Annotated in this window: 47 protein-coding genes and 1 tRNA gene (2 of these 48 only partly in view); 39 read left to right on the plus strand and 9 right to left on the minus strand. The window is 65.2% G+C overall.

Going from position 1 to position 57,671, the window contains the following annotated elements:
- Positions 1-2,537: the 3' portion of a glycoside hydrolase family 3 protein gene (locus E0L17_RS03525; RefSeq protein WP_167929873.1), read on the plus strand. 403 nt of this gene lie to the left of the window's left edge; only the last 2,537 of its 2,940 coding nucleotides appear in the window; the start codon falls outside the window, past its left edge; the stop codon is at positions 2,535-2,537.
- Positions 2,538-3,092: 555 nt separating this feature from the next.
- Here E0L17_RS03525 and E0L17_RS03530 read toward each other — a convergent pair.
- The gene (locus tag E0L17_RS03530) at positions 3,093-4,760 is read right to left on the minus strand and encodes an OPT/YSL family transporter (protein WP_167929874.1); all 1,668 of its coding nucleotides are present in this window, start codon (positions 4,758-4,760) and stop codon (positions 3,093-3,095) included.
- Positions 4,761-4,900: 140 nt separating this feature from the next.
- Between E0L17_RS03530 and E0L17_RS03535 the strand changes: the two genes are divergently transcribed.
- The 3 genes from E0L17_RS03535 to E0L17_RS03545 all read left to right on the plus strand — a co-directional run bounded on the left by E0L17_RS03535 (position 4,901) and on the right by E0L17_RS03545 (position 9,562).
- On the plus strand, positions 4,901-5,698 hold the full coding sequence (locus E0L17_RS03535) for a type III pantothenate kinase (RefSeq protein ID WP_167929875.1): 798 nt from the start codon (positions 4,901-4,903) through the stop codon (positions 5,696-5,698).
- A gap of 219 nt (positions 5,699-5,917) precedes the next feature.
- Positions 5,918-6,940, plus strand: a complete 1,023-nt coding sequence (locus tag E0L17_RS03540; RefSeq protein ID WP_167929876.1) for a LacI family DNA-binding transcriptional regulator — start codon at positions 5,918-5,920, stop codon at positions 6,938-6,940.
- Between the two features lie 144 nt (positions 6,941-7,084).
- The gene (locus E0L17_RS03545; protein ID WP_167929877.1) at positions 7,085-9,562 is read left to right on the plus strand and encodes a phosphoketolase; all 2,478 of its coding nucleotides are present in this window, start codon (positions 7,085-7,087) and stop codon (positions 9,560-9,562) included.
- Positions 9,563-9,696: 134 nt separating this feature from the next.
- On the opposite strand, the gene E0L17_RS03550 is transcribed toward E0L17_RS03545, so the two are convergent.
- The 3 genes from E0L17_RS03550 to E0L17_RS03560 form a co-directional block, all read right to left on the minus strand.
- Positions 9,697-10,722, minus strand: coding sequence for a serine hydrolase (locus tag E0L17_RS03550; protein WP_167929878.1), 1,026 nt, complete (start codon positions 10,720-10,722; stop codon positions 9,697-9,699).
- A 202-nt stretch (positions 10,723-10,924) separates the two neighbouring features.
- The gene (locus E0L17_RS03555) at positions 10,925-11,371 is read right to left on the minus strand and encodes a PIN domain-containing protein (protein WP_167929879.1); all 447 of its coding nucleotides are present in this window, start codon (positions 11,369-11,371) and stop codon (positions 10,925-10,927) included.
- Positions 11,355-11,681: a hypothetical protein gene (locus E0L17_RS03560; protein WP_167929880.1), complete on the minus strand. Its 327-nt coding sequence runs from the start codon at positions 11,679-11,681 to the stop codon at positions 11,355-11,357. Before E0L17_RS03560 ends, E0L17_RS03555 begins: the two co-directional genes overlap by 17 nt.
- Positions 11,682-11,940: 259 nt before the next feature.
- On the opposite strand from E0L17_RS03560, the gene E0L17_RS03565 reads away from it, so the two are divergent.
- The 3 genes from E0L17_RS03565 (at position 11,941) to E0L17_RS03575 (ending at position 18,211) form a co-directional block, all read left to right on the plus strand.
- The gene (locus tag E0L17_RS03565; RefSeq protein ID WP_167929881.1) at positions 11,941-12,618 is read left to right on the plus strand and encodes a TetR/AcrR family transcriptional regulator; all 678 of its coding nucleotides are present in this window, start codon (positions 11,941-11,943) and stop codon (positions 12,616-12,618) included.
- Positions 12,618-17,252: a 2-hydroxyacyl-CoA dehydratase gene (locus E0L17_RS03570; protein WP_167929882.1), complete on the plus strand. Its 4,635-nt coding sequence runs from the start codon at positions 12,618-12,620 to the stop codon at positions 17,250-17,252. Before E0L17_RS03565 ends, E0L17_RS03570 begins: the two co-directional genes overlap by 1 nt.
- Positions 17,253-17,386: 134 nt before the next feature.
- On the plus strand, positions 17,387-18,211 hold the full coding sequence (locus tag E0L17_RS03575; RefSeq protein ID WP_167929883.1) for an HAD family hydrolase: 825 nt from the start codon (positions 17,387-17,389) through the stop codon (positions 18,209-18,211).
- 237 nt (positions 18,212-18,448) lie between these two features.
- On the opposite strand, the gene E0L17_RS03580 is transcribed toward E0L17_RS03575, so the two are convergent.
- Positions 18,449-19,054: a helix-turn-helix domain-containing protein gene (locus E0L17_RS03580; RefSeq protein WP_167929884.1), complete on the minus strand. Its 606-nt coding sequence runs from the start codon at positions 19,052-19,054 to the stop codon at positions 18,449-18,451.
- A gap of 401 nt (positions 19,055-19,455) precedes the next feature.
- Here E0L17_RS03580 and E0L17_RS03585 point away from each other — a divergent pair, with 401 nt between their 5' ends.
- From E0L17_RS03585 to E0L17_RS03615, 7 genes are all read left to right on the plus strand, one after another.
- Positions 19,456-20,076, plus strand: a complete 621-nt coding sequence (locus E0L17_RS03585; RefSeq protein WP_167929885.1) for a bifunctional 4-hydroxy-2-oxoglutarate aldolase/2-dehydro-3-deoxy-phosphogluconate aldolase — start codon at positions 19,456-19,458, stop codon at positions 20,074-20,076.
- A gap of 40 nt (positions 20,077-20,116) precedes the next feature.
- Positions 20,117-20,581, plus strand: coding sequence for a PTS sugar transporter subunit IIA (locus E0L17_RS03590; RefSeq protein ID WP_087314354.1), 465 nt, complete (start codon positions 20,117-20,119; stop codon positions 20,579-20,581).
- 77 nt (positions 20,582-20,658) lie between these two features.
- Complete coding sequence (locus tag E0L17_RS03595; protein ID WP_072374520.1) at positions 20,659-20,943, plus strand: PTS sugar transporter subunit IIB; 285 nt, start codon at positions 20,659-20,661, stop codon at positions 20,941-20,943.
- Positions 20,944-21,030: 87 nt separating this feature from the next.
- On the plus strand, positions 21,031-22,413 hold the full coding sequence (locus tag E0L17_RS03600; RefSeq protein ID WP_167929886.1) for a PTS galactitol transporter subunit IIC: 1,383 nt from the start codon (positions 21,031-21,033) through the stop codon (positions 22,411-22,413).
- 72 nt (positions 22,414-22,485) lie between these two features.
- Positions 22,486-24,129 (plus strand): dihydroxy-acid dehydratase, encoded by a 1,644-nt coding sequence (gene ilvD / locus E0L17_RS03605; protein ID WP_167929887.1) that lies wholly within the window; start codon positions 22,486-22,488, stop codon positions 24,127-24,129.
- A gap of 157 nt (positions 24,130-24,286) precedes the next feature.
- Complete coding sequence (locus E0L17_RS03610) at positions 24,287-25,267, plus strand: phosphoglycerate dehydrogenase (protein ID WP_353652942.1); 981 nt, start codon at positions 24,287-24,289, stop codon at positions 25,265-25,267.
- 29 nt (positions 25,268-25,296) lie between these two features.
- Positions 25,297-26,133, plus strand: a complete 837-nt coding sequence (locus tag E0L17_RS03615; RefSeq protein ID WP_167929889.1) for a Cof-type HAD-IIB family hydrolase — start codon at positions 25,297-25,299, stop codon at positions 26,131-26,133.
- Positions 26,134-26,147: 14 nt separating this feature from the next.
- On the opposite strand, the gene E0L17_RS03620 is transcribed toward E0L17_RS03615, so the two are convergent.
- Both E0L17_RS03620 and E0L17_RS03625 read right to left on the minus strand, forming a co-directional pair.
- On the minus strand, positions 26,148-26,585 hold the full coding sequence (locus E0L17_RS03620) for an arginine repressor (protein ID WP_167929890.1): 438 nt from the start codon (positions 26,583-26,585) through the stop codon (positions 26,148-26,150).
- Between the two features lie 79 nt (positions 26,586-26,664).
- Positions 26,665-27,768: a CapA family protein gene (locus E0L17_RS03625; protein ID WP_167929891.1), complete on the minus strand. Its 1,104-nt coding sequence runs from the start codon at positions 27,766-27,768 to the stop codon at positions 26,665-26,667.
- 661 nt (positions 27,769-28,429) lie between these two features.
- Between E0L17_RS03625 and pepT the strand changes: the two genes are divergently transcribed.
- The 24 genes from pepT to E0L17_RS03745 all read left to right on the plus strand — a co-directional run bounded on the left by pepT (position 28,430) and on the right by E0L17_RS03745 (position 53,671).
- Positions 28,430-29,683, plus strand: coding sequence for a peptidase T (gene pepT / locus E0L17_RS03630; protein ID WP_167929892.1), 1,254 nt, complete (start codon positions 28,430-28,432; stop codon positions 29,681-29,683).
- A gap of 4 nt (positions 29,684-29,687) precedes the next feature.
- On the plus strand, positions 29,688-30,221 hold the full coding sequence (locus E0L17_RS03635; protein WP_167929893.1) for a hypothetical protein: 534 nt from the start codon (positions 29,688-29,690) through the stop codon (positions 30,219-30,221).
- Positions 30,222-30,231: 10 nt separating this feature from the next.
- Positions 30,232-31,074: an HAD family hydrolase gene (locus E0L17_RS03640; protein WP_167929894.1), complete on the plus strand. Its 843-nt coding sequence runs from the start codon at positions 30,232-30,234 to the stop codon at positions 31,072-31,074.
- Positions 31,075-31,118: 44 nt separating this feature from the next.
- Positions 31,119-31,913 (plus strand): HAD family hydrolase, encoded by a 795-nt coding sequence (locus E0L17_RS03645; protein ID WP_167929895.1) that lies wholly within the window; start codon positions 31,119-31,121, stop codon positions 31,911-31,913.
- A 3-nt stretch (positions 31,914-31,916) separates the two neighbouring features.
- Positions 31,917-33,026, plus strand: coding sequence for an ABC transporter substrate-binding protein (locus E0L17_RS03650; RefSeq protein WP_167929896.1), 1,110 nt, complete (start codon positions 31,917-31,919; stop codon positions 33,024-33,026).
- Positions 33,027-33,396: 370 nt separating this feature from the next.
- Positions 33,397-35,202, plus strand: a complete 1,806-nt coding sequence (locus E0L17_RS03655) for a glycoside hydrolase family 35 protein (RefSeq protein WP_167929897.1) — start codon at positions 33,397-33,399, stop codon at positions 35,200-35,202.
- A 1-nt stretch (position 35,203) separates the two neighbouring features.
- Positions 35,204-35,668: a PTS sugar transporter subunit IIB gene (locus E0L17_RS03660; RefSeq protein WP_167929898.1), complete on the plus strand. Its 465-nt coding sequence runs from the start codon at positions 35,204-35,206 to the stop codon at positions 35,666-35,668.
- 93 nt (positions 35,669-35,761) lie between these two features.
- Complete coding sequence (locus E0L17_RS03665; RefSeq protein WP_167929899.1) at positions 35,762-36,670, plus strand: PTS mannose/fructose/sorbose/N-acetylgalactosamine transporter subunit IIC; 909 nt, start codon at positions 35,762-35,764, stop codon at positions 36,668-36,670.
- Entirely contained in the window at positions 36,651-37,490 is an 840-nt protein-coding gene (locus tag E0L17_RS03670; protein ID WP_167929900.1) for a PTS system mannose/fructose/sorbose family transporter subunit IID, read from the plus strand. Before E0L17_RS03665 ends, E0L17_RS03670 begins: the two co-directional genes overlap by 20 nt.
- Positions 37,491-37,645: 155 nt before the next feature.
- Entirely contained in the window at positions 37,646-38,263 is a 618-nt protein-coding gene (locus E0L17_RS03675; protein WP_167929901.1) for a hypothetical protein, read from the plus strand.
- Positions 38,264-38,362: 99 nt separating this feature from the next.
- Positions 38,363-38,782: a PTS sugar transporter subunit IIA gene (locus tag E0L17_RS03680; protein WP_167929902.1), complete on the plus strand. Its 420-nt coding sequence runs from the start codon at positions 38,363-38,365 to the stop codon at positions 38,780-38,782.
- A gap of 64 nt (positions 38,783-38,846) precedes the next feature.
- Complete coding sequence (locus E0L17_RS03685) at positions 38,847-39,578, plus strand: GntR family transcriptional regulator (RefSeq protein WP_167929903.1); 732 nt, start codon at positions 38,847-38,849, stop codon at positions 39,576-39,578.
- Positions 39,579-39,675: 97 nt separating this feature from the next.
- On the plus strand, positions 39,676-40,842 hold the full coding sequence (locus E0L17_RS03690) for an AgaS family sugar isomerase (RefSeq protein WP_167929904.1): 1,167 nt from the start codon (positions 39,676-39,678) through the stop codon (positions 40,840-40,842).
- 133 nt (positions 40,843-40,975) lie between these two features.
- On the plus strand, positions 40,976-42,142 hold the full coding sequence (gene nagA, locus E0L17_RS03695; RefSeq protein ID WP_167929905.1) for an N-acetylglucosamine-6-phosphate deacetylase: 1,167 nt from the start codon (positions 40,976-40,978) through the stop codon (positions 42,140-42,142).
- 229 nt (positions 42,143-42,371) lie between these two features.
- Entirely contained in the window at positions 42,372-44,177 is a 1,806-nt protein-coding gene (locus E0L17_RS03700) for a BspA family leucine-rich repeat surface protein (protein WP_167929906.1), read from the plus strand.
- A gap of 70 nt (positions 44,178-44,247) precedes the next feature.
- Complete coding sequence (locus E0L17_RS03705) at positions 44,248-45,159, plus strand: PP2C family protein-serine/threonine phosphatase (RefSeq protein WP_167929907.1); 912 nt, start codon at positions 44,248-44,250, stop codon at positions 45,157-45,159.
- Positions 45,160-45,214: 55 nt separating this feature from the next.
- Positions 45,215-46,270 carry an FhaA domain-containing protein gene (locus tag E0L17_RS03710; protein ID WP_167929908.1) on the plus strand — a complete coding sequence of 352 codons (1,056 nt, stop codon included), beginning with the start codon at positions 45,215-45,217 and terminating at the stop codon, positions 46,268-46,270.
- A 58-nt stretch (positions 46,271-46,328) separates the two neighbouring features.
- A complete protein-coding gene (locus E0L17_RS03715; RefSeq protein WP_167929909.1) occupies positions 46,329-47,858 on the plus strand; it encodes an Hsp70 family protein in 1,530 nt (509 codons plus the stop codon).
- 287 nt (positions 47,859-48,145) lie between these two features.
- Positions 48,146-48,949, plus strand: coding sequence for a hypothetical protein (locus tag E0L17_RS03720; protein ID WP_167929910.1), 804 nt, complete (start codon positions 48,146-48,148; stop codon positions 48,947-48,949).
- A 20-nt stretch (positions 48,950-48,969) separates the two neighbouring features.
- Positions 48,970-50,043 carry an FHA domain-containing protein gene (locus E0L17_RS03725; protein ID WP_167929911.1) on the plus strand — a complete coding sequence of 358 codons (1,074 nt, stop codon included), beginning with the start codon at positions 48,970-48,972 and terminating at the stop codon, positions 50,041-50,043.
- 118 nt (positions 50,044-50,161) lie between these two features.
- Complete coding sequence (locus tag E0L17_RS03730) at positions 50,162-50,842, plus strand: zinc ribbon domain-containing protein (protein ID WP_167929912.1); 681 nt, start codon at positions 50,162-50,164, stop codon at positions 50,840-50,842.
- Positions 50,843-51,353: 511 nt separating this feature from the next.
- Positions 51,354-52,052: a TIGR00266 family protein gene (locus E0L17_RS03735; RefSeq protein WP_167929913.1), complete on the plus strand. Its 699-nt coding sequence runs from the start codon at positions 51,354-51,356 to the stop codon at positions 52,050-52,052.
- A gap of 264 nt (positions 52,053-52,316) precedes the next feature.
- Positions 52,317-52,859, plus strand: coding sequence for a type IV toxin-antitoxin system AbiEi family antitoxin domain-containing protein (locus E0L17_RS03740; RefSeq protein ID WP_167929914.1), 543 nt, complete (start codon positions 52,317-52,319; stop codon positions 52,857-52,859).
- A complete protein-coding gene (locus E0L17_RS03745) occupies positions 52,859-53,671 on the plus strand; it encodes a nucleotidyl transferase AbiEii/AbiGii toxin family protein (RefSeq protein WP_167929915.1) in 813 nt (270 codons plus the stop codon). The genes E0L17_RS03740 and E0L17_RS03745 overlap by 1 nt, the downstream gene beginning before the upstream one ends.
- Before the next feature lie 1,411 nt (positions 53,672-55,082).
- On the opposite strand, the gene E0L17_RS03750 is transcribed toward E0L17_RS03745, so the two are convergent.
- Positions 55,083-55,159 (minus strand) — tRNA-Met (locus tag E0L17_RS03750).
- 284 nt (positions 55,160-55,443) lie between these two features.
- Between E0L17_RS03750 and E0L17_RS03755 the strand changes: the two genes are divergently transcribed.
- Positions 55,444-56,202 (plus strand): SDR family NAD(P)-dependent oxidoreductase, encoded by a 759-nt coding sequence (locus E0L17_RS03755; RefSeq protein ID WP_167929916.1) that lies wholly within the window; start codon positions 55,444-55,446, stop codon positions 56,200-56,202.
- 104 nt (positions 56,203-56,306) lie between these two features.
- Here E0L17_RS03755 and E0L17_RS03760 read toward each other — a convergent pair whose 3' ends face one another.
- Positions 56,307-57,671, minus strand: the 3' portion of a protein-coding gene (locus E0L17_RS03760) for an LPXTG cell wall anchor domain-containing protein (protein ID WP_167929917.1). Its footprint extends 294 nt past the window's final position; the window shows 1,365 of its 1,659 coding nt (coding positions 295-1,659); its start codon lies off the right edge, out of view — the gene reads right to left on this strand; the stop codon is at positions 56,307-56,309.

Genomic DNA, 57,671 nt, shown 5'->3' on the forward strand with positions numbered 1-57,671 from the left:
CCAACGACTGCGTCACGCTCTATGACGGCATCGTCAACGCGGGCCTCGCGGTCAACGACACCGCCTACAACTGGATCGCCGAGAACTACGCCAACTACCCCAAGGCCAACATCACGATGGACAACCCGTCCACCGCGAGCTACTACATCGGCGAGATCCCCTGGTCCGCCTATAGCGACGAGGCCAAGAGCTCCATCGCCGGCACCACTGCCGTCGTGGTCATCGGCCGTGGCGGCGGCGAAGGCGGCGACCTCTCGCGCGACCTCGTCGGCGACGTGAACTCCGGCGTCTCCGAGAACTTCACCCCCAACGACGAGACCGCCAACTATGTGGAGGGCCAGCACGAGCTCGAGCTCTCCAAGGAGGAGATCGACCTCCTGACCGCCGTCAAGGAGTCCTGCGACAAGGTCATCGTGCTCTACAACGGCTCCACCCCGATGGAGCTCGGCCCGCTCATGGAGGGCGACCTCGCGGTCGACGCGATCGTCTCCATCGGCTCGCTCGGCGCCTCCGGCGCGGCGGCCGTGGGCCAGGTCCTCACCGGCGCGGTGAACCCGTCCGGCAAGACCACCGACATCTGGGCCGCGGACTTCACCGCCGACCCGACGTTCGGCAACTTCGGCGGCAAGCAGTACACCGACGTCTCCAACTACTACACCACCAACTACACCGGCACCGTCTCCAACGGCACCGCGTACTTCGTGGAGTACAGGGAGGGCATCTACTACGGCTACCGCTTCTACGAGACGGCTGCCGCAGAGGCCGAGGCGGGCAACTACGACTTCGACTACGATTCCGCCGTCGTGTTCCCGTTTGGCTATGGCCTCTCCTACACCACCTTCGAGCAGACGCTTGACTCCTGCGCCGTGAACGGCGACAACGTCGAGGTCTCCGTCACCGTGACCAACACGGGCTCCGTGGCGGGCAAGAGCGTCGTCGAGATCTACTACAGCGCCCCGTACACCGCGGGCGGCATCGAGAAGAGCGCCGTCGTGCTGGGGGCCTTCGGCAAGACCGCGCTGCTGGACCCGGGCGCGTCCGAGACCGTCGACCTCAGCTTCCCGGTGCGCCAGATGGCGTCTTGGAGCTCCGAGGAGGGCGGCTATGTCCTCGACGCGGGCGACTACGTGATCTCGCTGCGCTCCGACTCCCACACCGTCATCGCCGAGCAGGGCGTCACCCTCGAGGCCGAGACCTACAAGACCGACGACGCCACCGGCAACGAGCTCGCCAACCGCTTCGACGACATGACGACGTACATGGAGGACAACTGCGGCGGCACCATGTCCCGCGCGGACTTTGCCGGCACCTGGCCCGAGGCCGCGGCCGACAAGACCGCTGCCGAGTGCGGCATCACGCTGGAGGAGTACGACTACACGCAGCACCTGGGTGACGAGGCCATGCCCACGACTGGCGCCAGCAACGGCGTCTCCCTCATTGACCTGCGCGGGAAGGCCTACGACGACGAGATGTGGGACCAGCTGCTCGACCAGCTCACCGTGGACGACATGACCACGATGCTCAACGACTGCGCCTACAACACGCCCGCCATCGCGCACATCGGCAAGCCCGCCACCTCCGAGCCCGACGGCCCGGCCGGTTTCACCTCGCTCACCGGCTCCACCGGCAACTGCGCGTACTGCTCTGAGTTCATCATGGCCCAGACCTGGAACACCGAGCTCATGTACCGCACCGGCCAGATGGTGGGTCAGGAGGCTCTGGCGTCCGGCTACAACGGCTGGTACGCGCCGGCCATGAACACGCACCGCTCGCCGTTCGCCGGCCGCAACTTCGAGTACTACTCCGAGGACCCGCTGCTCGCCGGTAAGATGGGCGCCGCGGTGGTCTCGGGCGCCGCGAGCAACGGCGTTTACGCCATGATCAAGCACTACGCCCTCAACGACCAGGAGTCCTACCGCGTCCAGCACCTCTGCACGTGGGCCACGGAGCAGACCGCGCGCGAGATCTACCTGCGCCCGTTCGAGCTCACCATCAAGGAGTCCTCGGCCGAGATGAAGTACATTGCCGACGACCAGGGCACCGTCGAGACCGTCGAGATGCCGGGCTGCACGGCCATGATGAGCTCCTTCAACTACGTGGGCACCACGTGGGCCGGCGGCTCTCATGCCCTGTGCACCGAGGTCCCGCGCGGCGAGTGGGGCTTCACCGGCTGCATCATCACGGACTTCAACCTCTATGGCTACATGGACAAGAACTGGGGCCTCGACGGCGGCACCGACCTGCACCTCACCTACGCCGCGATGACGCCCGCGTTCCAGGGCACCGGCGAGGCCTCCGTCGTGGCGCGCCTGCGCGAGGCGTCCCACCGCGTGCTCTACACCGTGGTGAACTCCAACGCCATGCAGGGCATGGCCCCCGGCTCCACCATCACCACCTCGCCCTCGCCGTGGCAGTACGGCGTCTGGGGCGGCTCCGCGGTGCTGCTCGCCGGTGCGGCTGCGCTCGGCGTGCGCTGCTACCTCGGCGCCAAGCGCAACAAGGAGATCGAGGCCGAAGAGGCTGCCGAGAAGAAGTAGTTCCCGGCTGACCGGCTGAGCCCTTCCCTCCCCGACGGGGCCGACCTTTCTCCTTGGTCGGCCCCGTCATCTTGTGTTGGGCGGGGGGCAGTGGGCGGATAGGCAGGCTGTCGTCACGCCCCCGCAGAGAGGCCGTGCGGGCGGTTCGCGACACGTTGCCGCGCGAAAACGTCGCCACGCCTCCGCGCAGGTCTTCTGCGGGCGGTTTCCGTCACTTCGCCCTCGTGGAACGTCGCCACGCCCCCGCACAGGACCTCTGCGGAGGCGTGGCGACGTTTCTCCGAGAAGAAACGTCGCGAACCGCCCGCTTACCGGCTCTGCGGGGCCTTTGCGACATTCGGCAGGGTGGGGCGGTGCTGTCCGAGATGCCCTTCCTTCTCGCCATGTCGGCCGGCGTCCCGGAGGCGGGGGGCGATTGTCGGTGATTTTTGGAGGACGAGCGAAGTAGCGGGCGTTTTCCGGTCACGGAAGGGCAGGTAGATGAACCGGCCAACCGGCCAATAGACGCGCTACCCCCCCGAAAATCACCGACAATCGGCGGATTCCGCTAGCTCGCTACCCCGCGAGGCCCGCAATCACCGAGCTCAGCGCGATCACCACGCCCACGATGGACTCGCCGCCGAGCACGCCGGAGGCCACGACCACGCCCTTCTCCTCGGAGTCCTCCACGCCGCGCGCCGCGCAGATGCGCTCGTAGACCCAGCGCACGCCTGCGCCGAGCGCCGCAGTGAGCGACATGTAGAACGGCAGGTAGACGCCCAGGCCAAACATCATCGCGGGCAGCCCGGCCCAGTAGAGCGCGATGCCGCCCAGAAGGCCAATCACAAAGCCCGGAACACTCGGGATGCCAGAGACCATCGTGGCCACCACGCTTGCCTGCGCGGAGACGAACATCTGCCCGGATCCAAAGGCGCCCGGCCCGTACGCGGAGAAGAGCGTGACCAGCACGGCCACGGCAACCACGGTGCCCAGAAGGGCTCCGATGGCCTGGCCCACCCACATGGCGCGCGGGCTCGTGCCGATGATGGCGCCGGTCTTGAAGTCGCTCATGACGTCGCCGGCAAGACCGCACGCCACGGCCACCACGCCGGCCACGTAGAAGAGCTGTACCTGGCTCGCGCTGGAGAACGCCGCCACGGCAAGAAGCACGATGAGGCCGAAGATCTCCATCGGGTCGATGCCCGTCTCGCCCACGGACTGCGCGCTCATGATCGTGGTCACAAAGGCCAGAAGCACCACGACCACCGCCACGACCGGCCCCAGTCCAAGGCCGATGCACACGAGCAGCGCCGCGGCGGCCACCATGAGGGCGAGCGTCCCGCGCTCGAGGCGGCTCCAGCTGGAGGCCGCGGACGCACCCGTGCCCTCGTCCTTCTCGCCCGCCGCACGGCGCCCGCGCAGCACGCGCGCCGCGTGGGGCAGGATGTCCTTGAGCACCACGCCCACGCCGGAGCCCATCATGAGGCCCATGCCCAGGCTGGAGACGATGCCCTGGGCCGTGGCCACGTCCCAGAGGCCCGCGGCGCTCCCGCCCGTGATGATGCCGAAGTTGCCCACGAGCGCGCCCAGGAACCAGAACGCCACGGCAAAGCCGCCCACGAGAAAGCCCACGGAGAGCATCTGCGGGGAGTTGTAGATCGCAAAGCTCACGCCGGGGATGGGGAGCTGCGCCACGAGCGTGGGCATCCAGCCCAGGGCGTCGCGGGCCACGCACCACAGGCCCGCCAGGCCCATGGAGCCAAAGAGCCGCTTGCCCGTGACGCCTCCCGTCTTGGTGGCCATGAGGGTCTCGGCCGCCGCGGTGCCGATGGGGTACTCGAGGTCGGACTCGTCGACGAAGCGCCGGCGAATCGCCGCGGTGCACACGAGGCCGAGCAGCGTGCCGGAGAGCGCCACGACGAGCATCTCGACCCAGCTGACCTCGTCGGCGAGGCCGAGCATCCAGATGCCGGGGATGGTGAAGGCGAGGCCTCCGGCCACCATGGAGCCAGCCGACATCACGATCTGCGTGACGTTGGCCTCGTTGAGGCTGCGGCGCCCGAAGGCCCGCAGCAGAAACAGCGCGACGATGGAGGTGAAGATGGTCGGCCACGGCAGCGCGCCCATCTTGAGGGCGGTGTAGACCGAGGACGCCGTGATGATGACGCAGCCGATGCACCCGATGGCAATGCCGACGGGGCTCAGCTGCCCGCGCCACGAGGCGCGAGAGCCGCTCTTGCTCATATGTGCTCCTTCGAATATCCGCTCCCCCTCATGGGGAGTCGGGTTTCTGGGACCGTCTGATTATGGCAGAAGCGGGGAGCGGGGGCGTCTAGGCTATGAAGTAAAATCTGGGGTGGCTGACGGCTTCACTTGGAGGACGCATGGCGCGTGGCGAGAAGAGCGCGGACGAGAAGAACCTGCTGGCGGTGGACGTGGGCAATACCCGCACGAGACTCGGGCTCTTCTCGGGCGACGAGCTCGTGGGGACGTGGGAGCTCACCACGCACGAGCGGCTCACGGCGGACGAGGCGCGCATGCAGCTTGCCCAGGTGCTCGCGCTGATGGGGAAGCGGCTCCCCGATGACGCCATCCTCGCCTGCGTGGTGCCCATGCTGACAGATGTCTGGCGTCGCGCGCTCGTCGCCAGCTGCTCCGGCCGCGCATACGTGGTGGGGCCGGGCCTCAAGACGGGCCTCAGGATGCGCTACGACGACCCCTCCGAGGTGGGCGCCGACCGCGTGGCGGACGTCGTGGCGGCGCGGGCGGACTACGGCGCCCCCGTGGTGGTCGTTGACCTGGGCACCACGACGAACTTCGAGGTTGTGGATGCGGAGGGCGCCTTTGCGGGCGGCATCATCGCCCCGGGGCTGGCCCTGGGCGCCCGCTCGCTCTCTGAGGCCGCCGCGCGGCTCCCCATGATCGAGCTGCGCGCGCCGGCGTCCGTCATCGGGCGCAACACGCGCTCAGCCATGCAGTCCGGCGTGGTCCTGGGAGAGGTGGCGCGCATCGAAGGCCTGCTCGACGCCGTGATGGGGGAGCTTGGGGCGGACGCCCCCGTCATCATGACCGGTGACGGCGCGGAGGCGATGGCCGCGCTCCTCCGGCACGAGGTCACCGTCGACGACGCGCTCACGCTTCGCGGGCTCTGGCATCTCTGGCGCGCAAACCGGCGCGGCTGATCGAGGCCGCAGCCATGCGTGACGCCGGTTTTCCGGAATTCCGGTTTGCGCATGGTGAGAAGGACGCGTAGCCTCGTTTTTCTCGCCCCGATGCGTGGAAATCCCAGGCTGCGCGTCCGATGGTTGCACGTTTTTCACGCGTAAGCTGGGATGTCAGGAATCTGGGGTTACGCGTTGCGGGGGCGAGGTCAGGACGTCTTGTCGTGAGGGGGGCCGGACATGCCGGGCAAGGTGACGCTCAAGGACATCGCGCGCGAGGTGGGACTCTCCACCACCGCGGTCTCGCTCGTGCTCAATGACCGGCCGTGCAAGATCTCCGAGGAGAGTCGCCGGCGCATCAAGGAGGTGGCGCGCCGCAAGCGCTACATTCCCAACCAGATCGCACGAAGCCTCGTGACGCGGCACTCCCAGACCGTGGGACTCGTGGTGCCCAACATCGAGAGCCGGTTCTTCTCGTCCCTTGCCCGTCGTCTTGAGCTGGGCTGCCGCGAGCGCGGGTACGTGCTGCTGATCACCAACTCGGACGAGTCGGCCGAGAACGACGCGGAGCTCGTGCAGCTGCTCGCCAACCGAGGCGTGGACGGGCTCTTTGTGGTGGCGTCAACGGATGAGGAGGGGCGCGCTGGCCTTGCGGCGACGCTCGACGCGCTGCCGATGCCCTGCGTGACGGTTGACCGCCTGGTGAGCGGCTGCTCCTGCGACCGCGTTGCCTTCAACAACGAGGCGGGCGGCTACCTGGCGTGCCGGTACCTGCTGGACGCGGGGCACCGGCGGATCGCGTGCCTTGCCAACTTGGCCTCGAACACCGGGCGCGAGCGCGTGGCGGGCTACGAGCGCGCGCTGCGCGAGTGCGGCATAGGGCCCGATCCCGCCCTCGTGCTGGAGAGCGCCTACTACATCCCCGCGGCCTACGATGCCGCCGCGCGTCTTGCGTCCCTGGACGCGACCGCCATCTTTGCCACGAGCGACAACATCGCGCTCGGCCTGCTGAAGCGCCTCTATGAGCGGGGGCTGCGCGTGCCGCGGGACTACTCGGTGGTGAGTTACGACAACTCGGCGGCCGACGTGCTCTTTGAGCCCGCGCTCACCTCCATCGAGCAGAACGTCGACGAGCTTTCCGCGGCGGCGCTCGACCTTCTGTTCCGGCGCATCGACGAGGCGGAGGCGGGGGAGCTGGGTGAGCCCGTGGCCCGGGTCCTCATGCCGCGCCTGGTAGTCAAGGACAGCGTCCGGGCGATTTGAGGCACGGCCAGAGCGGCACTGTGAAGAGATAAGGATAAATCGATTTACCTAACCAATCTCACGAAGATAAAACGTTTTACCCAATATACTGAAGCCGTTTGATGGGGCGCCCGACTGGGAGGGCGCACGAGAAAAGGAGCAAGCATGGCACAGCCCGTCATCGGAACCCCGTGGCAGAAGCTCAACGGACCGGTGCCCGAGGAGGAGCTCGAGGGCGTCGACCGCTACTGGCGAGCCTCGAACTATCTCTCCGTCGGCCAGATCTACCTGCGCAGCAACCCGCTGATGCGCGAGGGCTTCAGCCGCGAGGACGTCAAGCACCGCCTCGTTGGCCACTGGGGCACCACGCCGGGCATCAACTTCCTCTTTGGCCATGTGAACCGCCTCATCGCCGACCACCAGCAGAACGCGATCTTCCTCATGGGCCCCGGCCACGGCGGGCCCGCCGGCACTGCGCAGTCCCTGCTCGACGGCACCTATCGCGAGGTCCGTCCCGACATCACCGATGACGAGGCCGGCCTCCAGAAGTTCTTCCGCCAGTTCTCCTACCCCGGCGGCATCCCCAGCCACTATGCCCCCGAGACCCCCGGCTCCATCCACGAGGGCGGCGAGCTCGGCTACACGCTCTCCCACGCCTACGGCGCCGTCCTCGACAACCCGAGCCTGCTCGCGGTGGCCGTCGTGGGCGACGGCGAGGCCGAGACCGGCCCGCTTGTCACCTCCTGGCAGACCAACAAGTTCATGGACCCGCTCACGGACGGCATCGTGCTCCCGATCCTGCACCTCAACGGCTACAAGATCGCCAACCCCACGATCCTCGCCCGCATCTCCGACGCCGAGCGCGACGAGTTCTTCCGCGGCATGGGCTACCACCCGTACAACTTCGTCGCCGGCTTTGACGACGAGGACGTCTCCTCCATCCACCGTCGCTTTGCGGCGCTGCTCGAGGCCGTCTTCGACGAGATCTGCGACATCAAGGCCCGCGTGGCGGCCGGCGAGGCCTCCCGCCCGTTCTACCCGATGATCGTCTTCCGCACCCCCAAGGGCTGGACCTGCCCCAAGGAGATCGACGGCAAGAAGACCGAGGGCTCCTGGCGCGCCCACCAGGTGCCGCTGGCGTCCGCTCGTGACACCGAGGCCCACTTCCAGGTCCTCAAGGGCTGGATGGAGTCCTATCGCCCCGAGGAGCTCTTCGATGAGAAGGGCGCCATCCGCCCCGAGGTCACCGCGTTCATGCCCAAGGGCGAGCTGCGCCTGGGCGCCAACCCCAACGCCAACGGCGGCAAGCTCCGCACGCCCCTTACGCTCCCCGACACCCGCACCTACGAGGTGCCGGTGGCCGAGAAGGGCCATGGCTTCGGCGCCGTGGAGGCCACGCGCGTCCTCGGCGAGTACACGGCCGAGCTCATCAACAGCAACCGCGACGCCTTCCGCATCTTCGGCCCGGACGAGACGGCCTCCAACCGTCTGCAGCCGTCCTACCAGGTGACCGACAAGCAGTGGTTCGGCGGCGGCGTGTACGACGACCCCGCCAACGACGAGCACCTCTCGCCCGTGGGCAACGTCATCGAGCAGCTCTCCGAGCACCAGTGTGAGGGTCTGCTCGAGGGCTACATCCTCACCGGCCGCAACGGCCTCTGGAGCTCCTACGAGTCCTTCGTGCACATCGTCGACTCCATGGTCAACCAGCACTGCAAGTGGCTCGAGGCCACCGTCCGCCACATCGACTGGCGCGCCCCGATCTCCGGCCTCAACATGCTGCTCTCCAGCCACGTCTGGCGTCAGGACCACAACGGCTTCTCTCACCAGGACCCCGGCTTCGTGGACGTTCTTCTCAACAAGAACTTCAACAACGACCACGTGGTGAACATCTACTACCCGGCCGACGCCAACCTGCTGCTGGCTGTGGCCGAGCGTGCCTACCAGTCCACCAACTGCGTGAACGCGATCTTTGCCGGCAAGCAGCCCGCCCCGACGTGGCTGACCCTCGACGAGGCCCGCGAGGAGCTCGCCGCCGGCGCCGCCGAGTGGAAGTGGGCGTCCAACACCGCCGAGGGCGAGGAGCCCGACGTTGTTCTCGCCTGCTGCGGCGACGTTCCCACCGGCGAGGCCATGGCCGCGCTCGACCTGCTCGACAAGCTCGGCGTCAAGGTCCGCCTGGTCAACGTGGTCGACCTTCTCAGCATCCAGAACGCCTCCGAGAACGACCGCGCCATGTCCGACGAGAAGTTCGTCGAGCTCTTCACGGCCGACAAGCCCGTCCTCTTTGCGTTCCACGCGTATCCCGGCACGATCCGCCGCCTCATCTGGGACCGCCCGAACCACGACAGCTTCAACGTCCACGGCTACCAGGAGCAGGGCTCCACGACCACGCCGTACGACATGGTCCGCGTGAACGACATGGACCGCTGGGCCCTGACCGCGGATGCCCTCCGCATGGTCGACGCCGAGAAGTGGGCGGCGCAGATCGACGAGTGGGAGAAGTTCCGCGTGGAGGCCTTCCAGTTCGCCGTCGACAACGGCTACGACCACCCGGCCTTCACCGACTGGAAGTGGCGTGACGCCTCCGACGCTGGCGAGGACATCTCCGCCACGCAGATGACCGCGGGCGACAACGAGTAAGGAGCGCTCGCCTCATGCGCGCCTGAGGGGCCGCCCGTCCTTCTCCCCAGCTCGCTGCGCTGCGCGCAGGAGCGCTGGGCGAGAAGGACGGGCGGCCCGCGTCGTATGCCGCGAAGGTCGCCAGCCGCCGGGGGCTAGGGGAGCAGTGAGGCCTCGGAGCCGCCGCACATGGTGCCGTGGGCCATGTTGAGGGCGTCGATGAGCGGCAGGAGCCCGTCGAGGTAGGCGCTCATGTCGGTCATGACCACCATCACGTACGGCCCGCAGTCCGAGAAGACGACGCCGGCGTCATTGGTGGACGTGAGGTCGTTCTCGTCGGCGGGGTACCACCCCGGCTTGCTCCACACCTCGAAGCCGGCGCTTCCGCGCAGGAGGCTGCCCATCGGCGTGTAGTTGGTCTGCGCGAGATATCCGGCGAGCTCGGAGCCGCCCGCCTCGCCGGAGGTGCCAAAGCGGTAGATCTCCTGCCACACGGAGCAGAGCTCGCTTGCGGAGATCTCGGGATAGTAATAGTAGTAGCCGTCCCCGCTCGCGCCCTTGGCTCCGTGGGCGGCCAGCCAGTCGCCGAACGCGCGCAGCCCGAAGGCGTCGAGCAGCGCATGATAGGCGTCGTTCGACGAGTTGACGAGGCAGTCGCGCATCGTGGCGCCCATGCCGGCCGACCCGCCGTTGTTCTCGCAGACCATCGCGCAGTACGCGGCCTTGATGCTGCTCGCAGGGTAGAGGCGCTCGTCCGAGTTGCACCAGATGCCGTTGCCGGTGTTGAGGTCGAGCATGGCCACGGAGACCGTCAGCCCCTGGTTGCGCAGGTTGAAGACCTCGGCCTCGACGCGCTGGTAGGCCTCCGTGGCAAGAAAGCCGTCGGGCGCGGTGACGGTGATGCCGGACTCCGTCGTCGTGGTGCTGACGGGCGCGCTGAGGTCAAGCGAGTGCGTGGGCTCGGGCTCCGGCTCTGGTTCCGGCTCGGGCTCTGGTTCCGGCTCTGGCTCGGGCTCGGGTTCCGGCTCGGGCGCCGTCTCGTCGAGCACGACCTCGGCGACGGGTGCCTCCTCGGAGGCCTCGTTGGTCACCGCCTCGTTCTTCTCGCCTCCCGCGCATCCGGCGAGAAGAACGAGCGCGAGCAGCGCCGCCGCGCCCCCTCGAGCAATCGAGCCCGTCATGTCCGCCCCCTCGGTCGTAGCCCCACGTGGGTTCCATTATCGCAGGGGCGTCCGGAAGCCGTGCCCTCATCGCCGATTATCGTGCAGAATCTGGCACAGGTTTTTATATCAGCAGGCCAGTTTTTCGCGCGGGCACGATGCTGTGCGAGAAGCGGCGGTGCATCTGGGTCAAAAGCGACGGTCCTTATTGGACGTGACGCGCCTAAAACGTCACGTCTTCGTAGGCGAGTCCGAGGTCTTTCTCAGCGTGTTCGAGAAGGGCGGCGGGCGAGAGGGCCGGGATGTCCGACCGGGTGAAGTCAACCTCGTTTCTCGTGACGATGTAGTCCGCTCGCACCTTGCGTGCTGCCTGCCACACGACGCAGTCTTCGAAATCTTCCCAGCCTTCCGCCAGCGCGGCGTGGATATCCCTCTCGTCTATTGAGCAGATCTTTAGTTCGGGGAGCGCCCGCACAATCATCCTCTGCATCTCCGCGGCACCATGGGCCCTTGAGCCGACATGGAAGAGGTCCGTGTACGACTTTGCCGAGGTCCAAAGCTCGGCGTCGCGGAAGTACCTCATCACGAACAGGCGCCTGGCGTCATGAACGAACGGCTCTCTGCCCAAGAAGAAGTCCATGAGGACGCAGGTGTCAAGCAAGAGCCTCATAGTCCTCCTTGCGCCACCTGGCCATGGCCTCCTTGTACGAGCGGTCCCCCAGCTCGTCCCAAAACGAGGTCGGGGCGGGCGAGGACGTGGCGCAGAAGAACTCCGTCAGCTCAGCGCGCTGCTCGTTGTTGAGCGACCGCCTTGCAGGGGCGGGGGCGCTCCTGGCCGCGCGCGGAAGCTCTCCGGTAGCAAGGAGATACTCAAAGGCGGCATTGATGAGCTTGGTGGTGCTCGACCCCATCTGGGCGAGCATCTGGGCGGCCTGGCTCTTGATCTCAATGGGGACCCGAGCCGTGACGATGGAATCCACGGTTCCTCCTCCCTATAAGGTTCTGCCATTGTAATCGCGTATTACAAATTGGGCAAGCTGAGGAGCGGTCGTGATGCGAAAGTGCGGCGAGAAGGACCGGCGAGCGCGGCCCCGTCCACCCCGTCCGCCGTGGAGATGCTGTGGCACGCCCGGCGGCGACAACTTACTGCACAGGTTGTGCAATACTACGCACGCTGTGAAATAACGGCGATGCGGCCTGCTTGGAACCGTGTCGCGCCACCCACGTCGAAGGGACCGCATGCAGGAGTGCGTCCTCAGCACCGACCGCAGGAGCGTCCGCACGCGGCGAGCCCTGCGCCAGGCGCTCGCCAAGGAGATCTCCGCCACGGGCGACCTCTCCCGCGTCACGGTCACGGCGGTGACCGAGCGCGCCGGCGTCACGCGCCGCACGTTCTACTCCCACTTCCGTGACATCCCCGACCTCGTCAACCAGATCGAGGACGAGACGCTCGCGGAGTTCCGCGCGCCGCTCGCGCGCATCGCCGCCTGCCACCTCAACGACCTGCGCGCGGCCCTCGACCGCGGCGAGCCCGCGCCCGGCGCGAAGGAGCTGCTCGCGTGCGTGCGCGAGCGCGGCGACTATCTGCGCCCGCTCCTCGGCAACGGGGGTGACCCGGCCTTCGCCGAGCGCATCAAGGCGCTCGTGTACGAGGTGGTCGGCGAGCGCGCCCGCGACGGGCTCGACCTGCGCGCGCTCGGCCCCCTCTTTGACTACTACCTCACGTTTGCCATCTCCGCGGAGGTCGGCGTGCTGCTGCGCTGGCTCGAGGGCGGCATGCGCGAGAGCGTTCCCACGATGGCGCGCCTCATGACCGCCCTGATGTTCGTTCGCCCCGGCGACCTCTACGACAACCCCATCGACCTCGACATTCCGAGCTTTGCCCTGGCCGTCATGTGCTCCAAGGAGGACAACTAATGAGTAAGACCGCCTCTTCCATCCAGGCCGAGAAGGCCGCCCGCCGCCCGCTCGCCCTCAAGCAGGACGGCGCCGAGCTCTCGCCGGCCACGCCCGCCGACTTCTCCCACGCGCACCTGCGTCTGGGCATCGACGTGGGCTCCACCACGGTGAAGCTCGCCGTCATCGACGACAACGACAACCTCGTCTACGCCAACTACGAGCGCCACCACACGGACATCCGCGCCACGGCAAAGGAGCTCTTCGCCCGCGCCCGCAAGGTGATCGGCACGGCGCCGATGCGCGTCTCCATCACCGGCTCCGGCGGCATGCTGCTCGCCAGCTGGCTCGACCTCGAGTTCGTGCAGGAGGTCATCGCATCCAAGCGCGCCGTGGAGACGCTCATCCCGCAGACGGACTGCGCCATCGAGCTCGGCGGCGAGGACGCCAAGATCATCTACTTCGACAACGGCATCGAGCAGCGCATGAACGGCACCTGCGCCGGCGGCACGGGCGCCTTCATCGACCAGATGGCGAGCCTGCTGCACACCGACGCGGCGGGCCTCAACGAGCTCGCCAAGGACGCCACGCAGATTCACCCCATCGCCTCCCGCTGCGGCGTCTTCGCCAAGTCCGACGTCCAGCCGCTGCTCAACGAGGGCGCCAAGCCCGCCGACATCGCGGCCTCCATCTTCCAGGCCGTGGCCAACCAGACGGTCTCGGGCCTGGCGTGCGGCCACCCCATCCGCGGTCACGTGGCGTTTCTCGGCGGCCCGCTCCAGTACCTCTCTGAGCTCCGCAAGCGCTTCTACCTCACGCTCAACCTCGACGACGAGCACATCATCGTGCCCGAGAACGCCCACCTCTTCGTGGCCACGGGCGCGGCGCTCGCCGGGGAGTCCGAGAAGTACGTGACCTTCGACGAGGTCATCCAGCTGCTCGAGAACCTCAAGGACACCCAGGGCTCCGAGGTCGCGCGCCTCGAGCCGCTCTTCGAGAGCGAGAAGGACTACGAGGAGTTCAAGGAGCGCCACGACAAGCAGGTGGTCCCCAAGGGCGACCTTGCCACCTACCAGGGCCGCGTGTTCATCGGCATCGACGCCGGCTCCACCACGATGAAGTGCGCCGTGGTGGGCGAGGGCGGCGAGCTCCTCTACACCTGGTACGGCAACAACAACGGCGACGTCCTCGGCACCGCCCGTCGCATCATGGACGGCATCTACGACCTGCTGCCTGAGGGCTGCACGATCGGCCACGTGACCACCACCGGCTACGGCGAGCAGATCCTCATCGAGGCCCTGCGCGCCGACTCCGGCGAGATCGAGACCGTCGCCCACCTGCGCGGCGCCAAGGCCTTTGTCCCGGACGTCCAGTTCATCCTGGACATCGGCGGTCAGGACATGAAGTGCCTGCAGGTCAAGGACGGCGTCATCGAGCACATCATGCTCAACGAGGCGTGCTCCTCGGGCTGCGGCTCCTTCATCGAGAGCTTCGCCGTCTCCATGAACATGACCGTGCAGGAGTTCGCGCAGGCCGCCGTGGGTGCCAAGAGCCCGGTGGACCTCGGCAGCCGATGCACCGTCTTCATGAACTCCCGCGTCAAGCAGGCGCAGAAGGAGGGCGCGACCATCGGCGACGTGGCGGCGGGCCTCTCCTACTCCGTCATCAAGAACGCCCTCTTCAAGGTCATCAAGCTGCGCGACTTCGATGAGATCGGCCAGTGGTGCGTGGTCCAGGGAGGCACCTTCATGTCCGACGCCACCCTGCGCGCCTTCGAGCTCCTGACCGGGCGCGACGTCATCCGCCCGGACATCGCGGGCTGCATGGGCGCCTACGGCGCCGCCCTTCTCGCCCGCGACCGAGCCGGCGCCATGGGCACCTCCACGATCCTCTCGCGCGAGGACATCGACAACCTCAAGGTCAAGCACACCAACGTGCACTGCGGCCGCTGCTCCAACAACTGCCTGCTCACGATCAACGACTTCGGCGGCGGGCGCCGCTTCATCACGGGCAACCGCTGCGAGAAGGGCGCCGGCGGCTCCAAGGCCAAGAAGAACGAGGCCCCCAACCTCTTTGACTTCAAGAACAAGCTGCTCTTCGACCGTCCCGTGCTGGACCCCGAGGAGGCCCCGCGCGGCACGGTGGGCATCCCGCGCGCGCTCAACATGTACGAGAACTACCCGTTCTGGCACGCGTTCTTCACCAAGCTGGGCTTCTCGGTGGTGCTCTCCGACCAGACCTCGGCCAAGACCTACGACGCGGGCATCGAGTCCATGCCGTCCGAGAGCGTGTGCTACCCGGCCAAGCTCTCCCACGGCCACATCATGAACCTCATCCAGAAGGACCCCGACTTCATCTGGATGCCGTGCATCCGCTGGGAGCGCCAGGAGGACGATGGCGCCACCAACCACTACAACTGCCCGATCGTCATGAGCTACCCGCAGGCGCTGGGTCTCAACGTCGACGAGCTCGGCCAGGGCTCCAAGATCGAGTACCTCTCGCCGTTCATCCCGTACGACAAGAAGAAGGAGCTCAAGCGCCGTCTCTACGAGCTGGTCTCCGAGCAGCGCGAGAAGGACGCGGCGGAGGGCCGCGGCCGCGTGCGCGGCGAGCACATCACGCGCGCAGAGATCGACGAGGCCGTGAACTACGCCTGGGAGGCGGACCTCGAGTTCAAGGACGCCATGCACCGCGCCGGCGACGAGGCCCTTCGCTGGATCGAGGAGCACGACGCGCACGGCATCGTGCTTGCCGGCCGCCCCTACCACAACGACCCGGAGATCAACCACGCCATCCCCGAGCTCGTGCACTCCTTCGGCTTTGCCGTGCTCACCGAGGACTCCGTCGCGCACAAGATGACGCCCGAGCGCCCCATCCGCGTGATCGACCAGTGGATGTTCCACAGCCGCCTCTACCGCGCGGCGCGCTTCGTCGCCTCCCGCAACGACCTCGACCTCATCCAGCTCTTCTCGTTTGGCTGCGGCCTTGACGCCCTCACCACCGACCAGGTCCAGGAGATCCTCGAGGCCTCCGGCAAGATCTACACCGTCCTCAAGATCGACCAGGTGTCCAACCTCGGCGCCGCGCGCATCCGCATCCGCTCCCTCATGGCCGCCCTCACCGAGCAGCGCGAGGAGCTGCGCCGCGCCGCCAGCCAGGGCAGGGTCCGCGAGGTGGAGCCCGTGGGCGTCCGCCGCGCCGACGGCTCGCTCGAGCGCGCGCGCAAGACGCAGGAGGGCCGCGTGCCGGTCTACCGCGAGGCCGCCAGCGCCGCGTTCGAGAAGGTCCGCTACACCGAGGACATGCAGAAGAAGGGCTACACCATCCTCGTTCCGCAGATGGCGCCGATTCACTTTGACCTTATCGAGGCGCTCTTCAAGAGCTCGGGCTACAACGTGGTGCTGCTTCCCTCCGTTGACCAGGGCGCCGTCGAGGCGGGCCTCAAGTACGTCAACAACGACATCTGCTACCCCTCGATCCTGGTCACGGGCCAGATCATGGAGGCGGTGCTCTCCGGCAAGTACGACCTCTCGCGCCTGGCCGTGATCATCACGCAGACGGGCGGCGGCTGCCGTGCCACCAACTACATCGCCCTCATCCGCAAGGCCCTCAAGGACTCCGGCCACCCGGAGATCCCGGTGATCAGCCTCACCGCCGCCTCTGGCCTGGACGAGAAGAACCCTGGCTTTGACGTCCTCAAGAAGCCGGGTCTGCTCATGAAGGCCGTGAACGCCCTGCTCTACGGCGACCTCATCATGCAGCTGCTCTACCGCGTGCGCCCCTACGAGGCCGAGCCCGGCGCGGCCGACGCGCTCTACGACCGCATGATGGCCGAGGCCAAGGGCGTCATCGTGGCGGGCGGCTCCAAGCGCTTCTACGACCTCTGCCAGCGCACCGTCGACGCCTTCGAGGCGCTGCCGCTCGTGAACGACCGCTCCAAGCCGCGCGTGGGCGTGGTCGGCGAGATCCTAGTCAAGTTCCACCCCACGGCCAACAACCAGGTGGTCAAGGTCATCGAGCAGGAGGGCTGCGAGGCCAACGTGCCCGGCCTCGTTGACTTCTTCCTCTTTGGCATGACCAACGCCATCAACACCAACGCCGAGCTCGGCACCAAGGCCACGAGCCGCATGTCGCACATGGCGGGCATCAAGCTCATCGAGGGCCTGCGCGAGCCCATCAACAAGATGCTCAGGAAGACCACGCGCTTCCAGGAGTACCCGGACATCTTCGAGCTCGCGGCCAAGGCCGAGCAGGTGCTCTCCCTCTGCAACACGATGGGCGAGGGCTGGCTGCTCACGGCCGAGATGTGCGACCTCATCGAGACCGGCACGCCCAACATCGTGTGCTGCTCGCCGTTCGCGTGCCTGCCCAACCACGTGGTGGGCAAGTCCGTCATCAAGCGCCTGCGCCAGATGCACCCCGAGAGCAACATCGTGGCAGTTGACTACGACCCCGGCGCCTCCGAGGTCAACCAGCTCAACCGCATCAAGCTCATGATCTCCGTGGCCAAGGAGAACTTCCGCAACAACCGCGGCGGCGGCTTCAGGCTTGAGAACCCTGCCGACCCCACGCTTGGCGAGGACTACGGGATTCCGCTCTCCGCCGAGCAGCGTGCCCGCCTGGCAGACATCAAGGCCCGCGCCAGCGTCGACTAGCGGTGTGACAGGGGGGTGGGGTGGTCGTTGCCGCCTCGTCCCCCTGTCGCGCCTCTGCGTAACGTCACGGCGGGGCGGTGACAACCCCTCCGTCCCCGTGTCACAATGGGTGTACACGAGGGAGGGGAGATGCGATGGCAGTCCGGCTGGTGTTCATGGATCTTGACGACACGTTCGTCTCGCCGGACAAGACCATCACGGCGGACAACCTGCGAGCCCTCGACCTCGCTCACGAGCGGGGCGTGGGCGTCGTGCCCTGCACGGGAAGAAGCGCCGCCGGAATCCCGGACGAGCTCGCCTCCCACCCGAGCGTGCGCTACGCCGTCTGTGCGGGCGGCGCCGTCATCTACGACCTGCGGGCCAATGAGGTTCTGCGCGAGCTTGCCATCGACAAGGACCTGATGCTCGACCTCTATGGCGCCGTGCGTGACCTGCCCGTCACCTTTGACGTGCTCGCGGACGGCGTCGTGCGCACCCCGCGCGATCGCTGGCCACTGCTCGACCGCATCGCCGTCAGCGAGCCAACCCGCCAGCAGGTGAAGTCCGTGCGCGTCCCCTACGACGGGACGGTCGAGGAGCTCGTCTCAGGCGCCGGGAGCGTCGGGCGCGTCAACATCTTCTACCTCACCGAGAAGGACCGCAAGGCCGTGTGGGACGCCGTCGACGCGCGGCCGGCGCTCTGCCGCTCGTCGTCGCTGCCCTGCAACGTCGAGGTCACGCGCGCGGACGCCACCAAGGGGACGGCCCTTCTCTGGCTCTGCGAGCGCCTGGGCGTCTCGCCCGAGGACACGGTGGCCTTCGGCGACTCCACCAACGACGTCCCCATGCTCCTCGTGGCCGGGGACGGCGTGGCCATGGCAAACGCCTGCCCGGAGTGCCTCGCCGCAGCCGACCACGTGACGGCGTCCTGCTCCGAGTCCGGCGTGGCGCGCTACCTGGAAAATCTGTTTTTAGCCTAGCCCACGCATAAAAGGGGACGGGTTATTTCGCTCAGAGATTTTGGGACAGGCCTGGAGCGCCAGGCCTGTCCCAAAATCTCTGAGCGAAATAACCCGTCCCCTTTAGCAGGCCAGAATCTAGATTTCGCGTTTATTCCTATGGACTGAGGGTCTTTTATGCGCGGAGGACGAACGTGCGGCAAGTCTGGTGTGGCATGTTGCTTGGAACCAATGCTGTGGGGTGAACAGCTCCAGTTCCTAGAGCATCACCCAAGGCAGGCGCGACTCGGGCACTATGATGCCGAGAAGAACGATGAGCGTGACGGCGATGATCGCGCCGAGCACGAACTGCATGATGACGTTGCCGGTGTTGCGGCCCGCCTTGCGCTTGATGACGAAGGCGGTCTGGGAGCCGTCGGCCGCCTCGAGCGCGTCGCGGAACGCCTTGGCGCGCTGCGCGCGCGGGCCGCGGCGCTGCCAGACAAGGGCGAGCAGCCCCACGATCAGGACGGCCTCGGTGACGCGGATGGCGATCTGCAGCGCGCTGGGGTCGGTGTGGGAGAGGGCGATGAGGACGAGGGCGCAGGCGGCGGTCACGACGGAGACGACGCCCATGACGGCCGTCTCGTAGGTCTCGGTCCCCTCGATGACCTTGACCATGAGCTCCTCGTCCTTCTCGATGAGGCGCGGAATCTTGACCTTGAGGGCCATGGCGAGCGAGAGCAGCTGCTCCTGACCGGGGAACTCCTGGCCGCTCTCCCAGGCGGCGACGGTCTCCTGGCTCACGCCAGCCTTCTCCGCCAGCTTGGCCTGCGACCAGCCGCGCCCCTCGCGCAGCTTGGTGACCGTGGACCCAAACTCCATGCCAGCTCCTGTCGTAGGGGGCCTGTGTTGGGCACATTCTTGCGCATAAGTATGGAGAAAACGTGAAGAATGGAATCAGATTTTCAGATAATATTCAGAAAAATAAGAAGAATATGCATACAGAAATGAGACTCAAGAAGTGATACTTAGGAACAAATCTGCAGAACCGTTTCAGGTTGAGCTTAACACAGGACTACAAATCGAGTAATGAGACGCTGCTCAATGAGGTCGATTTATGAAAACCACAGATAGACGGCTCGTAGTATTGAAAGCTGCTCTTATTCCGATCTGGATTCCCCAGATGATTTCAATATGCAAAAATTGTGAATTGACGCCATATTTTGAAAACAGAATATGCAGACCTAGAATCTCACCAACGGAATCGAACAGAGGAGGCAGGTATGTGCGAGCTCGTTCTTCCCAAGGTGACCGTCATTCTCCGCGGCTATGAGACCAAGCAGGTCCTCACCGTCGTGGAGCAGCTCGTCGGCACCAAGGTCAACTCCATCGAGGTGGCCAGCAACTCCCCGCACGCGATGGAGTCGATCGCGGCGGCGCGCAAGGAGTTTGGCGCCGAGGTCCACGTCGGCGCCGGCACGGTGAAGAACGCCGAGCTCGCCCGTCAGGCCATCGCTGCCGGGGCCGAGTTCATGCTCTCGCCGATCATGTTCACCCGGGAGATCTTCGACCTCGCCAAGGAGGCCGGCGTTATCACCGTTCCTGCCGCCTTCAGCCCCACCGAGATCCAGAAGATGATCGACATGGGCGCCGACATCGTGAAGGTCTTCCCGGCCGGCCAGCTCGGCCCGGACTACCTCAAGGCCGTCCAGGCGCCGCTCGGCAAGCTGCCGCTCATGGTCGTCGGCGGCGTGAACGTCGCGAACGTCCAGTCCTACTTCGACAAGGGAGCCACCTACGCGGGCATCGGCTCCGGCATCTTCGACCCCGCCGACATCGAGGCGTGCGACGCCCCCAAGCTCGCCGCGTCGATCAAGAAGCTCGAGGAGAGCGTCGTCTGGTAACGGGTCGCGCGCGGCCCCCAAAACAGAGAAGGAGAAGAGCATGGCAGATCTGAGCTTTGACAGCTCCCTCGTCGTCCGCATCGACGAGGAGGGCCTCAGCTGCGAGGACGTGGAGCGCCGCCTGGCGGGCGTCCTCGAGGAGCAGGGCTACGTGAAGGACACCTACGCCCAGGCGATCGTCGACCGCGAGGCGAACTTCCCGACCGCGCTCGACATGGGCGGCCTCAACGTCGCCATCCCGCACTGCGACGTCGTGAACGTCAACAAGGCGGCCATGTGCATGGGCGTCCTGGCCAACCCCGTCGACTGGCACAAGATGGACGAGCCCGATGAGACCTGCAAGGTCTCCGTCGTGTGCATGCTGGCTCTCACCGAGGCCCACGCTCACCTCGAGATGCTCCAGAAGGTCATCGCCTTCGTCCAGGACCAGGAGCTCGTCGGCAAGGTCATCGCAGCGCAGGACGCCGACGAGGTCTTCTCGCTCGCCGGCTCGCTGCTCGTCTAGCAGCCCGTCCCACCATCAGGCAAGAGGCGCACCACAGGGGTGCGCTCAAGGCTCTCTGTGAGAGAAAGGAACAAAAAATGGCAAAGCGTGTTCTCGTGGCCTGCGGAAACGGCGTCGCCACCTCCACTGTCGTCGCCGCCAAGATCAAGGACTACTGCGCCGACCACGGCGTGGCGATCCAGGTCACCCAGTGCAAGATGCTCGAGCTCCACGACAAGGCCAACGACTACGACCTCGTGGTCACCTCCGGCAAGTTCAAGGACGCCGACGTCAAGACCCCGATCATCATGGCCATCGCCCTGCTCACCGGCATCAACGAGCAGGCCACGCTCGACAAGATCGTCGAGGCGCTCAAGGACTAGCTGACGCCCCGCGGACACGTCCGCTGGCGTGCGGGTCCCGTCGCCCCGCGCTCTTCTCGACCGTCCTCAATGTGAGAAAGGAAAGGCATGGACGCATTCCTCGAGACAGCAGCCTCTGTCTTCCAGGCGCTCGTAGACGCCGGCGCCTACGTCATGCTGCCGATCATCATCACGATCATCGGCCTCGTCTTCCGCATGAACATCGGCAAGGCGTTCAAGAGCGGCATCACCATCACCTGCGGCTTCGTGGGCATCAACCTGCTCGTGAACCTGCTCAAGTCCGCGGTCTCCCCGGCCGCGAGCGCGATGGTCGCCAACTTTGGCCTCAACCTCGACGTCACCGACGTGGGCTGGGGCGCCATCTCCTCGGTCACCTGGGCCTCGCCGATCGTGGCCTTCCTGGTCTTTGAGATCCTGGGCATCAACATCTTGATGCTCGTCCTCAAGCTCACCAAGACCATGGACGTCGACATCTGGAACTACCACCACATGATGATCGCCGGCATCCTCGTCTTCTTTGTGACGAACAACATCGTCTGGGCGCTCATCGCCACGGCCTTCACCGCCGTCATGACGCTCAAGTTCGCCGACTGGACGTCGCCTCTGATCGAGCACTTCTTCGGAATCCCCGACGTCACGCTCCCGACGATCTCCTACACGTCGTCGATCATCATCGCGGCGCCGCTCAACTGGGTCTTCGACCGCATCCCCGGCCTCAACAAGGTCAACCTGTCCATCCGCAACGTCCAGAAGTACCTGGGCATCTTCGGTGACCCCATGATGCTGGGCCTCATCCTGGGCTGCGCCATGGGCGCCCTGGCCCTGATGCCGATCGACCAGATCTTCCTCACGGGCGTCAACGTCGCGGCTGTCATGGTCCTCATGCCCAAGATGACCGCCATGTTCGTCGAGGGCCTTATGCCCATCTCCGACGGCGCCCAGAAGTTCACGACCAAGCACTTCGGCGGCCAGTCGCTCTCCATCGGCCTTGACGCCGCGGTCGTCGTGGGCAACCCCGAGGTCATCACCACGGCCCTCATCATGATCCCGATCACGATCTTCCTGGCCTTCGTCCTGCCGGGCAACCGCATGATGCCGCTGGCCGACCTCTCGGTCGTCACCTTCCGCGTGGCCCTCGTCGTGGCCCTGTGCCGCGGCAACGTGTTCCGCTCCATCATCATCTCCATCCCGGTGATGGCCGCGATCCTGTACGCCGGCACCTTCGCCGCGCCGTACCTCACGGGCCTTGCCACCTCCACCGGCCTCTCCTTCGACGGCCAGATCGCCTGCATGGCCGGTCCGTCGCTCACGCAGACCGCCATCGTCTTCTGGACCTGCATCTCCGAGAACGCGATCATCCTCGTTCCGGTTGCCGTCGCCATCTTCGTTGCCGTTTGGATCCTCGTGGAGAAGAAGATCGGCATGGAGAAGATCGAGGCCTACGCGGCCGAGTACGAGGAGATGGAGTAGTCGTCCATCTCAGCTGAGGTGGTGGGTGCCGCCGACGGGGCGGCGCCCACCTCATACCCATAGGGGGAAACCATGGAACGTGCTATTGACAAGCTCGAGCCCTTCCAGCGCGCCATCTCCAAGGCCCACCTGGCCGCGGCCGGCGTCGCCGTGGACTCGCTCGAGAACCCCGACAAGCCCCTCATCGCGATCGCGAACAGCTGGAACGAGGTGTGCCCGGGCCACGAGCCGCTCAGGAAGCTGGCGGAGGAGGTCAAGAAGGGCGTCCTCGAGGCCGGCGGCGAGCCGATCGAGTTCAACACGATCGGCATGTGCGACGGCATCGCCCAGGGCCACGCGGGCATGCGATACTGCCTGCCCCACCGCGAGATCATCGCCGACTCCTGCGAGGCCATGATCGTGGGCGAGGGCTGCTTCGACGGCGTCGTCTACCTCGGCAGCTGCGACAAGATCATTCCCGCCATGCTCATGGCCGCGGCCCGCATCGACCTGCCCTCGGCGCTCGTGACCTGCGGCCCGTGTTACGACGAGATCAAGCCGTCCGAGTCCAAGGCACTGCGCGCCCGCTTCCTGGCCGGCGAGGCCACCGAGCGCGACGTCATCGAGGGCACCCTGCGCTACTACACCGGCCCCGGCGTCTGCCCCTTCCTGGGCACGGCCAACACCATGGGCTGCCTGACCGAGGGCCTCGGCATGATGCTGCCCAACGGCGCGCTGTGGCCGTCGTCCACGAGCCAGCGGCGCTTCTCGGCCCGCCAGACCGGCGCGGCCGTCGTCGACCTCGTCCGTCGCGGCATCAAGCCGTCCGACATCATGACGCAGGCGGCGCTCGACAACACCGTCAAGCTGCTCGCCTCCATCGGCGGCTCGCTCAACGCCCTTATCCACCTGCCCGCCCTCGCCGCCGAGCTCGGCCTGGAGTGCACGTGGACCCAGGTGGCGGAGATCACCTCCAAGACGCCCGTCATCTGCAACGTCGTGCCCAACGGCGACATCTCCTGCGTGAACCTCTACAAGGCCGGCGGCATCCCCGCCGTCCTGGAGACCATCGCGGGCGACCTCGACACGTCGGTTATGACGGTCACGGGCAAGACGCTCACCGAGAACCTCGTGACCTCGGTGCTGCGCTGCGACCGCTCGGTCATCCGCACCCAGGACGACCCCGCCTCCGTCGCCAACGGCATCCAGGTGCTCTACGGTAACCTCGCGCCCGAGGGCGCCCTGGTCAAGACGAGCGCCGTCCCCGTCGACCAGCACGTCTGGAGCGGCACCGCGATGGTGTTCAACTCCGAGGAGGAGGCCTTCGAGGCCTACAACGCCCATGCGATCAAGCCGGGCACGGGCGTCATCATCCGCTACGAGGGCCCCAAGGGCGGCCCCGGCATGAAGGAGCTCCACCGCGTCACGGAGATCATGAAGGGCATCCCCGACTCCGCCGTCATCACCGACGGGCGTTTCTCCGGCGCCTCCGGCGGCCTCTCGGTGGGCTACCTCTGCCCCGAGGCCTTCGACGGCGCGCCGATCGCGCTCGTCGAGAACGGCGACAAGATCAACATCGACCTCACCAAGAACCTCATCGAGGTCGAGGTCAGCGACGAGGAGTTCGCTCGCCGCAAGCAGGGCTGGAAGCCCGTCATCCACGAGAACGGCGGCCACCTGCTGGCCCGCTACGCCAAGCAGGTCAGCTCCGCTAAGACGGGCGCCGTTATCGAGTAGGCCGGACAGCCGGCCCTTGCCCAGGCCGGGCGGCGTCTTGGGAGATGGCGCCGCCCGGCTCTGTGCATCCCGTCGAAACGCCTGCCCGCGGGAAATGTTCCGCGACCGGAGGGTAAAATACCCTCCTGTCACTACACATTTTGGAAGGGGGCACGACGTGGCGGACACGTTCGTGGTTGCGTCGTGCGCTGCGACGTTTGGCATCTTCGACACCAGCGCGCTCGCGCGGCTCGAGGCCGCGGGGTGCACGGTGCGCGTCAACCCGTACGGCCGACCGCTCACCAGCGACGAGATCGTCGACTACGCCCATGACTGCGACGCCATCGTCCTGGGCAACGACTACCTCGACGCCGCCACCATCGACCGCCTGCCCAACCTCAAGCTCATCGCCCGCCACGGCGCGGGCTTCGACGGCATCGACTTTGCCGAGGCCATGCGCCGAGGCATCACGATCACCAACACGCCCGGCGCAAACCGGGAGGAGACCGCGGACCTCACCTTCGCCCTCATCCTGGACCTGGCGCGCATGATCACCCAGACCGTCACGCAGCTCAAGTCCGGCGTGTGGAACAAGATCCCCGGCCGGAGCCTCTACGGCAAGACCATCGGGATCATCGGGGTGGGTGCGATCGGGATGTCCGTCGCCGCGCGCGCCATGGGCTTTGGGATGGACATCCTCGGCTACGACATCGTCCGCCGCGACGAGGCCTCCCACTACGGGCTGCTCTACACGAGCCTCGACGAGCTGCTCGAGAAGTCGGACGTGGTCACCATCCACGCCCCGCTGACCTCCGCTACGCGCAACCTCCTCGGCGCGCGCGAGTTCCGCCGCATGAAGGAGGGGGCGCTGCTCATCAACACGGCGCGCGCGGGCATCGTGCGCGAGTCCGCCCTCGAGCGCGCGCTGACCACGGGTCACCTGGGCGGCTACGCGGTGGACGTGTACGAGCACGAGCCGCCGACGCTGCCCAAGTTCTTCGAGCTGCCCAACGTCCTCACGACGCCGCACATCGGCTCGGCGACGCTCGAGGCAAACCGGCGCATGGGTGACGTCGTGGCGGACAACATCATCGCCTTCAAGGACGGCAAGGAGCCGCCCAACCGAGTGACGTACGCGGACCGCGTCCGCTTCTCGTAGCACGCGCCGCGCTCCGATAGGGGGACCCTGTGGTCAAGCTCGTCTTCGTTGACATGGACGGCACCTTCCTCGACTCGTCGAAGGCCGTCACGCCCGAGAACGCCGCCGCGCTCGACGCCGCGGCCGCCCTCGGGGTCCAGTTTGTCCCCTGCACCGGCCGCAACGTCGCCGGCCTGCCGCGAGAGCTCCTCGAGCACCCGTGCGTGCGCTATGCCGTCTGCGCCAACGGCGCCATCGTTGCCGAGGTCGCCGGCGGGCGCACCCTGCGCGAGGTCAGCATCGAGAAGGACCTGGTGCTCGAGCTCTACCGCCGCGTGCACGACCTCCCGATCACCTTTGACATCTTCGCGGACTCCACCGTCTACACCGAGCGCGCGCGTTTCTCGCTCATCGACGAGCTCGACCTCAGCGACGTCACCAAGGACTTCGTCCGCAGCGTGCGCACCGTCTACGACGGGAGCTTCGAGGACCAGCTCGCCCGCGTCGGGAACGTGTGCCGCCTGAACGTCTTCTACCGTCGCCCCGAGGACCGCGACGCGGTCTGCGCGCTGATCGACGACGTCCCCACGCTGCGGCACACCTCGTCGCTGCCGTGCAACATCGAGGTCACCGACAGCTCCGCTCACAAGGGCGCGGGCCTGCGCTGGCTCTGCGACCACCTGGGCGTCTCGCCCGCGGACTGCATCGCCTTCGGTGACGGTGACAACGACCGCACGATGCTCGAGGCCGCCGGAGACGGCGTGGCGATGGCCAACGCCTGCGCCGCCACGCTCGAGGTCGCCGACCACGTGACCGCCTCCTGCGACGAGTCGGGCGTGGGACGCTACCTGGCGCCGATCTTTTCGGCAATAGCGTCGGCTCGCTGAGGTGAGGCGATGCGCTACTTGCTCGTGGCGAGCGCGGAAACGGCGTTTCTGACCTCGTCTGCGCCGGCAGGGGAGTCGGTCGCAACGAACACCGTGTCGTGGCCTGCGACGGTGCCGAGCACATGGTTGAGCTGAGCCTCGTCGATGGCACGGGCGACGCTCTCAGCGGTCTCGGGCTGCGTGAGCACCACCACGAGGGTCTGTCCCGGGGCGCTTCTCGTCTCCACTACAAACTCCGAGAGCACGAGTTGCAGATTGAGGTCCTCCTCGAGGACATAGAACCCGCCCGCAAGCTTGCGGAGGTGCATTTCTGAGATGTCGCGCGAGACTGTGGCCTGCGTGCAGCTGAAGCCCAGCTCCCTGAGAGCGGCGACGAGCTCATTTTGCGTACGGATGGACTGCGCGCGGACGATGCCGCGAATCGCCTCCTGCCTGCCGTTGCTGCGCTTCATGCTCGCCTCCTGCCGCCTTCCTGTGACCAGCATACGCGAAACCGCCGCCAGACGCGGGGAGGGGCGCCCTCATACGCCGTCACGCGTCGACGGGGAAGTCGCCCCCGAGGCTGTTCACCACCTGCTCGCTCGTGTCGCGCAGCCAGGCGAGGGGGTCGTCGAGCTCCGCGAGCGTGGGGTGTGCTGCCGCGAGCTCGGGCGTGTAGTCGGAGAGGGCGTATACCGCGAACGACGTGCCGTCGGTATGGTTGACGAGCGGCACCCACGTGACGTTCTCGATGCTGATCCTTCCGTCCTTGCGTACGAAGTCGCAGCTCAGCATGCCCTCAAGCTCGTTTCTGGGTCCGGGGTAGGGATGGTTGCTCAGGAAGTTGCCGAGCGAGTATGCCACGAGGGTCTGGTTGCCTCCCTCACCCTCGACCCATGCGAGGGGGCCGATGACGTGCGGGTGTGACCCGAGGACTACGTCGACCCCGAGGTCGGCGAGGAACTGCGCGTAGTCGAGCTGCGTCTCATCCGCCTCCATGAGGTTCTCGGTTCCCCAGTGCATTGCGACAAGAACCACGTCGGCCACCTCGTGGGCCCGCGCCACGTCCGCCTCGATGCGGTCCTTGTGCATGTAGTTCACGGCATGGCCGGGGAGGTCCTCCTCGTCGTAGCCGTTGACGCCGTATGTGTAGTCGAGAAGGGCGAACGTGATGCCGTTCTTCTCGATGGTCGCGATCTGGGATGCCTCCTGCTCGTTCGTGGCGGTGCCGACGAAGACGACTGGCTTGGAGTTCCACACCTTGCGCGAGTGCTCGTTCGCCCCGAAGTAACCCCAGTCGTAGGCGTGGTTGCTCGCTGACCCCACGAGGTCGAATCCGGTCTCCACGATCGCGTCGGCCATGGCGTCGGTCGTGTTGAACGAGGGATATCCCGCCGGGCCCAGGTCGTCCCCGCCAAGGTGCGTCTCCTGCTTGACGTATGCGAGGTCGGCGGACTCGATGTAGTCCCTCACGGGCTCGTAGATGGGAGCGTAGTCATAGAGGCCGTCTCCCGGCTCTCCCGCGAGGGCGTCGGCGTAACGGGCGATCTCTGTCTCGGGGAGGTTGTCCCCGACGGCGACGAAGCTGACGGTCGCCTCCTCGGGCGGCGCCTCGGAGACGGTGACGTCGGGCTCGCGCGGTTCCCCTGACGTCATGACGTGCGCCGCAACTACGCACGCGACTGCGAGTGCCACTGCGCATCCCGCGATAAGAAGCGTCGAGGGACGGCTGCGGCCAGCTTGCGATGTGGGGGCGGGCTTCGGAGGGGCAGTGCGAGTGGGCGCCTGTGCCGGCTCTATGCGCGTTCCCCGCTTGTGCGGGCGCGGGGTCTGGCGGCGTCGCGAGGGCATGCGCGTCCTCCTTTCCGGGGCGCTCTCGGCTGCGGTCGTGCCTCGCCGGCGCTCATGAGCACCGGCCTGATTGACAGATTATGCACAGTGGGACAGCTGCATCTTGGAGAACGCGTTCGAGCGTCGGCCTGGAACCGGTGGGCGGCCAGTGCTCATGAGTGCGACCGGGGCGGAGGGGCTGGCATCGCTCCGTAGGGATTCTCGTCTCCGACCCTCCGGGTACGTACACGCCCCCTCCGGGTACGTACCAAGTTCATGAAATGATGTTCTTCTCGCTACTTCCTCTACCTGCTGATTCTTTCTGAGGGGCAACGTCTTTGGACGCCGATGCGTGTACGTATCCGGAAGGGGCGTGTACGTATCCGGAGGAGGCGTGTACGTACCCGGAGGGGCGGGGATCTGTCGCCATTGCCAGGACGCGTGCGCTAGACTAGCAGGCGAGAAAAACGCGACCCCGGAGGTGCCCATGTCAGACGTGCTCGAGCGGTTCCTGCGTTATGTCCAGGTGGACTCCCAGTCCGACCCGTCCAACATGGACGTCACCCCCTCCACGCCGCGCCAGCACGACATGGCGCGCGTCCTGGCGGACGACCTCAGGGCGATTGGCTGCGTGGACGTGACGGCCGACGAGCACGCCTACGTCACGGGCACCCTGCCCGCCTCCGCGGGCGCCGAGGCGGCGCCGGCCCTCATGCTCTGCGCGCACGTGGACTCCTCGCCGGACGCCCCCGCCGCGGGCGTCAAGCCGCACGTCGTGCGCTACGAGGGCGGCCCCCTGGTGGCCGGCGTCGTGGACGGCGAGCCGGTCCAGACCACGACCGAGCAGGTTCCCGACCTCGCGCACCTCAAGGGCCAGGACATCGTCTGCTCGGACGGCACCACGCTCCTCTCGGCGGACGACAAGGCGGGCGTCGCGGAGATCATGGCGCTTCTCGCCCGTCTGGCGGAAAACCCCGAGCTCCCGCATCCCGCCATCAAGGCGGCCTTCGTGCCGGACGAGGAGATCGGCCATGGCGCCGAGCTGCTCGACCTCGAGGCTCTTGGCGCCCGCTGGGGCTACACCGTCGACGGCGAGGCCCTCGGCGAGCTCAACTTCGAGTGCTTCTCCGCGAGCGAGGCCACGGTCCGCGTGCGCGGCGTGATGGTCCACCCGGGCAGCGCCAAGAACGTCATGGTGAACGCCATCACCGTGGCGGCCGAGTACCAGCGGATGATCCCGGCGGCGGAGCGCCCCGAGCACACGGAGGGCCGTGAGGGCTACTACCACCCCACGGACATCGAGGGCAGCGCCTCGGAGGTCACGCTCACCTACATCCTGCGCGACTTCGACGCCGAGGACTTCGCGCGGCGCGAGAAGACCATGCATGACGTGGCGGACTTCCTCAACGCCCGCTACGGCGAGGGCACCGTCACCGTGAGCATTCGCGAGCAGTATCGCAACATGGCCGAGAAGTTCGGCCCCGAGGACCGCTGCCTCGTGGACTATGCCCTCGAGGCCAACCGCGAGGTCGGGATCGAGCCCGTCCTGGTGCCCGCGCGCGGCGGCACCGACGGCGCCCAGCTCACCTTCCGCGGGCTGCCCTGCCCCAACATTGCGACGGGCGGCTACAACGCGCACTCGGTGCGGGAGTTCATCCCCGTGAGCAGCCTCGAGCTGACGGTCGACCTGCTCGAGCGACTCGTCGCCAAGTTCGCCGCGCCCGCCGGGGCGGGGGAGTAGCGGGATGTGGCTCAACCTCCTCGTGGCGGTTGCCGTGGCGGTGCCGCTCGCCTCGATCGCGCTCATGCGGCTCGGCAGCGTGCGCATCACGGAGCGCCACCACAGCCGGCATGACACCTACGTCGTCCCCGTCGCGTTCACGCGCTCGCTCGTGCTCATGATGGCGTTCATGGGGGCGATGGGGCTCTTCCTGGGCTGGCTCTGCAGCTCGGTCTTCGTTGCCGACCCGCCCGAGGTCCTCGCGTTCTTTGACGCCTTCATCGTGACGGCCTTCATCCTGTGGCTTGTCCTCACCCGCTACAAGGTCTCGACCTTCGAGGGGCACATGGTCGTCACCCCCTTCGTGGGGCGCGACGTCGTGGTCCGCTATGACCAGATCGAGCGCATGGAGTGGGCGGGGTTCCGCAAGGCCTCCGGCTATCGCGACCTTGACGTCTGGGTCGGCGGCTCCCGCGTCGTGCGGCTGAGCGCGCTCGTCGACCTCGAGCAGATCCTCATGAGCATCGACCGCTTCGACGCGCTCCCGAGCGCTACCTAGGAGGTATCGCGTGATCAAGCTCGTCCTCTCCGACATGGACAACACCCTCGTCCCCTTTGGCGCGCGCACCGCGAGCCCGCGCACCATCGAGGCCATCCACGACGTGCTCGACGCCGGCGTTCGCTTTGGCCCGGCCACCGGGCGCGACTACGTCGAGCTCATGCGCTTCTTCAGCATGGACGAGTCGTGCTTCATGTCCGGCATCTTCTCCAACGGCAAGCGCGTCCGCGTGGACGGGGAGTACGTCCGCACCGTGACCTTCGACCACGACGTCCTCGTGCGCATCGACGAGGTCCTGCGGCCCGAGGAGGGCATGTTCCTCATCTGCTACCCCGCCGAGACCAACCTGCTCAATCCCGCCTATGGCGTGGGCACCACCTCCGAGGAGCTCGCCGTCTTCGAGGGAATGACGAGCTTCAACGGCGGCGTGGTCGACGAGGTGCCCGACGAGCCCTTCGTGGCCGCCACCATCGCGTGCAAGGGCGGGCCCGAGCGCATGGACCGCTGCCGCGCGCTCGTCGCCGATGCGGTGCCGGAGGTCGACATCGTCTCGCCCATCCCGCAGTGGTTCGACGTGCTGCCCAAGGGCGTCTCCAAGGCCGACGGCCTCGAGGTTCTTCTCGATGCCCTGGGCATCACGTCCGACGAGGTCGCCGTCTTCGGCGACGCCGAGAACGACCTTGCCATCCTGAGCAAGGTGCGCCACTCCGTCGCCGTGGCAAACGCCACCGACGAGGTGCTGCGCTGCGCCAACTATCGCGTGGGGGCGAGCGCCGACGAGGGCGTCGCCGACGCGCTCTTCGAGGTCGCCCGCGCCGCCCGCGCCGGCGAGATGCCCGCGTTTCTCTCATGACAAAGGCGACAGGGTCATCTGTCAGGCTTTCAGGAAGGGGTCACATGATCAAGCTCATCGCGTCCGACATGGACGGAACCCTGCTCGACGACGACTCGAAGGTCCCCGAGGAGACCTACGAGCTCATCTCGGCGCTCGCCGAGAAGGGCGTGCGCTTTGTGGCGAGCTCCGGCCGCCGCTATGACACGCTGCGCTGGCTCTTCGAGCCCGTGGCGGACAAGATGGACTACGTGGCGTCGCTCGGCACCCAGGTCTATGCCGACGGACGCCTGCTCGACCGCGAGGTCTTCTCGACGCTCTCGGTGATGCGCCTCTTTGAGACCACGCAGCTCTTCGACTGCCTGCACCTCGCGCTCTACGACGCCACCCACACCTACCTGCTCAACGACCAGAGCTCCTACATCCGCGAGCTGGACAAGGACCTTCCCAACGCCGAGCGCCTCTTCGACCCGCCCTCGCCCGACGTGAGCATCATCAAGGCTGCCCTGTGCTGCGAGTACCCCGACCAGCTCATGGACATGGCCTACGTGCTGGAGCGCGAGCTCTCCGAGTTCTTCACGTTCCTTCCGAGCGGCTCGCGCTGGATCGACGTGGTCCCGCGTCACGTGAACAAGGCCACGGGCCTCGAGCAGGTCATGCGCTACTGGGGCATCGGGCCCGACGAGGTGGTGGCCTTCGGCGACTCCATGAACGACTACGCGATGCTGCGCTACGTGGGGCACCCCTACGTCATGGAGAACGCCCGCTACGCCGTGCGCCAGATCGGCCAGCGCGTCATCGGTCGCAACTCCGACCACGCCGTCCAGCGCGTCATGCGCGAGATTCTGGAGGGGCTGTAGGGCGTGGCTCGCGTGCTGTCGAGAAGGACGCTGCTCGGGTCGGCCGCGCTCGGCGCCGCGTGCGCGGCGGCGGGGCTGGCCGGGTGCTCTGACGGTGACGACGGGGCCGCGAGCGCGGACCCTGCCGCGACCAGCCCCCTCGCGGGCAAGCTCGGCGGCAAGCTCGTGCTCAGGACCTCGTGCTCGGAGACGCTCGTCAACGCGGTGGTCCCCGCCTTCATGGAGGAGACGGGCGTTGCGGTGCGGATCGTGTCCTGCCCGGACGCGGAGCTGCTCTCCTGGTATGGGGACGGCGCCGCGGAGAGCGCCGGAGACCCCACCGAGCCCGCGCCCGACGTGGTGTGGGGTGCCGACCCGAGCTGGTATGCCGGGTCGGAGGGCCGCCTCGAGGAATACATCTCGGGCGAGAACGGCTCCATGCGGGAGGGCTGCCGGAGCGTCGGCGGCCGCATCACGCCCGTGACGCGCGACGTCGCCGTGATGGCGGTGGGGGAGAGCGCCGCGGAGGGTCCCGAGGTCACGGGCTATGAGACGCTGCTCGACGAGCGTGTGCTCGGCTCTGTTGCGATGGAGGACCCGTCCACGAGCGCGCGGGGGCTCGCGCACCTGGCGGGGATCGTCTCGGGCCTCTCGACTCGAGGGGCGGACGCGCCGTGGGAGTACGTGAGGGAGCTTCTGGCCGGCGGGGCGCTCGTGTCGGCGAAAGACGTGCTCGACGCGCCGGGGCGAGAAGAACGTGCCGTCGCGCTCACGTCCGAGCAGCGCCTGATGCAGGCCCACCTCCTCGAGCCGCCCGCGCCCGAGTCGGTCTATCCCGTTGAGGGGGCCTGCGTGACATGCGGCTGCACCGCCATTGTGTCGGGGTGCGCGAATCTCCGGCAGGCGCGCGCATGGGTTGACTTTGTGACGGGGAGGGCGTGCCAGGAGCGCCTCGCCGCCGAGGCGCTTGCCCGGCCCGCACGCTCTGACGTGGCAGAGCCGGAGGGCCTGCCCGACGCCGATGACCCGATCGTCCCGGATCGCGCGGGCCTGCTCGTCACATGGTCGCGCGTTCTCGATGGGACGTGGGAGCCGAGCGAGGTCGCGCCAGAGGACGCCGCGAACGCACAATAGGCTTCCGCTCGGATGCGCGGAGATCGGCGCCGTGTGCGTCCGGGAGCGCACGTAAAAACATCTTAAACAAAGTGATATCGATTCCATAGTGGTCTTACAAAAGTAAGACCAGATGACAACTGTTAGAGTTGTTACTACCAGTCAATGTGCAGCTCAGGGGGTGTAAAAAGGGGGAATTGGCAACAATCTGGTATCTTTACCTGCGTAAATGAGTAATTACCGTTTAGCGAGAAAAACCTACCACTCAAAGCGTTCTTCACATTTCCGCGATAACTATGAGGAGAACGTGTATCATGGCTATCGTGACCCAACACGGCCTCATCTCGGCAAATAAGTTTGGTCTTTAATATCGTCGATCGCAAGGAGCGCGATGCATACCTTCGAGGTGGACAAGGAGTTCCTGCTGGACGGCGAGCCGTTCCGGATCCTCTCGGGCTCCATCCACTACTTCCGCGTGAACCCGGAGGACTGGCACCACTCGCTCTACAACCTCAAGGCAATGGGGTTCAACACCGTCGAGACGTACGTCCCGTGGAACCTCCACGAGCCGCACCCAGGCGAGTTCGACTTTGCCGGCGGCCTCTCCCTTGCGCGCTTCCTGGACGAGGCGGCCAAGCTCGGCCTCTGGGCGATCGTGCGCCCGTCGCCCTTCATCTGCGCCGAGTGGGAGTGGGGCGGCCTCCCGGCCTGGCTGCTGGCGGACCGCTCGATGCGCCCGCGCTCGCGCGACCCCAGGTTCCTCGCGCGCGTCGCCTCCTACTACGACGCCCTGATGCCGATCCTCGTCGACCGCCAGGTCACCCACGGCGGCAACGTCATCATGATGCAGGTGGAGAACGAGTACGGCTCCTACTGCGAGGACAAGGAGTACCTGCGCGCCATCCGCGACCTCATGCTCGAGCGCGGCGTCGACGTGCCCCTGTGCACCTCCGACGGCCCGTGGCGCGGGTGCCTGCGCGCCGGCACGCTGATCGACGACGACGTCCTCGTGACCGGCAACTTTGGCTCCCGCGCCGGCGAGAACTTTGCCAACCTCAAGGCCTTCCACGAGGAGCACGGCAAGAACTGGCCGCTCATGTGCATGGAGTTCTGGGACGGCTGGTTCAACCGCTGGGGCGAGAACGTCATCACGCGCGACGCCCAGGACCTGGCGGACTCCGTGCGCGAGCTGCTGGAGCTCGGCGGCTCCATCAACCTGTACATGTTCCACGGCGGCACCAACTTCGGCTTCATGAACGGTTGCTCCGCCCGCCACACCCATGACCTTCACCAGGTCACCTCCTACGACTACGACGCCCCCCTCGACGAGGAGGGCAACCCCACGGAGAAGTGGTACAGGCTGCGCGACATGGTGCGCGAGCTCTTCCCGGACAACTGGACCGCCGACCCGCTGATCAAGTCCGCGGTTGACGTCCCGGCCGAGAAGGTCGAGCTCTCCGGGCGCACCGGCCTCTTCGAGAACCTCGGCGCCCTTGACGCCGAGCCGGTGAGCTCGCTCTACCCGCAGACGATGGAGGACATGGGACAGTCCTACGGCTACGTCCTCTACCGCACGCAGATCGAGCGCGACACGCTCGAGCCCGAGCGCATCCGCGTGGTGGACGGCCGCGACCGTGCCCAGGTCTTCGTCAACGAGAAGCTCGTTGCCACCCAGTACCAGGAGCACATCGGCGAGGATATCCGCTACGCCCTTCCCGAGGAGCAGAACCAGCTCGACGTCCTCGTGGAGAACATGGGCCGCGTGAACTACGGCCACAAGTTCCTTAGCGACACGCAGCGCAAGGGCATCCGCACCGGCGTGTGCGTGGACCTTCACTTCGTCCTCAACTGGGAGGCCTACCGCCTCAGCCTCGAGGACGTCTCCGGGATTGACTACGACGCCGGCTGGGCCGAGGGGACGCCGTCCTTCTCGCGCTTTGAGTTCACGCTCGACGAGCCGGCAGACACGTTCGTGGACACTACGGGCTTCGGCAAGGGCGTGGCGTTTGTCAACGGGGTCAACATCGGGCGCTACTGGGAGATCGGTCCCATCATGACGCTCTACGTCCCCCATGACATTACGCGCGCCGGCGTTAACGAGCTCGTGTTGTTTGAGACCGAGGGAACCGTGGGCGACTCCATCTCCCTACGCTCGCAGCCCCTCATCAACCACCTCGAGAAAGAAGGAGTTGAGTAGCATGATCGTTGGAGCACGTGTTGACTTCCGCCTCATCCACGGCCAGGTCGGCAACCTCTGGGCCAACGCCCGCCAGGTCAGCCGCTTCATGGTCGTCGATGACCAGGTGGCCGAGGACGCCGTCCAGAAGCAGGTCCTGCGCATGGCCACCCCCGCCACCTGCAAGCTCTCGGTGCTTCCCGTCGAGAAGGCCGCGGCCAACATCCTCGCCGGCAAGTACGACGCCCAGCGTCTGTTCATCGTCGTCAAGAAGCCCGAGGTCTATCTCAAGCTCGCCAAGGCCGGCGTGAAGTTCGACGAGATCATCCTCGGCAACATCACCTCGATGAACATCGTCAAGACCTACAACCGCAACATCAACTGCGGCCAGGACGACGTCGACGCCCTCAACGAGCTCGCCGCCATGGGCATCCCCATGGTCATCCAGCTCACCCCGCAGAACAGCCCGGAGCCCTTCAAGCCCTAGGCATTAGGCGCTACGCGGTGAGGGGAGATGCACCGCAGCCATATAGCGTGATCCGTACGTTTGATTCGAGTTGTTAGAAGGAGGAAAAGAACCATGATTCAGTGGTGGCAGATTCTTCTGCTTACGCTCTATGCGGGCTTCCAGATCATGGACGAGCTGCACTGGTACTCCAGCGCCGGCTCCGCCGTGTTCTCCGGCTTCATCACGGGCCTCATCATGGGCGACATGGCAACTGGTCTTTTCATCGGTGGTAGCATGCAGCTCACCATCCTCGGCGTCGGCACCTTCGGTGGCGCCTCCCGCATCGACGCCAACTCCGGCACCCTCATCGCAACGGCCTTCGCCGTCAGCGCTGGCATGGACCCGGAGCAGGCCCTCGCCGCCCTCGGCGTGCCCGTGGCCGCCATCCTCGTCTACACCGATATCCTCGGTCGTATGGCCAACACCTTCTGGGGTCACGCCTGCGACGCCGACATCGAGAAGATGAACTGGAACTCCTACAACATCCACTACTGGATGGGCGCTGTCTCCTGGTGCCTCTCCCGCATGATCCCGGTCTTCCTGGCCCTCGCCTTCGGCCAGCCGCTGGTTGAGGCCATCACCACCGCCCTCAACGGCGACCTCGCCTGGCTCGGCACCGGCCTCACCGTCGCCGGTGGCATGCTGCCGGCCGTCGGCTTCGCCATCCTGCTTCGCTACCTGCCGGTCAAGAAGCACATCGCCTACCTGATCCTCGGCTTCGTGATCGCCGCCCTTCTCGGCACCGCCTTCACGAGCATCGCGACCGTTGGCGGCGACGCCGCTACCATCGCTGGTGCCCTCAACGGCCTGCTGCCCGAGGACGCCGCGGTTGCCGTCGGCGGTGGCTACAAGAACCTGTCGATGCTGACCGTTGCTCTCATCGGCTTCGCTCTTGCCTACATCTACTACCAGCAGCACCAGAACGCGCCCGTCGCGGCTGTCTCTGCTGGTGCGGAGGGAGATGACGACGATGAGCTCTAATGTCGGACAGACCACTGGCTACAAGATCACCAAGGCTGACCTTCGCCAGATCAACATCCGCAACCTCGTCGGCTTCCAGGCTGGCTGGAACTACGAGCGTATGCAGCACTCCGGTTACCTGTGGATCATCCTTCCGCAGCTCCGCAAGATCTATGGGGACAACACCGAGGCCCTGAAGACCGCCTGCCGCACCCAGTGCTCGCCGTTCTTCAACACCTCCAACTTCCTCAACACGATCATCACGGGCATCGACCTCGCCATCGAGGAGACCGAGGGCCTCGACGGCCTCGAGACCGTCGCCTCGCTGAAGACCGGCCTCATGGGCCCGCTCGCCTCCATCGGCGACTCCATCTTCGGCTCGCTGCTCCCGACGATCTTCGGCGCCCTGGCCGCCAACATGGCCATGGCCGGCAACCCGCTGGGCATCTTCATCTGGATTGCCTCCTGCATCGTGGTCGACTGGTTCCGCTGCAAGCAGACCTACATCGCCTACGATCAGGGCATGAAGCTCGTCACCACCATGTCCGACAAGCTCAACGCCATCACTGACGCCGCCACGGTCATGGGCGTCTTCATGGTCGGCGCGCTGATCTCCACCAACGTGGGCATCGTCCTCACGATCAACCCCAACATCGGTGGCGTTCCCCTGGACGTTCAGGACATCCTGAACAACATCTGCCCCAAGCTCGTCCCCGCCGCGCTCGTCGGCTTCGTGTACTGGCTGCTCGGCCGCAAGGGCATGACCTCCACCAAGGCGATCTTCATCGTCCTGGTGCTCGGCGTTGTCCTCGGTGCCCTCAACCTCGTCGCGAAGGGCTAAGGCACCTTCTGGCCTCGTGGCGCCCGGTCGCTCCGGGCGTCACGGGCCGCACTGCTTCGTTCGAGCGGGCGCGCATCTCACGGCTCGGGACCACCCGGTTCTTCGCCCTATCTCCCGAGATGCGCGCCCGTTCCACCTAGAAAGGCTTTTTCGTCGTGGAACCGGGCGTTATCGCATTTCTCGTACTCGTCGTCGTGTACTTTCTCGCCTCTGAGGGCTTCCGCCACTACTACGAGGCAAAGTACCAGGGGTTCTTTGAGACGGGACACTACAAGGAGGCCATCGGGGCCCTCGACAGGATTCCCGCCCGCGTGACGCTGACCACCTACCGTCAGTACTACCTTCGCTTCCTGTGCTACCAGGCCATGGACGACGAGGAGATGGCCACGCGCATGATCGAGCTTCTCGTCCGCATGAGAAACTCCGCCAAGCGCCAGGCCCAGACCCTCGCCGTCGCGTTCAACTACTTCACCCAGCTGGGCAACAAGGAGCGCTGCAAGGAGCTTCTCGCCCAGCTCAAGACCTGCAAGGCGGCCGACAAGGCCGTCATCCAGGACTGCCAGCTCACCTACGACATCGTCTTTGGCAAGCGCTACGACTACATCGAGCAGATGGAGAAGATGCTTCCGGGCGCCGCCCCCGAGCTCAAGGGGAAGCTCTGCTTCCTTCTGTGGAAGCAGTACGCCAGCAAGGGCGACAAGACCCATGCGAAGCGCTACAAGCGGCAGTTTGAAGAACTTACGAATTTGAGCACGACCCAGCGTCATCAGTAAAACGGGCGCTGGTCACGATACACTAGCGGAACACTGGTTATAAACCAGTTTACATTGGGTCCTCGGCATGACCGAGGAACGTAGGGAAAGGGAGCTGTCATGATTGGTTTCATCCTCACCGGCCACGGCCACTTCTCGAACGGCCTCAAGAGCGCGCTTGACATGATCGCGGGCCCGCAGCAGGCCTTCGAGATCGTCCCCTTCGAGGAGGGGGAGGCCGGCGCGTACGCCGACAAGCTTCACGACGCCATCAAGGCCATGCGTGACCAGACCGACGGCGTGCTCGTCTTCTGCGACCTCATGGGCGGCACCCCGTTCAACCAGTCGATGATCGCCACGAGCAAGATCGACAACGTCTCCGTCGTGGCCGGCACCAACCTGCCCATGCTCATCGACATCGTCATGTCCCGCACCGAGACCTCCACGATCGACGAGCTCGTCTCCGAGGCCGTCGAGGTGGGCAAGGAGGGCGTCTGCCACATGGCGCTCGACCTCTCCGATGACGAGGACGACGAGTAGGGGTGACCTCGCGCCGCGCCCCGGGCTCCCGGGGCGCGGCAGATCGTGACGAACGGGAACGCAGATGACGTCGAGACCAAAGAAGCAGCCGCTCTACGACCAGCTGGTCGACATCCTCACGGAGAAGATCGACCAGGAGTTCCGCCCGGGTGACATCCTGCCGTCCGAGCGCGTTCTCTCGGAGCGCTACGGGCTCTCGCGCACCACGGTTCGTCTCGCCCTGAGCGAGCTCGAGCGACTCGGCCTCGTCGTGCGCCAGCACGGCAGGGGGACCTTCGTGGCCGACCGCTCCACGCAGGCCACGAACCTCATGCAGTCCTACAGCTTCACCGAGCACATGCGCTCGCTCGGCCGCGTTCCCGAGACCACCATCCTCGAGTTCTCCGAGACTGACGCCGACAAGAACCTCGCGGAGCGCATGGGCGTCCGCCTGGGGGAGCGCCTGTTCAAGCTCAAGCGGCTGCGCTCCGCCGACGCCACGCCCATGATGGTCGAGCTCTCGTACCTGCCCCTACGCAAGTTCATGACGCTCAAGCGCGCCCTTCTCGACAGCATGCCGCTCTACGAGATTATCGAGAACGTCTATCACGAGAAGATCCGCGTTGCCGAGGAGGAGTTCTTCGCGAGCGTGGCGCGTCCCGCCGACGCTCACCTGCTCGACATCTCGGAGGGCGCGCCCGTGCTCGACCTCGTGCGCACGACCTACAACACGAGCAACGAGGTCATCGAGTACACGCTCTCCGTCGCGCGAGCGGATCAGTTCAAGTACAAGGTCTACCACCAGCGCCTTCCCTAGCGTGCAACCGTGCAAAAGTGACAGGCACTTTTGCACGCCCAGCGCCTTCCCTAACCCGACGGGAGAAAAGACCCCGCCAACCCGAAAGGAGCGATCAATGTTCGAGAAGAGCAAGGAGGAGCTTGTCGCCCTCGGCGCGGACATCACCACGGCCGAGATTGCGCAGCAGCCCGAGCTGTGGAGGGACACGCTCGAGATCTACAAGGCCAACCTCGACGCCATCACCGCGTTTCTCGCCGACGCCCGCGCCATGGGCGAGGGCCGTCTGTCCGTCGTCTTCACCGGTGCCGGCACCTCCGACTACGTGGGCGACACCGTGGCACCGTACCTGCGCCACGCCGGCGACGTCTCGCTCTACGACTTCAAGCCCGTCGCCACCACGGACATCGTCTCCGCGCCGCGCGACTTCCTGAACCCGGACGAGCCCACGCTGCTCGTCTCCTTCGCGCGCTCCGGCAACAGCCCCGAGTCCCTGGCTGCCGTCGAGATCGCCGGCAAGTTCGTGAAGAACGTCCGCTTCCTCAACATCACCTGCGCCCCCGAGGGCAAGCTCGCCGTCGAGTCCGCCGATGACCCGCGTGCCCTCACGCTGCTCATCCCGCGCGCCAACGACAAGGGCTTCGCCATGACCGGCTCCTACAGCTGCATGACGCTGCTCTCCACCCTCATCTTCGACTCCGCCTCCCTCGACGAGAAGGCCGCGTGGGTCGAGCAGATCGCCAAGATGGGCGAGGAGGTCGTCTCCCGCGAGGACGAGGTTGCCGCCTTCCTGGCCGGCGACTTCAACCGCGTGACCTACCTCGGCTCCGGCTCCTTCGTGGGCCTTGCCCAGGAGAGCCAGCTCAAGATCCTCGAGCTCGCCCATGGCCTCGTGGCCACCTCCTGGGACAGCTCCATGGGCTACCGTCACGGGCCCAAGTCCTTCGTGGACGACAAGACCCTGGTCTTCGTCTACATGAACAACGACGAGTACACCCGCCAGTACGACCTCGACATCCTGAACGAGATCGGCGGCGACAAGATCGCGCAGAAGACCATCGCCGTCCAGCAGGACTGCGGCCCGGTCTTCGAGGGCGAGTCCTTCACCTTCGCCGGCTACGACGCGCTGCCCGAGGGCTACCTCGCGCTCCCGTTCATCATGGTCGCGCAGACGGTCTCCCTGCTCAACTCCGTGCGCGTGGGCAACACGCCCGACACCCCGTCTCCGACGGGCACCGTCAACCGCGTCGTCAAGGGCGTCACCATCCACCCCTTCGAGGCGTAGCGTGCAAAGGGGACAGTCACTTTTCCACGCTTTGACAGAGGCGAGAGGGTAAATTGTCACTAACGGGCGCCCGCCTGCATGACCGTGCGGGCGGGCGCCGCCGCATAGAACCCAGATCGTGAGGAGAAGAACCATGGGCACGTTTGCTATCAAGGCTGACCGCTTCGTACTTCCCGGCGCCACCATGCAGGGCGGCTACCTCACCATCGAGGACGGCGTGTTCGGCATGTGGTCCGCCGACGAGCCGGACTGCGAGATTCGCGACCTCACGGGCTGCATCGTGGGCCCGGGCCTCGTGGACACGCACATCCACGGCTTCTACAACCACGCCACCACCGACCGCAGCGCCGAGGGCATCAACGCCTCGAGCGTGGAGCTCGCGCGTCGCGGCACCACCTGCTGGCTGCCCACCACCTTCACCGAGTCCGTCGAGCAGGTCGCGGACTCCTGCGCCGCCATCGCCGAGGCCGACGAGGGCCGCTCCGACGACTTCGTGGGCGCGCGCATCGGCGGCATCTACCTCGAGGGCCCGTTCTTCACCGAGGCCCACGTGGGCGCCCAGAACCCGGTCTACCTGATCGACCCGAGCGTCGAGACCTTTGACATGTGGCAGGAGAAGGCCGGCGGCCGCATCGTCAAGAGCGCGCTTGCCGCCGAGAAGAACGGCGCGTGCGCGTACTGCGCCGCCCTCGACGAGCGCGACGTGGTCACCTCCATCGGCCACTCCGACGCCCACTACGACGAGGTCCTCGCCGCCGTCAACGCCGGCGCAAGCTGCTTCGTCCACACCTACAACGGCCAGCGCGGCCTGCACCACCGCGATCCGGGCGTCGTTGGCGCGGCCATGACCACCAACGGCACCTACGCGGAGATCATCTGCGACGGACGCCACGTCGTCCCCGGTGCCATCAAGGCGCTCGTCGAGGCCAAGGGCTGGGACCACACGGTCCTCATCACCGACTGCCTGGGCTGCGGCGGCATGCCCGAGGGCGAGTACATGTCCGGCGGCCTGCCCGTCGTGATGAAGGGCGGCCTGTGCTACCTGCTCAACGAGGACGGCACCACGGGCTCAATCGCCGGCTCCGTGCTCACGCTCGCCGAGGGCGTCAAGAACATGGTGGACTGGCAGATCGTGACCGCCGAGCAGGCCATCCGCATGGCCACCGAGGTCGCCGCCCGCTCCGCCCACATCGAGGAGCGCTTCGGCTTCATCAAGCCCGGTCGCGACGCCGACCTCACGGTCTTCAACGCGGACATGACGCTCGCCACCACCTTCGTGGGCGGCATCGAGGTCAAGTAGCCCGCGTCACTGGCGTCAGGTTTATTTGGCACGTCGCGGGTCCTTCTCGCCCCCGTCTGACGGGCGAGAAGGACCCGCGTCTGGTTATCTCTCCGCATGGTTCATTGCCGCTGTCTGATAATTTCCCGTAACAAAAAGCTCGATGTGAGCCCCCGCGCGACAAGGTGTCACGACTGGTGTGAGAGTATTGATATGGATGTGAAGCGCCCTGCTCCTGTGGAGGTCAGCCATGCCGAAGTATCGCTTTGTCAGCCTTGAGCGCAAAGTGTTCCCGGATGACTGTTTTCCCGACGAAGTGAGAATTGGCGAGTCCCTAGATGGTAGCCGAGGCGGTCTGGCGTTGACGCGACCGCTCGGTCGTCCGGATGGCCTTTCGAGAAATGCCGTCGTAAAGATTCTCAGCACTTCGGCAGAGAATGTGGAGTCGGACGAAGTCCTGCGCTCCTTCAGTCTGCCACGCGCATGGCACGGCCTGCACCAGGAATATGCCACGCTGGCGGAACTCAATGGGCTTGGCGGGCATGCCCCGCGTGCATACGCGTACGGAGCCGTTGTCTGGGAGGATGGTCCAAGCGAGAAGGCTCTGCCCGCCTTTGTCATGGAGGACATGCGTGAGAAGCCCTCTTGCCCGCTTGACGAGGTGCTGCAGGAGCGCGGTGGCGGATTTGCGCCCTCTGTGGCCGCGTCTTTTGGCGCGCAGCTGCTCGATATTATCCTCAGGCAAGAGAAGTGCGGCGTCACTCATGCCGATCTGTCGTCCCGAAACGTGTTTGTGCATGTCGCTGACGGTCCGGGCGGGAGCAGAATTGAAGGTGTCTACGTTATCGACTACGGCCAGGCAAAATACTCCAGTGCTGGAGTTACGCCTTCGTTCGAGGGCACACGTGCCGTTCCGAGGCTTGCCACCATCGGCTTTGGAGCACCAGAAATATTCCCGTTCCCTTGGGCAGAGTACGAGGGCACGGATGCGAGTGCCGAAGAGCTCGAGCGTTGTTACGGCATGAGAAACCAGGGGACGGTCGACATCTGGTCGCTTGGTGCGCTCCTATTCTACCTGCGAACGGGCAAGTCCCCCTCGGTGGACGTGGGGTGGGACGATGTGGTCAAGTCCTATCGTGTCGGGGGGAAAGAGGTGTCCCGCGATTGCGCTCACGGAAGGATTGTCTTCGAGAAGCGCAAGGGGCTTTCGCTTCCGGAAGGCGCATACTCCGACCCTCTGGACCGTAGGCTCGACCAGGTTATCCGGCTCTGTACCGACCCTGATCCCATGCGTCGCTGGCAGTCAGTTACCGGCATACGCGAGATGCTTCTTGCATTGTGTCCGAGCGTCTCCCCTAACGAGGAGACGGCACGAATGGAAGCTGCGGCGGTGGGTTCCGCCAGCACGCCCGTTCCCATTGACGCTCAGGATATCGTTGCCGTCATATGCAAGCTGTATTGTAAGGGCATTCCGTACTCAAAGAGTTCCGCTGACCTTGTGCTCTTCCTCAGGGGTGAGCCCGACCTTGAGGAGCTGGTCACGATTGACGGCGTCGAGTATGGGCTGAGGCGGGTCGACGAGTTCGTTATGTCCAACCGTGGATGGAACATTTGGCAGGGGGTTACGAACTGTCCCTGGCGGGGCGTCGAATTTGCTCTTTTCAAGGATCGTGTGTCTCCAAGGAACCTTGCGGGGTGGTTCGCCGGGTGCTCCCGTCTGCGAAAGATTCTGAAGATTAACAATCTGGACACCTCGAAGGCTATCAGCATGCGCGGCCTGTTCTACGGTTGCTCATCGCTTGGGGCATTGAGTGTGTATCGGTTCGAGACCTCCCTCGTTGAGGACATGTCGCTCATGTTCTATGGGTGTGAGAGGCTATCGGAACTCAACGTCTCTCGCTTTGATACGTCGCGAGTAGGTGATGTGGCCGGCATGTTCGGCGGCTGTCATTCACTGAAGAGAATCGTTGGCTTTCCTGATGCGTTTCATGGCAACGAGAAGATCAGCCTGAGGGGCATCGGTCGCGACTGCCCCGCCGTGGCCGGGCGCCAGTAGGGGTTGTGGCGAGGTTGCGCAACGTCTCGGAGCGCCTAGAGGACAATGGGCGCAAGGAAAGGGGTGGCGGATGGAAGACGTAGGGAGCGGTCGCGCGGTTTCTGAGGAAAAACGTCTGGCTCAGGGTGACTTCTACGAGATATCCGATGTGCTTCTTGAGCCTGACGAGGGCGACTGGGCAAATGAGCCCGTCGGCATCGCAAAGATGCCAGGCGAAGGGGACGCGCCTGAGGGCATTGAGAGGCTCGTGCTCTCCCTTGCCGGGGCAAGCGACCAGGGCGGTCGTCTCTGCAACGAGGACAGCTTCATGACGCACGGGGAAGTTGGGGTCATTAGTGACGGCATCGGTGGCGCGCCGTACGGAGACCTGTTCTCGCGACTCTGCTGCCAGGCATTTCTTGATGACTGGAAGGAGGCGGTCGCGGCGGCTTCGAGGCGTGGGAGCAAGAGAGATGGCGAGTCTCTGATGCGTTCGACGTTTGGGAGCGTTGACCGATTCGTGAGCCGTGCGTCACGCTATCTGGGAAAGGGGTCCGGGGCGACGCTGATCTCTGCCGCTCGGTGGGGGGATGGGCTCCTCATCGGCAGCGTTGGTGACACCGCGGCCTTCTGCCTTGGTAGAGACGGACGGCTCGTTAGGATCATGGCCGATGATGGCCGCGCTGAGGGCGGGGGCAATGCCCTTAGGGAGGCCATGGGCTATCGGCTTATCGAACATGATGCGAATCGCGTGCAGATTGCCCTGCTGCCCCTGTCCGCCTCTCAGCGTGTCCTGCTCTGCTCGGATGGCGTATGGACGCAGCTGCCCGAGAATCGCGTTGCAGAGATTCTCTCCGAGTCAGATGACCCCTACACAGCGGCGTTTCGCCTGGTTCACGAGGCGGCTGCGGCATGTGGCCCGAGCAGCGACAACGCTACGGCGATTGTCATCCATACTGGGACGCCCTCGCGGGATGAAACGACGCCATGGTTTCCATCCTGACCATTCCTCAGCAATCATCTCACCTCACACCATACGTCCATGAAGGGAGTTCGCTATGAAAAAGCGCCAGGCCGGGGTCGGCGACATGATGTCCTCCATCGAGAGGAAGAGCGAGCGGTTCATTACCTCCTTTGCTGACCTTGATCCCGTTACGGCGGTTGCCAAATGGATTGCAAACATCACGGGCGAGGGCGTCGGTATTTCCCCTCAGCCTGAGAGGCTGCTTAAGGAAATGCTCCGAAAGGCGCGCATTGGGCTGATCGATTGGGGCAACGGAAAATTCCAGTGCCCCGATGTCTATGACGTCCTAGTCTCCCAGGAGGCGTGGGATGCCTACTACGGACTCAACACGAGCATGATTTGCCGCGGGCTTGAGCAGCTCCACGCCGAGAAGGTCGCCGAGGAGCTGAGGTGCCCGGTTGACGTGATGGTGAGAATCGAGCTCGACCATCGTCTCGATCCTGGTGAGTTCGAGGTAAAGCCGTCGTACCGGAGGGGCGAGGACGCGGGACGGGATGCCGCCGCACAGAGAGGCTCCCAGAATGTTGGCAGACGCGAAAGCCGGAACGGGGTCGAAGACGGCAGCGCCGTCACCGTTGTCATGAGCGAGCGCCACCGTGCACCTGTCTATGGTGCTGATAGGACGGTTGTGCAGGGCGTCGCTCCGACCGATGTCGTCGATTCGGCTGGCGTGGGGGACACCCCCGTCAGGGATGTGGCTTCCATGGAGTGGGATGACCGAGGCGACGAACACACGCCCTCGCTGGCCATGCCAGAAGCGACGGTCTCCTACTGCGAGGTAGCCTTCCCGATAGAAGACGGGGCCACCATTGGCGTGGTGCGTGAGGGGGATACCCCCCAGTCGACAATAGCGCTCTCGTATAGCGAGGATCTGCACTTTGTCTCGAGAAAGCACGGGATGTTCAGTCGTGATGGTGCCTCCGGCACCTGGACTTACCGCCAGGATGGGTCCAACGGCAGCGTCCTCAAGCGGGATAAGGAGACGATTGAGCTGTCCCAAGGCGATGTGACGACGCTTGAGGATGGCGACGAGCTGTTCATGGCACGTGCGAAACGACCCGTGATCTTCATGGATGGAAGTGCTCAATAGCACGGGAACTATGGAGGGGAGCGTCCGATCCGCCCTGCGCGGGCGAGGGGGAGAGGTCATGAGCAAGACGATAGGCTTGGACTTTGGCAACTACAACGTGTACATGAGCTGCATTACGGACATGGACCCCGAGACACGGCGCGGAGGGACCCCGATTGACCTTCAGGACGTTGCCGGCAGTGAGGGCGTTCCGAGCACGTACGTCCTCGGAAAGGGTGGGAAGCCCAAGCTCGGCATGGCCGCCCTCAATGACCGCTTCTCGGCAAGGGGGGTCAATCTCCTCAAGCGAAGGATGGGGGAGAAAGTTAAGGTGCATGCCGGAAGGGGGAGAGAGGCGGTCGTTGACGTTGACGGGGCAATCGTTGAGGTGGTTTCCCATTGCGTCAGGATTGCCAATCGGGTTCTCGAGTCGGAGACTGGAGAGACCACGAGCTGCGTTGCGCTTGCCCATCCCGTCCAGTTCAACCCGCGCGAGGTAGAACGCCTTGTCGCGCTTGTGGAGGACGCCACGCTCGAGGACGGGACGCACGTCAAGGTCGTGGGAACCATCGCCGAGCCAGCGGCTGCGGCGCTTGACTATCTTTCGTCCGATGCAACGCTCGGATCGCGTGACGTGGTAACTGCCCTCACGATGGACCTTGGTGCAGGAACCTTCGACGTCGCCCTGCTCAGTGCCTATCCCGAGGGGCGAAGGGATGCTGCGGGCAGCGTGAGGTACTATGACTGCATCGACTCCGACGGCATCGCAGATCTCGGCGGCAACGAGTTCACGATGGCGCTCTACAGCCTGGCGCTTGAAAAGGCCGGCTTAGAGGGAGTGGACGATGCTCTCATGGGCGAATACTTAGGCAAGGTCGAGCAGGCTAAGATTGCCCTCACCGATGCGGACGAGTATGAGATTTCGTTTTTTGATTACGATGAGGGAGATGACATTGATATCGTCCTGACGAAGGCAGAGTTCGAGCAATGCACGAGTGGCCTGCTCGATCGAGTTGTCGAGCGAACTAACGCCTTGGTGGCGCGCAATGCGTCCGTCAAGGTTGACGTCATCGTGGTGACCGGTGGCGGGGGCAATATGCCAATGATTCAGGAGGCTGCGACGCGGCTGGTTCTTCCCGGTGTCCCCGTGAGATCATATCGACCGAGCAAGGCAATCTCGTACGGGGCGTCCCGGTATTACGTTGACACGCATGGTGAGGCAGTGATTAAGCATACCAACCGGGACCTCGGCGTACAGTTTTATATCGGAAGCAGCCTCGCGCAACGCGTGCATGTGTGCATTCCCGCAGGGAGTGAGCTTCCCTACGTTCAAGCCGACAGCGTGGGGAGCAAGACAAAGAACGAAGGTCAGGCAAAGAGCGTCTTCCCGGTGATGAGGGCGAAGGTCGAGCATCCCGACCCCTTTCATGAGGATGACTGGGAAAAGATCGGATCGCTCGTTTACCGGCACGCGGAGCCGGTGTCTCGGGGAACCGATCTTCGCTCACGCCTCTCCATTGACGAGCTGGGGATGCTGCACATTTCGTGCTGGGCGCCGGAGCGACCGCAGGATGGTCTCCAGGAGAGACCGTTTAGCTGGCAGGACTGATTTGCGCGGAGGCGTTTGAGGGAGCGTGAAGTATGAGCCCGTTTAAAAGTCGCGGGATTGGGGCATACGGTCGAGGCGCCAAGGAGGATGTCCGTGATGCGGGACGTGACGCGCGGCAATCGAGCGGGAGCGTCCACGTTCCCATTGACATCTCGGGTGAGGAGAGCCATGCATCGCGCCCCAATGAGTGCGATGGGGCGAGAAGGACGGCCAAGTCTGCCAGCTTCGAAGCATCGAGCGATTCCCTCGCGGTCTCAACGCAAGATCTCACTCAAAGCGCTCGGCTGTTGGAGAGCCGTCTGGGTGGCGGGGTGCCGGGAGAAGCTGCAAGGAGCGCGGAGGATGGTTCGTTTGGTGAAGCGCTTCGGCTTGAGCTTGAGGAGAAGGAGCGAGAGATCGTCGCCTTGAGGGGCAGGCTGGCTGAATGTGAGGCTGAGCTCGTGCGCTATCGCAATCGGTGCGGACGCATTGATGAGTACGTTAAGGCGTTGCGGGAGCGAGACCGGACTATGGCAGCGGAGGCAGGCACTCGAATCGAGGAGGGCCTTCGTGCGACCGCGGAGCGGTTCCGCTCCTTTCGGGATGAGATGGATGAGAGCGCCAGCGTCTGGCAGCGAGAGATTTACGAAAAGACCAGCTCGCTTGAGCGGGAACTCAGCTCCATGAGGCAGGGGCTGCAGCAGACGGTACGATTGTGGCGCGAGGAGATGTTTAGGGGAAAGTTCGAGAGTATCGGCATCTCGTATCGCCAGCTCTGTTCCATTTTGGGCAGAATCGAGGCGGCAAATGCCCGTCGTGCGTCCGAGGGGCTGGGGGAGCTTCCCGAAAGCGCGCGGCTGAGAAGATGGCTGGTAGACTTCGAGCGCGCGCTTGCGAGCATCGGTCTCGAGATCATCAGGCCCGGGTGCGGGGAGCCGTTCGATTCCGAGCGACATGCGCTCGACGCCTCCTGTCGCAAGGATGGGGGGCTGTCTCCCGATGATGATCTTGTTGTCACCGGGTGCGCCCTTCCTGGGATGGGTTATCGCTCCGATAGGGATGACCTGTTCGTCGTGGTAGTTCAGGCGATTGTGACGGCATCGCGTCCGTAAGGCGCGGATAGGGGCGTGACATGGCGCGGGCATTCGAGTGCTTTGCCAAGTTCTTCTCGCGAGCATACGGGGTCGCCGCCTGGAAGGTCGTGGGTAGTTATGACCGGAGTGTCAGGGGGAAGGATGCCGCCGGGAGGCGATATAGGGGCCCAGTGGATAAGCTGAGGGAGGGCGTGCTAGAAAGCCTTTCTCCGGCAGGATTGGATGCGGCGGGCGTGGAGGCAGCCGTCAGGGTGGGGACCGAGCTGGATTCTCCCGTTGCCGACGCTATTGAGCGAGAGGCACTGAGGGCTGACGAGCAGCTCTCCCAACTTGATGGCATCCTCGAAACGGGAGTTCCCGGGACGTTCGATCCCTGGAGCGTGATTGGGGCTTCATTTGCGTTCGACGATGGGTTCAGGTCCGCCTTCGCCGAGGCGCTTCTTATGGACGGGTTTAGGGCTGACGCAAGAGGGCTCTGGCTTGGGGTCGACCGCATTGCGGCCTCCCTGGGGGAGGGTATTGGCGTCTCCGACCTCGACGAGCTTGTGAGGTGTCAGCGGGAGGTCGTAGAGGCGCTTGTTCTCGCCTCGCTTCAGGGCCCGCGAGACTACGCTCAGCTTGTGGGCCATGACGTAGCCGTCACGCCTGTTCCTGCGGGACTAGACCGCGTGAGCGGGTCGTGGATGGAGGGGGAGTTTCGCCTTCAGGGGATCATTCCTATGGGCCCTTGCCCTTGGGAATATGCTACGAGTCCCCGGGCCGGCTGGAAGCTCACGTCAAAAGGGGCTCGCATCGGACGCGATGAGCGCTGGTGTGACGAGGAGGGATATGCACCCGTATTCGTTCCCGTGAGCAGGGTGTCGAGAAGACACTGCGAGGTCAGGAGATGTGGCCCGCTTTGGGTGCTGGTTGATCTCTCAAGTTCGAACGGGACTCTCCTTCTGCGACCCAATGGGGATGCTGCAATTCTCTCGGATGAGGAGGCGGAAGTTCGTCCTGGTGACGTCATCTGTCTGGCCCCTCGTAGGGTGAGGTCGGGGTATGAGGGCTCTTGTTTCAGCTGGGTGCTCGGTGACCCCGAGACGTGCCTGCGTTTTGAGGCGGCTCCCTGAGGGAGACTGGCTGGGGCGGTCCGCGTGCGAGGCGGCGACTGGCATCAGATTATAATTGCATTATATTTGCGGGGGCGTATGATGGCATAGTTGTGATACTTGAATGGTAGGAGTTGCCATGTACTGTCCCGCCTGCGGAAACCAGGTCAATGACGAGTTTTGTTTCTGCCCGCATTGTGGGGGCAGGCTACCGCAGGTTTTGGATGGGGCGGCATCGACGTCAGCGCAGGAATCGATGACGCAGTATTACGTGGGCGGACAGGTGGAGGAAGAGCACTTTCCTTCGGCTGCCGCTGCTCCTTCTTCTAAGGAGGGTATGCCTCCCCGGGCAGACGGGCGAACGCCCGAATCGCGGGTCTCCTCTGGGGCAAAGCTGGGGATGAAGTGGTACAAGTTCGTCGTCTGGGTGCAGCTCTTTCTGTGCGCAGCGGTGTATATTCTGGTGGCTATGAGCCTCTTCTCCGGCGTATATCCAAGCTATTACTACGATATTTACGATGGCCTTCAGACGCTCAATGTCTTCACGGAGCTGCTTTGCGTGACGCTGGCGGTTCTCTCCATCTGGGTGCGACGGGAGCTCTCGCGTCATGCTCGGCGTGCCCCACAGCATTACCTCGCACTGAGTGGTGCTGGCTTCGCCCTCCCGCTGTTCCATCTGTTGATTCAGACGGCTGTCATGTCCAGTACGGTGGACTCTGGCGGTCTCTTCCAGGTTGTGTTCGTGATTGCCATAGGCGCGGCATTTGTACATGCAAATAAGACCTACTTCGACAAGCGCTCTCACCTGTTCGTCAACTAACGTGCCACTGGCGTCAGGTCTATTTGGCACGTCTAGCGCGCGGTGACGGGTTCTTCTCGCTCCGCTCACCGGCGGAATGGCAACGCTCGCGGAGAGCCGTGAAACGAGGGAATCTCCGCAGGTGGGACGGGAAATAAGAAGGGTGTACAGAAGATCGTCGCTACCAGAAGGCGACCGACCGAGGAGGCGAGTCCAGTGAACAGCGAAGAGGTAGCAGGGTCTGGACCTGCCGTCCGCGTGACCGAGACCCACTAGCTTCGGGCGAGTGACTTCGCCGACGTCTTCCGGTACGTACACCGGGTTGGGTTGATGAAGGGAATTCCGGAGCGGGTCCAGACACCAATTCGCTGGCTGGACGGTTGATAGCGAGATTGGATGTGAGTCCAAAGGGCAGAGCAGCCGGGGCGGCACCGTAGGGGTGCCGCCCCTTTTGTGTGCGCGCTCCCGTCGTGCGGCTCCCGCTATACTCGACGCATGTCGCTACCGCGGCAAAACCGAGAAGGGAGACCCCATGAGGTTCAGTCTTACCGGTGACTCCGATTGTCCCATCGCGCGCATCTCGCTTGCGCAGGGCGAGTCCGTGCGGACCGAGAGCGGCAGCATGGTGTACTCGCGCGGCGTTGAGATCACGGGCGGGCTCAACACCAAGAAGAAGGGCCTCGGGGGCGTGTTCAGCGCCATCGGCCGCGCCGTCACGAGCGGCGAGTCCATGTTTGTCACCACGGCAACGGGGACCGCAAGCGACGGAGAGATTGCCGTGGCGCCGCCCATCCCCGGCAAGATCGTCGAGCTTTCCGTGGACGCCGCGCACCAGTACCGCCTCAACACCGGCGCGTTTCTCGCCTGCGACGAGGACGTCGACTACACGATGGTCAACCAGGGCATCACGAAGGCGTTCTTTGGCAACACGGGCGGGCTCTTTGTGATGGAGGTCCACGGCGAGGGCTCGCTGCTGGTCTCCGCGTTTGGCGACATCATGGCGCTCGACGTGACCGGCGGAGAGCCGCTGCAGGTGGACAACGAGCACGTGGTGGCCTGGGATGCCGCGCTGGACTATCACATCGAGGTCGCGAGCGGCATGTTTGGCTTCACCACGGGGGAGGGCCTGGTCAACACCTTCACCGGCAACGGCCGGGTGTACATCCAGACCCGCAGCCTGGCAAACCTGGCCCAGGCGATGCACCCGTACCTGCCCACGTCATCCAACTAGCGGGAGTTCCGGCGGACATCGGGTTCATGGGTGCCCGGTCCCGAGGTCCATTAACGCGCACTCGTGCGGCCCGTCGCTCGTCCCAACTGGGAAAACGCGAGAAGAACGTGCACGAGTGCGCGTTAATCCGGCGACGCCTCACGGTGATGGCGGAGGGCGCGTAACGTCCGCGGTCGGCGTGAGGTGATGGCCTTTCCTGAAAAGCCACAATCACCTACAATTGTCATCAGATGTAGGTTCTTATGGCTTTCAAGGAGGAACGGCGTGGTAATCACCTACCGGGAGGCGCTCGAGAAGCTCGGGAGCAGGTACCGCGTTCGGAAGGCGGTGTCGGAGGGGGCGCTCCACCCCGTCGGTCGTGGGATGTACTCGACCAGTCGGGACGAGGACGCACTCGCCGTGATCGCGAAGCGGTATCCCGGCGCGATCCTGACCGGGCAGACCGCGCTCTACGCCCACGGCCTCGTGACCGCGCCGCCCGACCGGATCGACCTAGCCACGAGGCGCGGGGGGACTAAGATCCGCGACGGCGCCGTGCGCCAGCACTTCATCCCCGAGGGATGGCTGGGCGTCGGCAGGTCGACCGTCCTCCTAGACGGGACTGAGCTTCCCGCGTACGACCTTGAGCGCATGCTCCTCGAGCTCATGCGCTCGCGCAACAAGCTGCCCTACGACCTCTACCGGGAGGCGGTCGCCTCGTTCCGCAGAAGGTCGGAGCGGCTGGACATATACAGGCTGCAGGACTACGCGGAGGCGATCCCGCGCGGCGAGGCGCACCTCGAGCGCGCCATGGGGGAGGTGTTCTGATGGACCTGAACGAGATGAGGGCGCGCTACGAGCGCGAGGAGGGCTACTCCCGGCTCAACGCGACCGCGCGCGTCTGCCAGGACGTGATTCTCTCGAAGCTGGCGGCGTCGGGCATGCGCGACCGGGTGACGGTCAAGGGAGGGGTCCTGATGTGCGCGCTGTCGGGGAGCAGCCGCCGCGCGACTCAGGACATAGACCTCGACTTCGTGCGGTACCCGATGACCGACGGCTCCATCCGCTCCTTCGTGTCCGCCCTTTCGAACCTCGGCGACGGCATCACCGTCCGCGTCGCCGGCGAGATAGAGGAGCTGTCGCAGCAGGACTACAGAGGGAGGCGCGTCAACCTCAAGATCAGCGACGGCCGCAGCACGCTCGACACCAAGCTCGACCTGGGGGTCCATGCGAGCGCCACGATGGAGCAGGACGAGCTGTGGTTCGACGTGGCGCACCGGCAGGAGGGCGTCTGCCTGCTTGCGAACTCGAAGGAGCAGGTGTTCGCGGAGAAGCTCAAGTCCCTGCTCCTCCACGGCATCCGCAGCACGCGCTTCCGCGACCTCTACGACATGTACTACATCGGGCACAGGAGGGACCTCGACAGGGAGAGGCTCGCGCGCTACATCGACGAGGCCATCGTCGAGGACCGGGACATGTGGGACGAGAGCATCGAGGACGTCGTCAGGCGCGTCGAGCGGACCCTCTCCAACCGGCGGTTCCTCGCCCGGATGAAGTCCTCCCACAGGGACTGGATAGGCCGGAGTGCCGAGGAGGTCGCCCGATGGCTGCCCGGGTTCCTGGCCACCCTCAACCGATAGGCGTAAGCCAGACCAGGAGCGCGGTGGTCGCCGAAAGGCCTCGAATGGCGTCTCGCCCCGAGGCGATAGGGAAGAGGGTGGACATGATCGATTTCGACATCTTCACGATTCAGGTGGCGAAGCGGCTCCTCCGCGAAGCGTGTCCCCTTCGGCGATTGCTCGGATAACCCCGCTGGTTACATTTTGCGGCAGCCCCGAAGCTTGGAGAGATTCGATGTGCGACGGGGGAAGGCATTGTCCGATTTGCCCGGAGGGGAAGTGAGAATGCTCCCGTAACATCTCCTTCTGGGTGTAGACAAACCCAGCTATGTTCATCGAGTGGAAAGTTGAGGCCACGGTATGTGACCTCAACTTCGTGGCTGCTCATGTTTGAAATACGATGGTAGGCATCGGGAGGTATCTTGAAAGAACCGGCATCGGGCCTTCCATTTTGCCGAGCTCTAGCAGTCCTAGTTTTTCGCATCATCCGATAGGTGCGGCGTGCCACGCATACGTTAAATTCTCAGTCATCGGGAACTCCGACGTTCGCAGGGCGTTCGGACTTGGGGGCGACAGGTCTCAGGCTTCCGGAATAATCAGGGGTACTCCTGCCGTCGGCCTCATCAAGCCCGTCGACTCCTCCTCCGTCCCGCGCAATCTCCGCTACGCATCCTTCTGGGGATGACGCCTCTGCTGAGCGGGTGACAAGTATCGCAAGATGCCGCGAAGCGTCACGAAACACCGCCTCCCATGGAGCCGTGGTGGCGAAGGTGTGCCTTAATCTGCGGAGTGGTCAATGAGTGAGGTGCCAATTTGGCGCCTCGCTTCGTCTGACGAAAGGCCTCCTCCCCGCGGCTGGCCGGCCCATTGGCCGTGACGGGTTGGCGCCGAAGCTCTCGGACGAGATCGGTTTGGGTCCCAAGCGGGTCCAGAGGGCAAAGGAGCTTCTGGACAGGAAGGTAATCGAGTGCGTTGGCTCTAGGAAATACGGGAGTTGGGGGCTATTACGACATCCCATGTCGCAATAATGTCGCAATGGGCGTCGCAATAAGAGCGTGGCAGGCCAGCTGGCGATGTCGGTATCATAGCCTACTCTCGTTGATGAAAACAGAGCGTACTTTTTTCATCATTATGACCCAGGTGCTCAATCCCACGCGCTGCGGCGCTGACCGTGCTGCTCCGAAATGCTCCGAGGCTACCCTAGAGTCGTTCCGAAAGCTTTCGGGTGGGGGTTTCGGGATGGGCGCGGTCGGGCCGCGGGCTCTGCGCGAGCGCCGGCGGGCGCCAGCGGCCCCCATTAACGCGCACTCGTGCAGCCTCGGCTGACTCCCAACTGGGAAAACGCGAGAAGGACGTGCACGAGTGCGCGTTAATTATCGGGCCGTGCGAACAAAAAGCCCGGAGGCCACATGACCTCCGGGCTGACTGTGTATGGTCGCGGGGGCAGGATTTGAACCTACGACCTTCGGGTTATGAGCCCGACGAGCTACCAGACTGCTCCACCCCGCAATTGGGTGCACCGCGTGTGTGCAAGAAATAACTATATCGACCACCTATCCATGCCGCAAGGAGCAAACGGAATTGTGTCTGTATCTCCACAACTACTCCACCGAAGAGAATCGACGATGGATGGGGGCGGGGAGATCAACGCTCTTTGGACTGGATGCGAATGGAGACCAACCCCAACACGTTCACCGATTGCGTCGTCGCCTTACGGCGAAAGGGCGCGGCTCCGGGGCATCGGGCTGGATATGGTGCTCAACGCCATGTATAAGCTCAGCGAAAGGAGCGCAATGAACCGTCTCGCAGACAAGGTTGCCGTTGTCACCGGGGCAAACTCTGGCGTGGGGGCCGCCGTTTCTAGGCTCTTTGCCGCGGAGGGCGCCAAGGTGGTCATGAGCGCGCGTCGCGCCGAAGCCCTTGAGGAGGTCGCTGCGCAGATCGCCGAGTTCGGCGGCGAGACCCTCGTCGTTCCCACGGACATCTCCAAGCCGGATGATCCCGAGAGCCTCATGTCCGCTGCGATGGAGAGGTACGGGAGGATTGACGTTCTGGTCAACAACGCAGGCGTGCTCGAGAGCGGCCTCAAGCCCATCGACCGCTACACCGACGAGGACCTCGACCGCATCGTCGAGACCAACCAGAAGGGAACCATGCGCTGCATGCGTGCGGCTACCAGGCGCATGACGGCCGGCGCCTCCATCGTCAACGTGGCCTCCATTGCGGGGGAGCGCGGCTGCGGCGGAGCGGCGTACGTAAGCTCCAAGGCGGCCGTCATCGGGGTTACCAAGCACACCGCGCTGCGCTTTCAGGTGGCGGGCATCCGGTGCAACGCGGTGTGCCCGGGCAACATCACGACGCCCATGACCGCGGGTCTGGACCCAGCAACGCTCGACCAGGACATGATCGGAGCAATGGCGCTGCATTCCAACATGCGGACTCAGTCCTGCACGCCCGAGGACGTGGCGAACATCGTGCTCTTTCTCGCGAGTGACGAGTCGCGCGCCATCACCGGGCAGATCATCGTGAGCGACTTCGGGAGCATGCTCTAGGGATCTTTTTTGACAGTTGACCCTGTCACCTTTGTCATAACAAAGCATTGGGCGCCTCGCGGCGGAGAGGCCGCGAGGCGCCCGAGGGGGCCGTGCAATTGGGGCTAGGAGCGGCGGCGACGGAGCGCTGTGGCCGCGATCGTGGCGAGAACCCCGGAGCCGCCGAGCAGGGCGGGAGCCACGAGGGTGGCATCCCCGGTCTTCGGGAGCGCGCTCTTTGCGCGAGCGGGACGTGAGGCCGAGGCGCTCTTGCCCCCGCCGTTTCCCGAGCTCTTGTCGACGACCTTCGACGGGTCATCGCCCGAGCCCTTGCCGGTTCCGGGGTTGTCTCCGGTGCCGGGGTTGTCGGGCTTGGCCGGGGGCTCGCCGGGGTTATCGGGGTTATCGGGTTCGTCCGGCTTTCCCGGCTCGTCAGTTCCGCCTCCACCCGGCTCGTTCGTGTCGGGCTTTGCCTCCCAGAGGGCGGTGAGGGTCTCGTCCGGCCGGTCCGTGGTGAGCGTCACCGTGTCCCCGGGCTGGTGGACGGTTCCGTCCGTGGCTCTCCAGCCCCTGAACGCGTACCCCTCGCGCACGGGCGCGGCTGCGGCGACGAGGTCCTTCTCGGTGTGCGACCTACCGGTGCCCCAGTCGATGCCGAACGTCGAGCGCTTGGTCTCGGGCGTAGTCGCCCCGCCGGCCGCGTCGTAAGAGAGCGAGCAGGTCTTGTCCCAGACGGCGTAGAGCGTGGGGTCCGAACAGGTCGAGTCCCCCTCGTCGTCTTGCAGCTCAAAGGCGTTCACGTATCGTCCGGACTCGCCTAGGGGGGACTCGTCCTGCGAGGGGGTGCTGGCCGATCCGCGATACATCGCGCGCCGGTCTCCTCCGGCGAAGAAAGAGGCGTCTCTCCAGAAGAGGAACGCATATCCCTCGCGCACGGGGATGGTGTCCGTGACGTCGAAGTTGACGCTGGTGGGAGGGTCGACGCTTCCGTCCACCCAGACGCGGTCCGGACCGACCACCTTGGTCGCGACGGAGGTGGGCTGGCCGTCGATGGTGCCGCCCGTGGCGTCGTAGCGCATCGTGGCGAGATAGCGATAGGGGGGCTCGGGGACGACGGTAACCTTGTATCCCACGTTCATCACGGTGGTTGCGGTGTCGCCGTCATCTGCCCTGCCCGTGAGGGTGATCTTGAAGTAGGCGTAGACCGGCATGTCGTCGGGCGTGACCTTTACGCCCTCAAAGCTGAAGGAGATGTTGCCGCTGGGGTTGGGAGAGCTCGCCCTGGTGAAGAGGTAGCCGGAGCCGGGATAGCTTCCCGCGGGATAGTACGTGGATCCGACCGACTGTCCATAGGGAGCCGCCGACACGTTGGTCACCCGATAGGTCTTGGTGAGCGCCTCGCCCCCCAGGCCACCATAGTTCTGCTTCGTGAATCGCGTGATGGCCGGGATTGACTCGTCAGATATCTCGGAATCCTCGACGACGACGAT

It is taken from the genome of Olsenella sp. SW781 (assembly GCF_012027725.1).
Taxonomy (GTDB): domain Bacteria; phylum Actinomycetota; class Coriobacteriia; order Coriobacteriales; family Atopobiaceae; genus Thermophilibacter.

What these genes read in the sequence shown, in the direction of transcription:
- E0L17_RS03530 (WP_167929874.1), bottom strand. Translation starts at nt 4,760, where the DNA reads ATGAGCAAGAGCGGCTCTCGCGCCTCGTGGCGCGGGCAGCTGAGCCCC.
- E0L17_RS03535 (WP_167929875.1), top strand. Translation starts at nt 4,901, where the DNA reads ATGGCGCGTGGCGAGAAGAGCGCGGACGAGAAGAACCTGCTGGCGGTG.
- E0L17_RS03540 (WP_167929876.1), top strand. Translation starts at nt 5,918, where the DNA reads ATGCCGGGCAAGGTGACGCTCAAGGACATCGCGCGCGAGGTGGGACTC.
- E0L17_RS03545 (WP_167929877.1), top strand. Translation starts at nt 7,085, where the DNA reads ATGGCACAGCCCGTCATCGGAACCCCGTGGCAGAAGCTCAACGGACCG.
- E0L17_RS03550 (WP_167929878.1), bottom strand. Translation starts at nt 10,722, where the DNA reads ATGACGGGCTCGATTGCTCGAGGGGGCGCGGCGGCGCTGCTCGCGCTC.
- E0L17_RS03555 (WP_167929879.1), bottom strand. Translation starts at nt 11,371, where the DNA reads ATGAGGCTCTTGCTTGACACCTGCGTCCTCATGGACTTCTTCTTGGGC.
- E0L17_RS03565 (WP_167929881.1), top strand. Translation starts at nt 11,941, where the DNA reads ATGCAGGAGTGCGTCCTCAGCACCGACCGCAGGAGCGTCCGCACGCGG.
- E0L17_RS03570 (WP_167929882.1), top strand. Translation starts at nt 12,618, where the DNA reads ATGAGTAAGACCGCCTCTTCCATCCAGGCCGAGAAGGCCGCCCGCCGC.
- E0L17_RS03575 (WP_167929883.1), top strand. Translation starts at nt 17,387, where the DNA reads ATGGCAGTCCGGCTGGTGTTCATGGATCTTGACGACACGTTCGTCTCG.
- E0L17_RS03580 (WP_167929884.1), bottom strand. Translation starts at nt 19,054, where the DNA reads ATGGAGTTTGGGTCCACGGTCACCAAGCTGCGCGAGGGGCGCGGCTGG.
- E0L17_RS03585 (WP_167929885.1), top strand. Translation starts at nt 19,456, where the DNA reads ATGTGCGAGCTCGTTCTTCCCAAGGTGACCGTCATTCTCCGCGGCTAT.
- E0L17_RS03590 (WP_087314354.1), top strand. Translation starts at nt 20,117, where the DNA reads ATGGCAGATCTGAGCTTTGACAGCTCCCTCGTCGTCCGCATCGACGAG.
- E0L17_RS03595 (WP_072374520.1), top strand. Translation starts at nt 20,659, where the DNA reads ATGGCAAAGCGTGTTCTCGTGGCCTGCGGAAACGGCGTCGCCACCTCC.
- E0L17_RS03600 (WP_167929886.1), top strand. Translation starts at nt 21,031, where the DNA reads ATGGACGCATTCCTCGAGACAGCAGCCTCTGTCTTCCAGGCGCTCGTA.
- ilvD (WP_167929887.1), top strand. Translation starts at nt 22,486, where the DNA reads ATGGAACGTGCTATTGACAAGCTCGAGCCCTTCCAGCGCGCCATCTCC.
- E0L17_RS03620 (WP_167929890.1), bottom strand. Translation starts at nt 26,585, where the DNA reads ATGAAGCGCAGCAACGGCAGGCAGGAGGCGATTCGCGGCATCGTCCGC.
- E0L17_RS03625 (WP_167929891.1), bottom strand. Translation starts at nt 27,768, where the DNA reads ATGACGTCAGGGGAACCGCGCGAGCCCGACGTCACCGTCTCCGAGGCG.
- pepT (WP_167929892.1), top strand. Translation starts at nt 28,430, where the DNA reads ATGTCAGACGTGCTCGAGCGGTTCCTGCGTTATGTCCAGGTGGACTCC.
- E0L17_RS03635 (WP_167929893.1), top strand. Translation starts at nt 29,688, where the DNA reads ATGTGGCTCAACCTCCTCGTGGCGGTTGCCGTGGCGGTGCCGCTCGCC.
- E0L17_RS03645 (WP_167929895.1), top strand. Translation starts at nt 31,119, where the DNA reads ATGATCAAGCTCATCGCGTCCGACATGGACGGAACCCTGCTCGACGAC.
- E0L17_RS03655 (WP_167929897.1), top strand. Translation starts at nt 33,397, where the DNA reads ATGCATACCTTCGAGGTGGACAAGGAGTTCCTGCTGGACGGCGAGCCG.
- E0L17_RS03660 (WP_167929898.1), top strand. Translation starts at nt 35,204, where the DNA reads ATGATCGTTGGAGCACGTGTTGACTTCCGCCTCATCCACGGCCAGGTC.
- E0L17_RS03665 (WP_167929899.1), top strand. Translation starts at nt 35,762, where the DNA reads ATGATTCAGTGGTGGCAGATTCTTCTGCTTACGCTCTATGCGGGCTTC.
- E0L17_RS03670 (WP_167929900.1), top strand. Translation starts at nt 36,651, where the DNA reads ATGACGACGATGAGCTCTAATGTCGGACAGACCACTGGCTACAAGATC.
- E0L17_RS03680 (WP_167929902.1), top strand. Translation starts at nt 38,363, where the DNA reads ATGATTGGTTTCATCCTCACCGGCCACGGCCACTTCTCGAACGGCCTC.
- E0L17_RS03685 (WP_167929903.1), top strand. Translation starts at nt 38,847, where the DNA reads ATGACGTCGAGACCAAAGAAGCAGCCGCTCTACGACCAGCTGGTCGAC.
- E0L17_RS03690 (WP_167929904.1), top strand. Translation starts at nt 39,676, where the DNA reads ATGTTCGAGAAGAGCAAGGAGGAGCTTGTCGCCCTCGGCGCGGACATC.
- nagA (WP_167929905.1), top strand. Translation starts at nt 40,976, where the DNA reads ATGGGCACGTTTGCTATCAAGGCTGACCGCTTCGTACTTCCCGGCGCC.
- E0L17_RS03700 (WP_167929906.1), top strand. Translation starts at nt 42,372, where the DNA reads ATGCCGAAGTATCGCTTTGTCAGCCTTGAGCGCAAAGTGTTCCCGGAT.
- E0L17_RS03705 (WP_167929907.1), top strand. Translation starts at nt 44,248, where the DNA reads ATGGAAGACGTAGGGAGCGGTCGCGCGGTTTCTGAGGAAAAACGTCTG.
- E0L17_RS03710 (WP_167929908.1), top strand. Translation starts at nt 45,215, where the DNA reads ATGAAAAAGCGCCAGGCCGGGGTCGGCGACATGATGTCCTCCATCGAG.
- E0L17_RS03715 (WP_167929909.1), top strand. Translation starts at nt 46,329, where the DNA reads ATGAGCAAGACGATAGGCTTGGACTTTGGCAACTACAACGTGTACATG.
- E0L17_RS03725 (WP_167929911.1), top strand. Translation starts at nt 48,970, where the DNA reads ATGGCGCGGGCATTCGAGTGCTTTGCCAAGTTCTTCTCGCGAGCATAC.
- E0L17_RS03730 (WP_167929912.1), top strand. Translation starts at nt 50,162, where the DNA reads ATGTACTGTCCCGCCTGCGGAAACCAGGTCAATGACGAGTTTTGTTTC.
- E0L17_RS03735 (WP_167929913.1), top strand. Translation starts at nt 51,354, where the DNA reads ATGAGGTTCAGTCTTACCGGTGACTCCGATTGTCCCATCGCGCGCATC.
- E0L17_RS03745 (WP_167929915.1), top strand. Translation starts at nt 52,859, where the DNA reads ATGGACCTGAACGAGATGAGGGCGCGCTACGAGCGCGAGGAGGGCTAC.
- E0L17_RS03755 (WP_167929916.1), top strand. Translation starts at nt 55,444, where the DNA reads ATGAACCGTCTCGCAGACAAGGTTGCCGTTGTCACCGGGGCAAACTCT.